This is a genomic window from Sphingomonas caeni, assembly GCF_026013415.1.
GTDB lineage: Bacteria > Pseudomonadota > Alphaproteobacteria > Sphingomonadales > Sphingomonadaceae > Sphingomonas > Sphingomonas caeni.
In genome coordinates, this window is the sequence record NZ_JAPDOK010000001.1 from 189,342 (window position 1) to 244,819 (window position 55,478).

The 55,478-nt window shown below is 67.7% G+C and carries 56 protein-coding genes, 1 tRNA gene, 1 pseudogene and 1 riboswitch (1 of these 59 only partly in view); of the genes and pseudogenes, 15 read left to right on the forward strand and 43 right to left on the reverse strand.

Annotation, left to right across the window (positions count from 1 at the left end; genetic code table 11):
• Positions 1-87, reverse strand: a pseudogene (gene rpsL / locus OF829_RS01080) (30S ribosomal protein S12); the annotation flags it as partial.
• 438 nt (positions 88-525) lie between these two features.
• Here rpsL and OF829_RS01085 point away from each other — a divergent pair.
• Complete coding sequence (locus tag OF829_RS01085) at positions 526-1,143, forward strand: hypothetical protein (RefSeq protein ID WP_264938099.1); 618 nt, start codon at positions 526-528, stop codon at positions 1,141-1,143.
• A 3-nt stretch (positions 1,144-1,146) separates the two neighbouring features.
• A complete protein-coding gene (locus OF829_RS01090) occupies positions 1,147-1,632 on the forward strand; it encodes a bactofilin family protein (protein WP_264938100.1) in 486 nt (161 codons plus the stop codon).
• A gap of 62 nt (positions 1,633-1,694) precedes the next feature.
• Here the strand turns inward: OF829_RS01090 and OF829_RS01095 are convergent, their stop codons facing one another.
• From OF829_RS01095 to OF829_RS01135, 9 genes are all read right to left on the reverse strand, one after another.
• The gene (locus tag OF829_RS01095) at positions 1,695-2,333 is read right to left on the reverse strand and encodes a hypothetical protein (RefSeq protein ID WP_264938101.1); all 639 of its coding nucleotides are present in this window, start codon (positions 2,331-2,333) and stop codon (positions 1,695-1,697) included.
• A 57-nt stretch (positions 2,334-2,390) separates the two neighbouring features.
• Positions 2,391-2,735 carry a DUF3140 domain-containing protein gene (locus OF829_RS01100; protein ID WP_264938102.1) on the reverse strand — a complete coding sequence of 115 codons (345 nt, stop codon included), beginning with the start codon at positions 2,733-2,735 and terminating at the stop codon, positions 2,391-2,393.
• Positions 2,736-2,767: 32 nt separating this feature from the next.
• Complete coding sequence (locus tag OF829_RS01105) at positions 2,768-3,595, reverse strand: hypothetical protein (RefSeq protein WP_264938103.1); 828 nt, start codon at positions 3,593-3,595, stop codon at positions 2,768-2,770.
• 209 nt (positions 3,596-3,804) lie between these two features.
• Positions 3,805-4,227: a hypothetical protein gene (locus tag OF829_RS01110; protein ID WP_264938104.1), complete on the reverse strand. Its 423-nt coding sequence runs from the start codon at positions 4,225-4,227 to the stop codon at positions 3,805-3,807.
• A gap of 638 nt (positions 4,228-4,865) precedes the next feature.
• Positions 4,866-6,263 carry a dihydrolipoyl dehydrogenase gene (lpdA, locus tag OF829_RS01115; RefSeq protein ID WP_264938105.1) on the reverse strand — a complete coding sequence of 466 codons (1,398 nt, stop codon included), beginning with the start codon at positions 6,261-6,263 and terminating at the stop codon, positions 4,866-4,868.
• Complete coding sequence (locus OF829_RS01120; RefSeq protein WP_264938106.1) at positions 6,256-6,678, reverse strand: hypothetical protein; 423 nt, start codon at positions 6,676-6,678, stop codon at positions 6,256-6,258. The genes lpdA and OF829_RS01120 overlap by 8 nt, the downstream gene beginning before the upstream one ends.
• On the reverse strand, positions 6,678-7,088 hold the full coding sequence (locus tag OF829_RS01125) for an acyl-CoA thioesterase (RefSeq protein WP_264938107.1): 411 nt from the start codon (positions 7,086-7,088) through the stop codon (positions 6,678-6,680). The genes OF829_RS01120 and OF829_RS01125 overlap by 1 nt, the downstream gene beginning before the upstream one ends.
• Positions 7,081-7,323, reverse strand: a complete 243-nt coding sequence (locus tag OF829_RS01130) for a hypothetical protein (RefSeq protein WP_264938108.1) — start codon at positions 7,321-7,323, stop codon at positions 7,081-7,083. Before OF829_RS01130 ends, OF829_RS01125 begins: the two co-directional genes overlap by 8 nt.
• A 10-nt stretch (positions 7,324-7,333) precedes the next feature.
• Positions 7,334-8,599, reverse strand: a complete 1,266-nt coding sequence (locus OF829_RS01135) for a pyruvate dehydrogenase complex dihydrolipoamide acetyltransferase (RefSeq protein WP_264938109.1) — start codon at positions 8,597-8,599, stop codon at positions 7,334-7,336.
• A gap of 128 nt (positions 8,600-8,727) precedes the next feature.
• Here OF829_RS01135 and OF829_RS01140 point away from each other — a divergent pair, with 128 nt between their 5' ends.
• Together OF829_RS01140 and OF829_RS01145 are read left to right on the forward strand one after the other, a co-directional pair.
• A complete protein-coding gene (locus OF829_RS01140; RefSeq protein ID WP_264938110.1) occupies positions 8,728-9,180 on the forward strand; it encodes a universal stress protein in 453 nt (150 codons plus the stop codon).
• A gap of 19 nt (positions 9,181-9,199) precedes the next feature.
• Positions 9,200-10,483 (forward strand): M20/M25/M40 family metallo-hydrolase, encoded by a 1,284-nt coding sequence (locus OF829_RS01145; RefSeq protein WP_264938111.1) that lies wholly within the window; start codon positions 9,200-9,202, stop codon positions 10,481-10,483.
• A 336-nt stretch (positions 10,484-10,819) separates the two neighbouring features.
• Here the strand turns inward: OF829_RS01145 and OF829_RS01150 are convergent, their stop codons facing one another.
• The 7 genes from OF829_RS01150 to OF829_RS01180 form a co-directional block, all read right to left on the reverse strand.
• Positions 10,820-11,899, reverse strand: a complete 1,080-nt coding sequence (locus tag OF829_RS01150) for an RcnB family protein (RefSeq protein WP_264938112.1) — start codon at positions 11,897-11,899, stop codon at positions 10,820-10,822.
• A gap of 137 nt (positions 11,900-12,036) precedes the next feature.
• Positions 12,037-12,519 carry a GAF domain-containing protein gene (locus OF829_RS01155; RefSeq protein ID WP_264938113.1) on the reverse strand — a complete coding sequence of 161 codons (483 nt, stop codon included), beginning with the start codon at positions 12,517-12,519 and terminating at the stop codon, positions 12,037-12,039.
• 8 nt (positions 12,520-12,527) lie between these two features.
• Positions 12,528-12,938: an alternative ribosome rescue aminoacyl-tRNA hydrolase ArfB gene (gene arfB / locus OF829_RS01160; protein WP_264938114.1), complete on the reverse strand. Its 411-nt coding sequence runs from the start codon at positions 12,936-12,938 to the stop codon at positions 12,528-12,530.
• Positions 12,931-13,581 carry an RluA family pseudouridine synthase gene (locus OF829_RS01165; protein ID WP_264938784.1) on the reverse strand — a complete coding sequence of 217 codons (651 nt, stop codon included), beginning with the start codon at positions 13,579-13,581 and terminating at the stop codon, positions 12,931-12,933. Before OF829_RS01165 ends, arfB begins: the two co-directional genes overlap by 8 nt.
• A 153-nt stretch (positions 13,582-13,734) precedes the next feature.
• Positions 13,735-14,760 carry a mannan-binding lectin gene (locus OF829_RS01170; protein ID WP_264938115.1) on the reverse strand — a complete coding sequence of 342 codons (1,026 nt, stop codon included), beginning with the start codon at positions 14,758-14,760 and terminating at the stop codon, positions 13,735-13,737.
• 130 nt (positions 14,761-14,890) lie between these two features.
• Positions 14,891-15,520 (reverse strand): NAD(P)H:quinone oxidoreductase, encoded by a 630-nt coding sequence (gene wrbA, locus OF829_RS01175; protein WP_264938116.1) that lies wholly within the window; start codon positions 15,518-15,520, stop codon positions 14,891-14,893.
• Positions 15,521-15,623: 103 nt separating this feature from the next.
• A complete protein-coding gene (locus tag OF829_RS01180) occupies positions 15,624-16,343 on the reverse strand; it encodes a pirin family protein (RefSeq protein WP_264938117.1) in 720 nt (239 codons plus the stop codon).
• A gap of 260 nt (positions 16,344-16,603) precedes the next feature.
• Here OF829_RS01180 and OF829_RS01185 point away from each other — a divergent pair, with 260 nt between their 5' ends.
• Together OF829_RS01185 and ctrA are read left to right on the forward strand one after the other, a co-directional pair.
• Positions 16,604-17,515: a LysR family transcriptional regulator gene (locus tag OF829_RS01185; protein WP_264938118.1), complete on the forward strand. Its 912-nt coding sequence runs from the start codon at positions 16,604-16,606 to the stop codon at positions 17,513-17,515.
• A 202-nt stretch (positions 17,516-17,717) separates the two neighbouring features.
• Positions 17,718-18,425, forward strand: coding sequence for a response regulator transcription factor CtrA (gene ctrA, locus OF829_RS01190; RefSeq protein ID WP_264938119.1), 708 nt, complete (start codon positions 17,718-17,720; stop codon positions 18,423-18,425).
• A gap of 64 nt (positions 18,426-18,489) precedes the next feature.
• Here ctrA and OF829_RS01195 read toward each other — a convergent pair whose 3' ends face one another.
• The 7 genes from OF829_RS01195 to OF829_RS01225 form a co-directional block, all read right to left on the reverse strand.
• The gene (locus OF829_RS01195) at positions 18,490-18,963 is read right to left on the reverse strand and encodes a hypothetical protein (RefSeq protein WP_264938120.1); all 474 of its coding nucleotides are present in this window, start codon (positions 18,961-18,963) and stop codon (positions 18,490-18,492) included.
• Complete coding sequence (locus tag OF829_RS01200) at positions 18,956-19,249, reverse strand: hypothetical protein (protein ID WP_264938121.1); 294 nt, start codon at positions 19,247-19,249, stop codon at positions 18,956-18,958. Before OF829_RS01200 ends, OF829_RS01195 begins: the two co-directional genes overlap by 8 nt.
• A gap of 84 nt (positions 19,250-19,333) precedes the next feature.
• A complete protein-coding gene (locus OF829_RS01205; protein WP_264938122.1) occupies positions 19,334-20,176 on the reverse strand; it encodes a hypothetical protein in 843 nt (280 codons plus the stop codon).
• Positions 20,173-20,733, reverse strand: a complete 561-nt coding sequence (locus OF829_RS01210; protein WP_264938123.1) for an HPP family protein — start codon at positions 20,731-20,733, stop codon at positions 20,173-20,175. Before OF829_RS01210 ends, OF829_RS01205 begins: the two co-directional genes overlap by 4 nt.
• Positions 20,709-22,367, reverse strand: coding sequence for an amidohydrolase (locus OF829_RS01215; RefSeq protein WP_264938124.1), 1,659 nt, complete (start codon positions 22,365-22,367; stop codon positions 20,709-20,711). Before OF829_RS01215 ends, OF829_RS01210 begins: the two co-directional genes overlap by 25 nt.
• Positions 22,364-23,230 (reverse strand): NAD(P)-dependent oxidoreductase, encoded by an 867-nt coding sequence (locus OF829_RS01220; protein ID WP_264938125.1) that lies wholly within the window; start codon positions 23,228-23,230, stop codon positions 22,364-22,366. Before OF829_RS01220 ends, OF829_RS01215 begins: the two co-directional genes overlap by 4 nt.
• A gap of 45 nt (positions 23,231-23,275) precedes the next feature.
• Positions 23,276-23,575, reverse strand: a complete 300-nt coding sequence (locus OF829_RS01225; RefSeq protein WP_264938126.1) for a hypothetical protein — start codon at positions 23,573-23,575, stop codon at positions 23,276-23,278.
• Positions 23,576-23,650: 75 nt separating this feature from the next.
• Here OF829_RS01225 and OF829_RS01230 point away from each other — a divergent pair, with 75 nt between their 5' ends.
• Together OF829_RS01230 and OF829_RS01235 are read left to right on the forward strand one after the other, a co-directional pair.
• On the forward strand, positions 23,651-24,886 hold the full coding sequence (locus tag OF829_RS01230) for a threonine ammonia-lyase (protein ID WP_264938127.1): 1,236 nt from the start codon (positions 23,651-23,653) through the stop codon (positions 24,884-24,886).
• 294 nt (positions 24,887-25,180) lie between these two features.
• Positions 25,181-25,966, forward strand: a complete 786-nt coding sequence (locus tag OF829_RS01235; protein ID WP_264938128.1) for an arginyltransferase — start codon at positions 25,181-25,183, stop codon at positions 25,964-25,966.
• Between the two features lie 3 nt (positions 25,967-25,969).
• Here the strand turns inward: OF829_RS01235 and OF829_RS01240 are convergent, their stop codons facing one another.
• From OF829_RS01240 to OF829_RS01255, 4 genes are all read right to left on the reverse strand, one after another.
• A complete protein-coding gene (locus tag OF829_RS01240) occupies positions 25,970-26,773 on the reverse strand; it encodes a transglutaminase family protein (protein WP_264938129.1) in 804 nt (267 codons plus the stop codon).
• The gene (locus OF829_RS01245) at positions 26,773-27,708 is read right to left on the reverse strand and encodes an alpha-E domain-containing protein (RefSeq protein ID WP_264938785.1); all 936 of its coding nucleotides are present in this window, start codon (positions 27,706-27,708) and stop codon (positions 26,773-26,775) included. The genes OF829_RS01240 and OF829_RS01245 overlap by 1 nt, the downstream gene beginning before the upstream one ends.
• A 163-nt stretch (positions 27,709-27,871) precedes the next feature.
• Positions 27,872-29,314, reverse strand: coding sequence for a circularly permuted type 2 ATP-grasp protein (locus OF829_RS01250; protein ID WP_264938130.1), 1,443 nt, complete (start codon positions 29,312-29,314; stop codon positions 27,872-27,874).
• A 68-nt stretch (positions 29,315-29,382) separates the two neighbouring features.
• Positions 29,383-31,446: a protein-disulfide reductase DsbD family protein gene (locus tag OF829_RS01255; protein ID WP_406701383.1), complete on the reverse strand. Its 2,064-nt coding sequence runs from the start codon at positions 31,444-31,446 to the stop codon at positions 29,383-29,385.
• A 73-nt stretch (positions 31,447-31,519) separates the two neighbouring features.
• On the opposite strand from OF829_RS01255, the gene OF829_RS01260 reads away from it, so the two are divergent.
• Positions 31,520-33,181: an alkaline phosphatase family protein gene (locus OF829_RS01260; RefSeq protein WP_264938132.1), complete on the forward strand. Its 1,662-nt coding sequence runs from the start codon at positions 31,520-31,522 to the stop codon at positions 33,179-33,181.
• A gap of 135 nt (positions 33,182-33,316) precedes the next feature.
• Here OF829_RS01260 and OF829_RS01265 read toward each other — a convergent pair whose 3' ends face one another.
• The 8 genes from OF829_RS01265 to OF829_RS01300 form a co-directional block, all read right to left on the reverse strand.
• Positions 33,317-34,255, reverse strand: coding sequence for a polysaccharide lyase domain-containing protein (locus tag OF829_RS01265; RefSeq protein ID WP_264938133.1), 939 nt, complete (start codon positions 34,253-34,255; stop codon positions 33,317-33,319).
• Positions 34,256-34,304: 49 nt separating this feature from the next.
• Positions 34,305-35,195 carry a 3-hydroxyisobutyrate dehydrogenase gene (gene mmsB, locus OF829_RS01270; RefSeq protein WP_264938134.1) on the reverse strand — a complete coding sequence of 297 codons (891 nt, stop codon included), beginning with the start codon at positions 35,193-35,195 and terminating at the stop codon, positions 34,305-34,307.
• Positions 35,196-35,420: a hypothetical protein gene (locus OF829_RS01275; RefSeq protein ID WP_264938135.1), complete on the reverse strand. Its 225-nt coding sequence runs from the start codon at positions 35,418-35,420 to the stop codon at positions 35,196-35,198.
• Entirely contained in the window at positions 35,417-36,190 is a 774-nt protein-coding gene (locus OF829_RS01280; RefSeq protein WP_264938136.1) for an enoyl-CoA hydratase, read from the reverse strand. The genes OF829_RS01275 and OF829_RS01280 overlap by 4 nt, the downstream gene beginning before the upstream one ends.
• Entirely contained in the window at positions 36,190-37,212 is a 1,023-nt protein-coding gene (locus OF829_RS01285) for an enoyl-CoA hydratase/isomerase family protein (protein ID WP_264938137.1), read from the reverse strand. The genes OF829_RS01280 and OF829_RS01285 overlap by 1 nt, the downstream gene beginning before the upstream one ends.
• On the reverse strand, positions 37,212-38,861 hold the full coding sequence (locus OF829_RS01290; RefSeq protein WP_264938138.1) for a PHA/PHB synthase family protein: 1,650 nt from the start codon (positions 38,859-38,861) through the stop codon (positions 37,212-37,214). The genes OF829_RS01285 and OF829_RS01290 overlap by 1 nt, the downstream gene beginning before the upstream one ends.
• An 8-nt stretch (positions 38,862-38,869) precedes the next feature.
• Positions 38,870-40,015 (reverse strand): acyl-CoA dehydrogenase family protein, encoded by a 1,146-nt coding sequence (locus OF829_RS01295; protein WP_264938139.1) that lies wholly within the window; start codon positions 40,013-40,015, stop codon positions 38,870-38,872.
• Between the two features lie 76 nt (positions 40,016-40,091).
• On the reverse strand, positions 40,092-41,036 hold the full coding sequence (locus OF829_RS01300; RefSeq protein WP_264938140.1) for a polysaccharide deacetylase family protein: 945 nt from the start codon (positions 41,034-41,036) through the stop codon (positions 40,092-40,094).
• A 70-nt stretch (positions 41,037-41,106) separates the two neighbouring features.
• On the opposite strand from OF829_RS01300, the gene OF829_RS01305 reads away from it, so the two are divergent.
• Together OF829_RS01305 and OF829_RS01310 are read left to right on the forward strand one after the other, a co-directional pair.
• Complete coding sequence (locus tag OF829_RS01305; protein ID WP_264938141.1) at positions 41,107-42,159, forward strand: AraC family transcriptional regulator; 1,053 nt, start codon at positions 41,107-41,109, stop codon at positions 42,157-42,159.
• Positions 42,160-42,253: 94 nt separating this feature from the next.
• Positions 42,254-43,081 (forward strand): sterol desaturase family protein, encoded by an 828-nt coding sequence (locus tag OF829_RS01310; RefSeq protein WP_264938142.1) that lies wholly within the window; start codon positions 42,254-42,256, stop codon positions 43,079-43,081.
• 43 nt (positions 43,082-43,124) lie between these two features.
• Here the strand turns inward: OF829_RS01310 and OF829_RS01315 are convergent, their stop codons facing one another.
• The 5 genes from OF829_RS01315 to OF829_RS01335 form a co-directional block, all read right to left on the reverse strand.
• Positions 43,125-44,621: a CoA-acylating methylmalonate-semialdehyde dehydrogenase gene (locus OF829_RS01315; protein ID WP_264938143.1), complete on the reverse strand. Its 1,497-nt coding sequence runs from the start codon at positions 44,619-44,621 to the stop codon at positions 43,125-43,127.
• A gap of 73 nt (positions 44,622-44,694) precedes the next feature.
• Positions 44,695-45,474, reverse strand: a complete 780-nt coding sequence (locus OF829_RS01320) for an ABC transporter ATP-binding protein (RefSeq protein WP_264938144.1) — start codon at positions 45,472-45,474, stop codon at positions 44,695-44,697.
• Entirely contained in the window at positions 45,465-46,436 is a 972-nt protein-coding gene (locus OF829_RS01325) for a FecCD family ABC transporter permease (RefSeq protein WP_264938145.1), read from the reverse strand. Before OF829_RS01325 ends, OF829_RS01320 begins: the two co-directional genes overlap by 10 nt.
• Complete coding sequence (locus OF829_RS01330; RefSeq protein ID WP_264938146.1) at positions 46,433-47,257, reverse strand: ABC transporter substrate-binding protein; 825 nt, start codon at positions 47,255-47,257, stop codon at positions 46,433-46,435. The genes OF829_RS01325 and OF829_RS01330 overlap by 4 nt, the downstream gene beginning before the upstream one ends.
• Positions 47,257-49,119, reverse strand: a complete 1,863-nt coding sequence (locus tag OF829_RS01335) for a TonB-dependent receptor plug domain-containing protein (protein ID WP_264938147.1) — start codon at positions 49,117-49,119, stop codon at positions 47,257-47,259. The genes OF829_RS01330 and OF829_RS01335 overlap by 1 nt, the downstream gene beginning before the upstream one ends.
• 111 nt (positions 49,120-49,230) lie before the next feature.
• Positions 49,231-49,419, reverse strand: a riboswitch (cobalamin riboswitch).
• Positions 49,420-49,576: 157 nt separating this feature from the next.
• Here OF829_RS01335 and OF829_RS01340 point away from each other — a divergent pair.
• Genes OF829_RS01340 through OF829_RS01350 form a run of 3 tightly spaced genes read left to right on the forward strand, consistent with a single transcriptional unit; the run spans position 49,577 to position 53,759 of the window.
• Positions 49,577-51,466, forward strand: coding sequence for a TonB-dependent receptor plug domain-containing protein (locus tag OF829_RS01340; RefSeq protein WP_264938148.1), 1,890 nt, complete (start codon positions 49,577-49,579; stop codon positions 51,464-51,466).
• Positions 51,466-52,014: a YfiR family protein gene (locus OF829_RS01345; RefSeq protein WP_264938149.1), complete on the forward strand. Its 549-nt coding sequence runs from the start codon at positions 51,466-51,468 to the stop codon at positions 52,012-52,014. The genes OF829_RS01340 and OF829_RS01345 overlap by 1 nt, the downstream gene beginning before the upstream one ends.
• Entirely contained in the window at positions 52,011-53,759 is a 1,749-nt protein-coding gene (locus OF829_RS01350) for an ATP-binding protein (RefSeq protein ID WP_264938150.1), read from the forward strand. Before OF829_RS01345 ends, OF829_RS01350 begins: the two co-directional genes overlap by 4 nt.
• Before the next feature lie 247 nt (positions 53,760-54,006).
• Here OF829_RS01350 and OF829_RS01355 read toward each other — a convergent pair.
• Positions 54,007-54,081, reverse strand: a tRNA-Val gene (locus OF829_RS01355).
• An 89-nt stretch (positions 54,082-54,170) separates the two neighbouring features.
• A complete protein-coding gene (gene cpdR, locus OF829_RS01360) occupies positions 54,171-54,548 on the reverse strand; it encodes a cell cycle two-component system response regulator CpdR (RefSeq protein WP_264938151.1) in 378 nt (125 codons plus the stop codon).
• Between the two features lie 116 nt (positions 54,549-54,664).
• Here cpdR and OF829_RS01365 point away from each other — a divergent pair, with 116 nt between their 5' ends.
• On the forward strand, positions 54,665-55,478 hold the 5' portion of the coding sequence (locus OF829_RS01365; protein ID WP_406701397.1) for an N-formylglutamate amidohydrolase. The gene runs 35 nt beyond the window's last position; the window shows 814 of its 849 coding nt (coding positions 1-814); its start codon is at positions 54,665-54,667; its stop codon lies off the right edge, out of view.

A 55,478-nucleotide genomic window follows, 5' to 3' on the forward strand; every position in this document is an offset into this window, starting at 1 on the left:
TTGCGGGTTCTGCTCCATCGCAGGGACCTTCGACTTGGCCTTCTGCGGTTCGCGGCCCTTGCGGACCAGCTGGTTAATCGTCGGCATGAAGCCCTTCACCTTTGTGTTACCGGGAAGCCCGGCGGGTTACTTTGCTGGAGCCCTTCACGAAGAATACGAAAAGGCCCCGGGTGTCTTTTGACCCCCCGGGCCATTGCGTCTCCAGCAACGTTCAGCGCTTGTCCCGTGAGAATCGATGCCGGAAAACCGGCCTCTCGCGGGACGCGGGGCCTATAACGAGGGCATGGCAGGCGGTCAATGGCCTGAGACGGCCGGGGAGCAGGCGCGCGCATCGACACCCGGGCGGGCCTCAGTCGGCATCGCGCTGATAGCGGATTTGGGGGCGGAATCCATAGGTTTTCAATCGTCTGCTCGGCATGCTGGCCGGAATGCCGGTGCCGGTGCTGACGGGCCTGGTCCCGCCGCCCGCCGACGCCGCACCCGCTTCCTAAGGGGATCGCAACCTCTGTTCGCTAGGCCGGGCGAATGGCCGCCTGGCGTCTCTCGATCATCAGCCCCACTCTGAAGGTGGAGGTCAGGCGCCGTCTTGTCGCGCGGCAAGGGCCATTGCTCGCCGCCGCGGGCGCGCTGGGATCGGCGCTGCTGCTCGGCTGGAGTTCGCCCGCGCCGTTGCTCGCGATCAACCTCACCCTGATCGGCATGGCCGGAGTCGCGGGGCTCGGGCTGCTCGCCTATCTGTTCGCGCGGCTGACCGTGGCGCCGCTGGCCGACCCGCGCGTCGCCGCGCTCGCCGCCGCGCTGATCCCGCCCGCGCTCTTCCCCGGAGTCGGGGTCCAGGCGCTGATTATCCCCGTATTTCTCTCGCTTTGGCTCGCCTGGCGGCGCAGCGATCAACGTGTCGTCGCGCTAATGGTGCAATGCGGCGCGCTGGTTGGGCTGGTCAGTGCCGCAGGCGGCGACCCCGTTAACCATTTTATCTTCGCAACAATGCACGGTATAGCACTGTTTTTCATCCTCAATTGCCTCGATGGAAGCGCCAATGACAATCCCTCAATGGAACGAATGGGGGGTGAAACATGGCTGCCGCAAAATCCGCGTTATGCTAGAGCAGTCCGGTTTTCGGAGTCGGGGAGTGGGGAGTAACTAATGGCTATGTTTAACAACAATAATCGGGGTCGCGACGAACGCCCGGCAATGCCGCCGGCACCGCCGCAGCAAAGCAGCTCGAGCAAGCGCGGCATGTTCTCGGTGATCGGGCCCGACATGATCATCACCGGCAACGTCACCGCCACCGCCGATCTGCACATCGACGGCCGCGTCGAAGGCGATGTCAGCTGCGGCAGCCTCGCCCAGGGCGCGGAAAGCCAGGTTTTCGGCAGCGTCACCGCCGAGACCGCGCGCATTGCCGGCGCGATCGAGGGCACCGTCCGCGTCAAGCAGCTCACGGTCGAGCGCTCGGCCAAGATCACCGGCGATGTCGAATATGAGAACATCACCATCGAGAATGGCGGCAATATCGACGGGCGCCTGAAGCATATGAGCACGGTCAATACGAGCGCAGCCGCAGGCCCGCGCCCGGTCGAGACCGCCGTCAGCTCGCCCTTCGGCGTGGCGAACGAGGAAGCCGCCTGATCCTCTGATCGGGGCGTTTTGAAAAGCGGCGCGATTCCCCCGGGAGCCGCGCCGCTTTCGATTCAGACGACCTTGCGTCCGAACACCGGGCGCGCAGGCGCGGGATCGGGCGCCTCGATCAGTCCGGCAGCCTTTTTCGACATATAGCGGGCGAGCGCGGCATCGGCGTCGAAGCTGGCCGGTGCGGCCTGGCCGGAGGCGGACACGCGCCCTCCCCCGCCCCGCGCCTTCATCGCCAGCAGCGAATCGACGAACTCCTGATAGCGCGCCTGGTGCAGCTCGGTGGTGGCGAGCGGGAGCTTGAACTCGGTGCTGCCATTGCCGTCGCGGTGAAGGACGACGAGCTGCCATGCCTGCGACTTGCCGGTACCGGTCAGCACAATCGAGGCGTCGCCGACATCGGCCCAGGCGATCCGCCGCGTCCGCCACCAGGTCTTGAGCACGAGCGCATCGGATCCGGCCTCAACCGCGACCCGGTCGCCCACCAGGATCATCATCGCCCGCGTCGCGCCCACGGTGAAGGCGATCCAGATCAGCGGAATGAGCACGCCGTGCCCGATCCCGGTCGCGAAGATACGCCCCTTGCGTGACTGCGCGGCCCAGTCGGGATGGAGATAGAGCATGAGGAGGAAGGCAGCGCCCAGGCCGCAGAGCAAAGCCACGCCGACCAGCTTGCCCTTGCCGTACCGAAGCGTTTCCATGGACCGAGCCCCCAGGATTGCGGGCGCAACTCTGCCTTTGGGGGACCTAAGGCCGGGTTAATCCCTCAGCGGATCGTGGCCCCAGTTCATCAGCGACCAGCGCCAGCGCGATCCGGGCACGCGCCATTCGTCGTGCGGCCCCTGCCCGCGATGCCGCGCGACGAAGCCCGCGACCTTGCGCATATGGGCATAGTCGCCGCCGTCCAGTGCCGCGCGCGGCATGCGCAGGATCGCCGCGATCCGCCGGCCCGAGATGCGGCCGACCGTGTCGGTTTCGCCCGGGCGCGTATAGCCGACCTTTCGGCTCTCCTCGGTCGCGAGCCATGCCTCGATCTCGTCCGCACTCATGTTCACCGCGGCGTGGAAGCGCGCCCAGACCTGGTCGTGATCGTCCTTGCCCATGCCCGCCCACATGACCCGAGGCGGCACATTTCTCAACCGCGTTCGCGCACCCAGCCCGGCGGGATCATCCGGCCGGTCGCCTCGTCGCGCGTCCAGCCCTCTGCCAATTGTTTGCGCTCGTCATGCGCCGCGATCGCATTCAGCTTGGTCATGATGCTTTCGGTCACCTCCTCGGGACTTCGCACCCTGCGCCACGCATTGCCGCGCGCCGGCTTGCCGCGCCGTTTTTCCTCGCGCCATTTAAGGAAGCGCAGCGCCAGATCGGGATCGAAGCGCGATTGACCCGCCTCCGCCACGGCGGGCCCCGACGCGGAAGGCGATTCCGCCACCGGCTCACCATCGGCGCCGCATCGATCGATTCCCAGCGTCGCCAGCCGGAATTCGAGCACCACTTCCGCTTCTTCCAGCGCCGCCTCCATCTGGCGCTCGAAGGCGGGCCACTTCCGCCGCCGCTGCCACACGAGGCTTTCCGAAAAGCCGATCGCGCGCGCTGCAGCCGCCACATTGCCGCAGCCGCGCAACGTGTCCAGGAACAGATCCTCGGCCCGCTTCGACCATTTGCCGGTCCGTGTCGCGACGATCTGAACCCGCCCGCTCCGTCCTCCGCGGATCGTCTCGAATTCGGCATCGCCGTCATGCGCGAACGGATCGGTCGCCCCCGCCAGCCGCCGGTGTGCCTCCTCCAGCGCCGCGCGGCACTCCAGCTCGAACGCGGCATCGCGCCTGCGCCTTTGCTCGGGCACGGTCCGGTCAAACCCCAAAGACCGCGCCGCCGCCGCCTGATTCCCCGATCGCCGCAAATGATCGAGAAACGCCACCCGCCGCTCCACCGTAAACCGCCGCACCTTCCGCTTGGCCATGAGTTCGCCTCGAAAATGGGAACGAAAGCGGAACATTTCCCACATTGCAAGAAGGCAATGGGGTGCGTGCGCACGTTATCACTCCGTCCGCTATGCGCCCCAATGTCGGCCGTTCAGCTCGGCGACCGACGAACCTGGAAGCGGACGCTCGCTCAGATTGCTGAGTGACGGCAGCTAACGACCCAATTGCTGACGTTCGATTGGCTTAGCTATCTAAAGACGTCGTCCAGTTCCTTGTCACCGACAATTCGAAGGGCCAGCGTACCGCGCACGCCGTTGACGATCAGGGCGAGCAGTACGGCTCTGATCAAGAATGCGGTGACAGACTGAATCGACGTTGGCGAAGCGCCGAGCAGTGCAGAGTCAAGAATCAAGGCAAGTCCTGCCAAGCCCCCTCCGATCCACCCTTTCGCCTGCCAAAGGCGTATGCCCCCAACCAGAAAAAGTAGGGGAATGAGGCTGGCTCCGATGAACCACGCGACAGCGTTGCCGAGGGGCTTATCGGCGACGCTCAGAAAAGCGAAATTGCCTATCGTCAAACGAGCAGCCTGGAAAAAGCAGGCGCCGCCGCCCCACCTTGATGCGCGCTTGGCACTTTCCCGCGTCGCCAAGCCTGCCAACCAAGTTGCCACGATAGAAGCCTCCCGCGAACGTCACGCAAACTGGCGAAGAAGGGATCGGCGAGCAAGCTGTGTCGCTACAGATGTCCGGTTTCCACCCAATTTCGGACATCCACCGTGACCAGGCGCATTCGCCGACACGAACGGCCGAGATTGGGTGGGAAGCTGCCGCTAGAATGCACTTCGCTCAACCGGGACCCCGACGGTAGTCAATGCTCGGACAAGGTCCGACGACAGCTTTGGGTTGAATTCGAAACCCACGTGCCACGCCGCTCCATCTCGTTCACACTCGATAGACAGCGAGCCGTCAGAGTGATGGAGGACCTCTGTAACATCAGAGGGCGCAATCTCGTGAAGGGCCAGCAGCGCGCGTGCCTGATCGACTGACATTTCCGCTTCAAATCGCGGCTTATTTGGCGTGGGCATAAGACCTCCTGCCTTGAGAATAGGCGAAAGGCCGGGGTGAGCAACTTCCGTTAGCAGAACGTCCGCACCTGGGTCGTTAGCTGCCGCTCGAGCAGCGGAAATGGGGACGGCAGCTTCGCGGGTTCGCCTCCCGAGAGTGGACAGGCCGCTAACGGCCCACAAGGCGACATTCGCCGGTCGCGTCTGCAACCCAGACAATCCCAAAGCGAAGGCACACTCACCCCCTAAATATGAATCACCCGCCCATAGGCCGCCAGCACGCTCTCATGCATCATCTCGCTCAGCGTCGGATGCGGGAACACCGTCTCCATCAGCTCGGCCTCGGTGGTCTCGAGCGTCTTGCCGATCGTATAGCCCTGGATCAGCTCGGTCACCTCGGCGCCGATCATGTGCGCGCCGAGCAGCTCGCCCGTCCTGGCGTCGAACACCGTCTTGATGAAGCCCTCCGCCTCGCCCAGCGCGATCGCCTTGCCGTTGCCGATGAAGGGGAAGTTGCCGACCTTGACCTCGTAGCCGGCCTCCTTCGCCTTGGCCTCGGTCAACCCCACCGACGCGATCTGCGGGTGGCAATAGGTGCAGCCCGGGATATTGCGCGGGTCCATCGCATGCGGATGGCCGCCCGCGATCGCCTCGGCCGCGATCACGCCCTCATGGCTCGCCTTGTGCGCGAGCCATGGCGGCGCGGTGACGTCGCCGATGGCGTAGAGCCCGTCGATGTTGGTCTTGCACGCGCCGTCGGTGACGATGTGCCCGCGGTCGGTCTTCACGCCGAGCGCTTCGAGCCCGATGTTCTCGGTGTTGGGGACGATGCCGATCGCGACGATGACATGGCTGAACTCGCTCGTCGCGACCTTGCCGTCCTTGTCCTTGATCGAGGCCTTCACGCCCGAGGCGCCCACTTCGAGCTTCTCGACCCCGGCCTTGGTCATGATCGTCATGCCCTGCTTCTTGAGCGACTTTTCGAGGAAGGCCGACACATCGGCATCCTCGACGGGCACGACGCGGTCGAGCATCTCGACCACCGTCACTTCCGAACCCATGTCGTTATAGAAGCTGGCGAACTCGATCCCGATCGCACCCGATCCGATCACCAGAAGCTTGGTGGGCATCTCGCCCGGCGTCATCGCGTGGCGATAGGTCCAGACGCGCTTGCCGTCGGCGGGCGCGAAGGGCAGGTCGCGGGCCCGGGCGCCGGTGGCGACAATGATGTTCTTGGCGGTCAGTTCGGTCTTGCCGCCGTCCTTGTCGGTGACGGTCAGCTTGCCCTTCGCGGTCAAGACCCCGGTGCCCATATGCACCGCGATCTTGTTCTTCTTCATGAGGCCGGTGACGCCCTTGTTGAGCTGCGACGCGACGCCGCGCGAGCGCTTCACCACCGCGTCGAGGTCCGCGCTGATCTTCTCGGCGGCCAGCCCGTAATCCTTGGCGTGCTGCATGTAGTGGAAGATCTCGGCCGAGCGGAGCAGCGCCTTGGTGGGGATGCAGCCCCAGTTGAGGCAGATGCCACCCAGCAGCTCGCGCTCGACGATCGCGGTCTTGAGGCCCAGCTGGCTCGCCCGGATCGCGGCGACATAGCCGCCCGGGCCCGAACCGAGGACCAGACAATCGTAAGTTTCAGCCATTGCTCATCATTCCCATGCAAGTCAGCAGCCACCCCGAAAGGCTCCACACCACGCCCCACACCGCGCCGATCACGAATACCGAACTCAGCCGGTGCACGATCCCGTTTGCGTCGAGCTTCGGCAGCTGGTGGCGCTGGGTGACGAGGGTGCCCAGCACCAGAAACAGGCCGCCGACGATCAGCGCGCGCAGCGCGCCCAGCGGGCCGAACGCCACGTCCGCCCAATTGCCTTCGAACGGCAGGAACACCAGCACGCTGAGTAGCGCCAGCGCCGGATAGATCGGGATCAGCAGCAGCAGGTCGCCGCCGCTCATCTTGAGCCGTCCGCAAAACGCCATCACCATCGGCACCGACAGCATCAGCACCGCGACGAGCAGCCCCTGGAGCAGCGCGAACGGGATCGTGGGAAAGCCCATCAGCTGGCGGCCTTCACGAACGGCGGAACGTCGCGCGGACGCCGCGCCTCGTCGATGGCGACGAAGGTGAAACTGGCTTCGGTCACTTTGTGCATTTCTTCCTCATGGCGGTGGCGGCGCCACGCCTCGACCGCGACGGTCATCGATGTACGGCCGGTGCGGACCAGTTCGGCGAAGACCGACAGCTCGTCGCCGACCGACACGGGCAAATGAAACTGCATCCCCTCCACCGCGATCGTCACCGCGCGGCCATGGGCGTGGCGCGACGCCACCGAACCTGCGGCGCTGTCCATCCAGCTCATCAGCCAGCCGCCGAAAATGTCGCCATAGGGGTTGGCATCGGCGGGCATGGCGATGACGCGAATCGTGGGCGCGCGCTGCGGCGGCGAACCTTCGGGCATGTCAGGCATCGCCCTCGCCCCCGGAGCCGGCCTTGCCCGCGGCATTGGCGATGATGGCCTTGTCCTCCTCATAGGCGCGGCGGATCGGGCCGACGCCCATCAGGATCACCGCCCCCATTGCGATATAGGCGACCAGCCAGATGTCCTTTTCCGCCAATGGGTACGACCAGGTGGCGAGCGCGGCGATCAGCATCGCGGCGAAGATGCCGATCACGATATGGAGGACCTCAAGCAGGACACGCATCGCCCGGGCCTCAGGCGATCATGCCCATGGGCGATTCGACGAGTTCCTTGAACAGCTTCATCAGCTCGGCGCCGTCGGCGCCGTCGATCGCGCGGTGATCGAAGCTGCCGGTGGCCGACATGATTGTCGCGACGCCCAGCGCGTCGTCGATCACATAGGGCCGCTTCTCGCCCGCGCCGATCGCCATGATCATGCCCTGGGGCGGATTGATCACCGCCTCGAACTGCTTGATGCCGTACATGCCCATGTTGCTGAGGCTGGCGGTACCGCCCTGATATTCGTGCGGCTGGAGCTTGCCCTCGCGCGCGCGGCCCGCCAGGTCCTTCATCTCGGTCGAGATGGCCGAGGGGCTCTTGCCCGCAGCGTCGCGGACGATCGGGGTGATCAGGCCGGTGGGGGTCGAGACCGCGACCGAGACGTCGGCACGCTGGTACTTGATCAGCTTGTCGCCGGTATAGGTGACATTGCACTTGGGGCTCTGGATGAGGGCGACGCCGAGCGCCTTGATCAGCAGATCGTTGACCGAGAGCTTGACGTTCCGCGCGGCCAGCGCCGCATTGAGCTCGGTACGCAGCTTGAGCAAGGCGTCGAGGCGGATATCGACGGTCAGATAGATGTGCGGGACGGTCTGCTTCGATTCGGTGAGGCGGCGCGCGATCGTCTTGCGGATGTTGGAGAGCTTCTCCTCCTCGTGCGGGATCGTGTCGTCGTACCAGACCGGCTTGTGCCCGGCAGGCGCGGCCGCCGGGGCCGCCGAGGGAGCCTGAGCCGCGGGGGAAGCGGAGGCAGGTGCGGCGCCGGGCTTGGCGCCCTCGATATCGGCCTTGACGATGCGGCCATTGGGCCCCGAGCCCGATACGCCCGCGAGATCGACGCCCTTCTCGGCGGCGATGCGCTTGGCGAGCGGGCTGGCCTTGACGCGGTCGCCGGTGGCCGCGCCGTTCGCCTTGGCGGGTGCAGCCGCTGGGGCCGGAGCAGGCGCAGCTTCGGCCTTGGGAGCGGGCGCGGGCGCCGGAGCGGCGGAGACATCCTCGCCCTCGCCGGCGAGCACCATGATCACCGTGCCGACCTTCACATTGTCGGTCCCCTCGGGAACCAGGATCTTGCCGACCACGCCCTCGTCGACCGCCTCGAACTCCATCGTCGCCTTGTCGGTCTCGATCTCGGCCATCAGGTCGCCGGACTTGACGCTGTCGCCCTCCTTCACCAGCCATTTGGCGAGCGTACCCTCCTCCATGGTGGGCGAGAGGGCGGGCATCTTGATTTCGATCGACATGGGAAGGTCCCGTCTGAGTCACTGGAAAGGGCTCGTGCCTCCCTTTGCCGCCGCCGGGGGCGCGGTCAAGACGACTTGCACGAAAGGCAATCGCACGGCACCTAATGCCGAGGAGAGGACTCAGGCCCATGCGCACCTATCTGGTGGTGATCGACGAGAGTCCCGAGGCCGAGATCGCGCTGCGTTTCGCGGCGCGGCGCGCGGTGAAAACCGGCGGCAATGTCGAAATCCTCGCGCTGATTCCGCAGCCCGAATTCGTCCAGTGGGGCGGCGTGATGGCCGCGATCGAGGAGGAGGCGCGCGAACGCGCCGACGGCCTCGTCATGCGCGCGGCGGGCACGCTCTTCTCCGAATCGGGCCTCAAGCCCTCGATCACCGTGCGGCAGGGCGACGGCCCCAAGGTCGTGCGCGAGATGATCGCTGCCAATCCGGACATCGCCGCGCTCGTCCTCGGCGCGGCGGCGGGCGGCACGCCCGGCCCGCTGGTCAGCCATTTCGGCGCCGACCCGGGATCGCTCAGCATCCCGCTGATGATCGTGCCGGGCTCGCTCGACAAGGACGCGATTGACCGGTTGAGCTGATCGCCGCACCTTGCGGCCCATGCGCATCCTCATGACCCTCGCCGCCCTTGTCCTCGCCCTCCCCGCTTCGGCGCAGGTGGCGCCCGATCCGGCGCGGCTGAAATCCAGCGTCGAGACACTGGTCGGCTTCGGCACCCGCCACACGCTGTCCGACACCGAATCGCCCACCCGCGGCATCGGCGCGGCGCGGCGCTGGGCGATGGGACAGCTCGCCAGGATCGGCGACCAATGCGGCTGCATCGAGGTCGCCAATATCGGCCGGACCTTCACCGGCCCGCGCGCGCCCAATGGGGTCGAGGTGGTCGATGTGCTCGGCTTCCAGCAGGGCGCCGATCCCAAGCGCGTCGTCATCGTCATGGCGCATATCGACAGCCGCGTGACCGACGCGCTCAACGCCACCTCGGACGCGCCGGGCGCCAACGACAATGCGTCGGGCGTCGCTTTGGTGCTCGAGGCCGCGCGGATCCTGTCGAAGGAAAAGTTCCAGGCGACCATCGTCTACGCAATCGTCTCGGGCGAGGAGCAGGGGCTATGGGGCGGGCAGCTGCTCGCCGAGACCGCCAGGGAAAAGGGCTGGAACGTCACCGCGGTGCTCAACAACGATATCGTCGGCAATACGATTGGGCAGGACGGCAAGCGCTATGCGCGCCAGGTCCGCGTCTTCTCCGAGGGCATCCGCGCGGTCGAGACGCTGCCCGAGCAGCAGGCGCGCCGCGCCGATGGCGGCGAGGATGACGGCCCCAGCCGCGCGCTCGCCAAGGCGATCGACGGGATCGCGGGCACGATCCCCGGCGGGCTCGACGTGTTCGTCGACCGGCGGCCCGACCGGTTCGGGCGCGGCGGCGATCATACCCCCTTCCTCACCCTCGGCTATCCGGCGGTGCGCTTCTCGGTCCAGGCCGAGAATTGGGACGCGCAGCATCAGGATCTGCGGACCCAGAATGGCCGCGTCTATGGCGACACGCCCGACCGGATGGACTTCCCTTATCTGGCCAAGGTGACCGCGATCAACGTCGCGACGATCCGCCGCCTCGCCAACGCGCCCTCCGCACCGGGCAAGGTGACGCTCAAGGGCGATTTGTCGTTCGACACCAATGTGAGCTGGGATGCGGTGCCGGGGGCGGTCAAGTACCGCATCTATTGGCGGCGCAACGACACGCAGAACTGGGCGGGCCACAAGGATGTGACGGGAACCAGCGCGGTGCTGGCGAACGTGCCGGTCGACGATCACTTCATCGGCGTGTCGGCGATCGCCGCCGATGGGTCGGAGAGTTTGGTGACGTTCGGGGGACGCGCCAGATAAGGTCCCGCAAAACGCGTTCATTGGTGACCTTTTCCCGAGGGGAAAAGCGCAGATTGTTGGATTGATGGGGCGCCAGGGTTGCGCGGCTGATGAGGCGGGCTCGACGATGGCAAAGAGCGGCCCCGAGGTCCGGGACCCGCCGAGTTGAGCAAGCGAAATCCTACATTGCAAGCCGGTGCGAGGGTGACACCAATTCCCTCTCCCATCGGGAGAGGGAGGGAGCGACCGCAGGTCGCGGAAGGGTGAGGGTGAACGGCGTAGATGGCTCGTCACCCTCACCCTTCCCACGCCTTCGGCGCGGGCCCCTTCCCTCTCCCGACGGGAGAGGGAGTTAGCTTATCGGCACGCGCACGAGCAGCTGCATGGGCGCGGCCTGGGGCGGTGGCGGACCGGGGCGCGATAGACGCGGCGCGGGGCGCTGCGCACATAGCGGGTCGTCACCACTTCCTCCTCGACCACCTCTTCGACGATCGTGGTGGTCACCACCGGGGGCGACTGGATCACCACCGTGGTGGTGGTCGAACCCCCGCCATAATAGCCGCCGCCGGAGTAATAACCGCCATTATAGCCATAGCCCCCGCCCTGCTGGGTATAGACTTGCGGGCAGACCTGCGGGCAGCCGCCCGAGACTTGCACCGCCGGCGGCCCATAGGCCCCCGGCGGCGCATACCCCCCCTGGGGTCCCGCATAATAAGGCGGGTTCGGATCGACATAGCCGATCGGGCCGCCCTGCTGGCCGCCATAGCCCCCCGCCGACGCGCTGGCGCTCGCCGAGCTCGAGGCGTAGCCGGCGCCCGCCGAGGCGCTCGCGCTCGACCAGGCGATGCCGCTCACCGAAGCCTGCACCCCGCCCTGCGCATCGACGAGCACGGCGTCGTCATAATAACGCACCCAGTAGAAGCCATAGGGCGGCGCGCTGAGGCCGAAACTCAGATAGTCGGGAATCTGGAAGTTGGGCGACAGCCAGTAGGGGGGCAGCTGCCCGCCACGGCGCGGACGGTGATAGCCGCCCCAGCCGCCGGGCGCCTGGCTTCCGCCCCACCAGCGCCCGCCGACATTGCCGCCCCAGCGGTTGCCGCCGGGCCCATAGGCCTGGTTGGGCGCACCGGCATAGAGCGGTCCGCCCGTATTCGCCGGCATCGCGCGCATCGGCGCGCCCGGGATCGGGGCGCCCGACTGATTGTAATAAGCGGGGCCGGCAGGATCATAGGGCTGCTGATTGGCATAGACCGGCCCGCCCGTGGTCATCACCGGCGGATTGTAGCTCGGGGGATTGGGCGAGGCGTAGGGTGCGCCCGGGATCGGCGCGCCCGACTGGTTGTAATAGACGGGTCCGGGCGAAGTCACCTGCGCGGCTGCAGGCACAGCGGCGGTACACGCTGCGGCAAAAAGGGCCATTTTCAACAGACTACGCATCGTAAACTCCTCCGCCATGCCCGGCCCCCGCCCGTCATGGTTGATGAAAAGTTTACGCTTTAGCGGACCGCCCCGCCACAACGGGTCATGCTTAACAGAATCCCAATGCGGGTCAGCACCTGCCCCGCATTAAGCTTTCAGACGAGGCGGGGTCCCAGCAGCGCCATCAGCGCCTCGCACCCCGCCGCGTCGCCTGCGTCGAAGCGGGCATGGCTGGGGCTGTCCAGATCGAGCACCCCGATCAGCTCGCCCTGATGGACGATCGGCACCACCAGCTCCGAATTGCTCGCCGAGTCGCAGGCGATATGCCCGGGAAAGGCGTGGACGTCCGCGACGAGCCGGGTCTCGCGCGCCGCCGCCGCCGCGCCGCACACGCCCTTGCCGAACGGGATGCGGATGCACGCCACCTTGCCCTGGAACGGCCCCAGCACCAGTTCGCCGCCGACATTGCGGTAGAAACCCGCCCAATTGAGATCGGGCAGATATTCCCACAGCAAAGCGGCGGCATTGGCCATGTTGGCGATCGAATCGGGCTCGCCGGCGGTCAGCGAATCGAGCGCGGCGGAAAGCTCGCGATAGAGGTCGGCCTTGCTGCCGGCGGTGATGGTGAAGTCGTACATGCTGTTTCCTAGTCGAGCGAAACCCTGCCGCGTCCTGCCTTGATCTGGGCACGCCCCTTCTTTTCGTCCACCCGCTTCGCCTTGGCCGCCTTGCTCGGCTTGGTCGGGCGGCGCTTGGCCTGCCGCTCATGTGCCTTGACGAGCAGTTCGGCCACCCGCTCGCGCGCGTCGGCGCGGTTGGCCTCCTGCGTGCGGAACTTGCGCGCGGTGATCACCAGCTCGCCGCCCGAGGTCATCCTGGTCCCCGCGAGGGTCTTCAGCCGCTGATAGGCATAGGGCTCGAGCCCCAGCCGGAACACATCGACGCGCAGCTGCACCGCGGTCGCGACCTTGTTGACATTCTGCCCCCCGGGTCCGGACGCCGCGAGGAACTTCTCCTCGACGATGGCATCTTCCCAGGAACGATCGGCTTCAGCCACGCCCGAACCCGACATTGTGGAAGCGCACCGGCAGCGGCGCTTCGGCGGTGACATCGGGCTTGCCCTCGCGCGGCAGGATCAGCCCCGCGGCGTGGAGCATCACCGCCGGCCCGCCCTTGCCGTAGACCGGATCGCCGACGATCGGCAGCCCCAGCCCCTCGGCGGCATGGACGCGCAGCTGATGGGTGCGGCCCGTCTCGGGATAGAAAGCGAGCATCGCCCGGCCCTTGACCCGCTCGATCACCTTCCAGCGGGTCCGCGCGGGCTTGCCCCCGGGGTCCCCGGTCATGCGCCAGCCTTCCTCCGCGGACGAGACCTTGATCAGCGGCAGGTCGATCTCGCCGGTATCCGCCTCGGGCTCGCCCTCGAGGATCGCGACATAGCGCTTGGTTACAGCCCCCGCCTCGAACGCCTGGCCGAAGCGCTTGTGCGCCTTGGGATTGCGCGCGAGAAGCAGGCAGCCGCTGGTATCGCGGTCGAGCCGGTGAACCGGCAGCGGCAGCCGCTTGAAGCCGAAGGTCAGCTCGCCGAGCAGATCCTCGAGGCTGGTCGCGCGGTCGCGCGGGCGATCGACCGGCAAGCCCGCGGGCTTGTCGATGACGATCGCCTCACCGTCGATGAAGAGCACGCGGTCCTTGAACATGGGGGCGCCCATGCCAGCATCCTTGGTTTCAGCAAAGCCGAAACACTGCGGCATCAGCCCGCTCCCCCACCCGGCCTCCCTTACTTCAGTAGCCCTATGGGAGGCCGGGTGGGGGAGCGGGCTGGTACCGCTTCAACGCAAGCTAATAGAGTCTCAGCGGAAGCGGATCTCGCATACCGACATGCGGCCCTGGACCGTGGTGCGCCACTGGCCGGTCCAGTCGCCGCGTATCTCGACGGCCTTGGCGCGGCATTTGGTCTCGGCATCGCGCTGGTTCCAGATCGGTCCGACCTCGATCTCGCGGACCACGGCGTTGCCGCCATAGCCGCCGTTATTGTTGCCATACCCGCCATTATTGCCATAGCCGCCGCCGCGCCGCATCTGGCAGACCGACATCCGGCCCGCCTGGGTTGTGTACCATTGGCCGGTCCATTCGAGGCGGAGTTCGGCGGCCTTGGCGCGGCATTTCTGCTCGGCATCGCGCTGGTTCCAGATCGGCCCGACCTCGACATCGCGGGTGCCGTCGCGGCCCCAATCGTCGTTGTTGCCATAGCCCCCGCCGCCGCGCCGCATCTCGCACACCGACATGCGGCCCTGCACGGTCGTGTGCCACTGCCCGGTCCAATCGAGCCGCAGCTCGGCGGCCTTGGCGCGGCATTTCTGCTCGGCGTCGCGCTGGTTCCAGATCGGCCCGACCTCGACATCGCGGGTGCCGTCGCGGCCCCAATTGTCGTTACGCCCGCCCCAGTCATTGTCGCGGCGGCCCGGCCCCTGCCCGTCGCCGCGGCGTCCGCGCCAGCCGCGGGTGCGGTTGCCGGCATCGACATCGGTGATGCGGTAGAGCAGCCGCGTCGGCGCGAACACCGGCGTGCCGTAAATCTCGCCGCGGTTGAGGTCGATCTGCACGCGGACGCCGCCGCGCGCGCGGTCGATCAGCCACACGCCGCCATAGTCACGCCGCTCCTGTTCGAATTCGTGGATCACCGTTCCCTGGTCGCCATATTCGATCCAGCGCCCGCTCTCGAGCTGCTCGAACGAGCCGCCGCCGCTGTGGAAGACGCGGGTGACGGTGTTGCCGTTCACCCCGCCCCAACGGTCCTGCAACGGGGCGACGGGGCTGGCGGGGGCGGTGAAGGCGGGCGCGGCGGCAAGCGCGGCGGCGAGAAGCAGGGCAGGCATGACATCGTCTCCCTTGGATGATCGCATGGTTGTGCAGCGTTCAACTCGCAAGCGCAACGATAGTGCCGCCGCGCGCCAAATCGCGGCCGTCCCGAAGGGGACGGCCGCGACCGGGGGAAGACCGGGGATGTCAGAGGGCGGGTTCGAGGGTCCTTTCCGCAGCGGCGACCTTGCCCGCCAGCGCGGCGATCTTGCGGCCCTGATAGCGCGCGCCGTCCAGCTCGCTCGCGCTCGGGCGGCGGCTGCCATTGCCGTCGGCGATGGTGGTCGCGCCATAGGGCGATCCGCCCTTGACCTCGTCCACGCCGCCCTGGCCCTGAAAGCCATAGTCGAGCCCAACCACCGTCAGCCCGAAATGCATCAGGTTGGTGATGATCGAGAAGAGCGTGGTCTCCTGCCCGCCATGCTGGGTCGCGGTCGAGGTGAAGGCGCCGCCGATCTTGCCGTTGAGCTTGCCGCTCATCCACAGGCCGCCGGCCTTGTCCCAAAAGGCCGCCATCTGGCTGGGCATCCGCCCGAAGCGGGTCGGCGCGCCGACGATGATGCCGTCATAGTCGCCGAGCGCGTTGACGTCGTCGAGCTGGGGATGGGTCTGGTCGACCACGAAGCCCGCGGCTTCGGCGACCTCGAACGGCGCGGTTTCGGGCACGCGGCGGACATCGACCTCGGCCCCGGCGCTGCGCGCGCCATCGGCGACCGCGTCGGCCATGGTCGCGAGGTGGCCATAGGAGGAATAATAAAGGACGAGGATCTTGGGCATGAGAGTCTCCTTCCCCTCCCGCGGGTGCGGAAGGGCGTGATTGGAAATCGGAAAGGGTGGGGAGAGGCGTGTTTAGGGGGCTGGCCTCTCCCCGGGGATCGATTCAGTCGGCGTCGACCAGGACGATCTCGGCGTCTTCGAGCGCGGTGATCGTGACGGTCTTGCCGCCGGTCAGCGCGGCGCCGTCGCGGGCGTTGATCCGCTCGCCATCGATCTCGAGCGCGCCGGTGGCGGGGACGAGATAGGCGTGGCGGCCCTCGCCAACGCTGTGGGTCAGGCTCTCGCCGGCCTTGAGTGTCGCGCCCAGCACGCGGGCATCGGCGCGGATCGGCAGCGCGTCGCCATCCTCGGCGAACCCGCTCGCCAGCGTCACGAAACGGCCGCTGCGGTCGCCCTTGGGAAACGGCTTGGCGCCCCAGCTCGGCTGGCCGCCGCCTTCGCGCGGCAGGATCCAGATCTGGAAGAGCGTCGTCGTCTCGGGCTCGAGATTATATTCGGCGTGGCGGATGCCACTGCCCGCGCTCATCACCTGGACGTCGCCGGCCTCGGTTCGGCCCTTGTTGCCCATCGAGTCCTGGTGCGTGATCGCGCCTTTGCGGACATAGGTGATGATTTCCATATTCTGGTGCGGATGCGCCGGAAAGCCCGAATTCGGGCCGATCTCGTCGTCGTTCCACACGCGCAGCGCGCCCCAGCCCATCCGGGCCGGGTCGTGATAGTCCGCGAAACTGAAATGGTGCCGCGCGTTGAGCCAGCCATGGTCCGCATGGCCGAGGGTTTCGAAGGGGCGGCGGTCGATGGTGGTAGTGGTGGTGTCGATCATGTCGATGATCCTTGTTAGCTTGGCCCCTAGATAAGCCATCGGATCACCGCGTAAATGGAAACGTTGGAAACAGATGGTTTCTGGTTTACACATTCCTCCCCCGCTGCGCAGGCAGCGGGGGAGGTGGCAGGCGAAGCCTGACGGAGGGGGCTTCACCACTAACCGCAGGCTAGCGGCTAATGGTGAAACCCCCTCCACCACCGCTTCGCGGCGGTCCCCCTCCCCCGCAGGTGCCCTGCGAGGGAGGAAAAGGAAAACGAATGAAACTCCCCGATTTCGAAGCCTGGGCGATCTTCGCCTCCGTGGTCGAGCATCGCAGCTTCAGCGGCGCCGCGACCGCGCTCGGCGTCTCCAAGGCGACCGTCTCCAAGGCGATCAGCCGGCTCGAGACCCGCCTCGGCACCACCCTGTTCCACCGCACCTCGCGCCGCCTGACGCTCACCGACAGCGGCCAAGCGCTCGCCGAGCGCGCCCAGCGCATCCTCACCGAGGGCCAATGCGCCGAGGAGCATGCGCTCGACGCCGCCAGCGCGCCCGCGGGCCTGGTCCGCATCGCCGCGCCGCTCACCTTCGGAATCAAGGCGCTCGGCCCCGTCCTCGCCGATTTCCTTGGCGCACACCCCGCCATCCGCATCGACCTGCGACTCTCCGATGCGTTCGTCGATATCGTGGGCGAGGGGATCGACATCGCCGTCCGCATCGCCGAACTGCCCGACAGCTCGCTTCGCGCGCGCCGCCTCGGCCCGGTCACCGGCCATATCGTCGGCTCCCCCGCCTATTTCGAACGGCATGGCCGCCCGCGCCACCCCGCCGATCTCGCGACCCATGCCTGCTTCACCTATGCCAATATCGCCAATCCCGATGTCTGGCGCTTTCGCAAGGCGGGCGGCGAGGAGGCGTCGGTGCGCGTCGAGGGCCCGATCCGCACCGACAATGGCGAGGCGATCCTCCCCGCGCTGCGCGCCGGGCTCGGCATCGCGGTCCTGCCCGGCTTCATCGTCGACGAGGACCTCGCGGCGGGCCGCCTCGAAAGCGTGCTCCCCGAATGGTCGGCGGGCGCTTCGGGCCTGCACCTCATCACGCCCCCCGGAACGCTCCGCCCCGCGCGCGTCGAGGTGCTGCTCGACTATCTGACCGAACGCCTGCGCAAGGCCTGCGCCGAACCGCGCTGACCCTTTACGAGTCATTACGGAAGTTTCGCCGGCCCCGCCCCCCTCTAGAGCGATTCGCATAGCGCTTGACTCGCCGCGACTCGCGGAGTCAGGCCGGTTAGGACGAAATTAACCTTTTGCCTTCAGACACGCTTAGGTTAATGAATCGCTCAGGGTGAGGGTGCCAGGTGGGCAACGACATCCGGGGGCAAGGGGACTGCTGATGCGCGTGTTGCTGATCGAGGACGAGCCTAGCACGGCCAAGGCGATCGAGCTTATGCTCACGACCGAAGGCTTCAATGTCTATACCACGGACCTGGGCGAAGAAGGCTTGGACCTCGCCAAGCTCTATGATTACGACATCATCCTGCTCGACCTGAACCTGCCCGATATGCACGGGTATGATGTTCTGAAGAAAGTCCGCGTGGCGCGGGTGCAAACGCCCGTGCTGATCCTGTCGGGCATCAACGAGATGGATTCGAAGGTGCGCAGCTTCGGCTTCGGCGCCGACGATTACGTCACCAAGCCGTTCCACCGCGAAGAGCTGGTCGCGCGCATCCACGCCGTGGTCCGCCGCTCGAAGGGGCATAGCCAGTCGGTCATCCGCACCGGCAAGCTCGCCGTCAATCTCGACGCCAAGACCGTCGAAGTCGATGGCGCCCGCGTGCACCTGACCGGCAAGGAATATGCGATGCTGGAGCTGCTTTCGCTCCGCAAGGGCACCACGCTCACCAAGGAAATGTTCCTCAACCACCTTTATGGCGGGATGGACGAGCCCGAGCTCAAGATCATCGACGTCTTCATCTGCAAGCTGCGCAAGAAGCTGAGCATGGCGACCGAGGGCGAGAATTATATCGAGACCGTCTGGGGCCGCGGCTATGTGCTGCGCGAGCCCGAGGGCGGCGAAGTGGCGATCTCCGAAGTCGCCTGACGCACCAGTTTTACGGGGGACAAGGGCCGCGGTTCGAAAGGACCGCGGCCCTTTTCGTTGGCGGTTAGCGGGCCGATCCGCCGCACGGCGCTGCGGCGTTCGCCGCGAACTTCCGGGCGACGATCCGGATGGTCTTGCCGCCCACCGAGACCGGGCCGGACAGCACGACGTCCCTCGCGCTGCCATAGCGGAGCGCAAGCGTGTTGGCGTCCAGCCAGTGAAGTTCCACGCCGCGGGCGCAGCGGCTGGATGCTGCCACCAGACGGGCCACGCCAATCGGCGTCTCGCCCCGATGATCCGCCGGATGCAGTTCGACCAGATAGCCGTATGGCGTCGTCGCCCCGCCATTTGTCTCGATCAGGATCGCGTGCGTGAGCCCATCCGGCGATTTGGCCCAGGCGACCTGATCGCGCGAGGGCTCCCCGAACAGATCGAGGCATCCTGAAAGCAGCAACGGAAGGATCAGGGCCGCGGCTGCACCAAGCCGCGGCCCCTTCGCCAGGTGGACAAGGGGCTGCCCGCCCGCGAACTCAGTCAAGGATGCCGACCGCCAGTTCGGCCCAGACCGTCAGGAACACGGCGAGGATCGCGACCCCGGCGAGCGTGCGCGCGGTGCTATTCCGTGTCAGCCGCACCGCGACCTCGAACGCACTGCACGCGGCCGCGAGCATCGCGCCCATGGTGATGAAATCCTCCGGACCCCAGTCCACTTCGCGGGTGAACTGCATCGCGACCGCGGGGACCGCCAGCAGCGCGGCAGCCCCGCCCCACATCGCGATCCGCCAGCTACCGCCTGCCCCGCGCATTTCCATGCTATCCGCCATTGCCCTGCCCTCCGTTGCGAGGGGCTTTTCCCAGAAACGCTTGCAGCGCTGATCCCGCCGCCGAGGAGATTTGGTGCAGAGGCGTCAGAGCCCCTCGCAAATCTCCGGATGCTCGCGCACCAGCGCCTGGATCCCCATCAGCATCGCGTTGCAATCGCTGCTCACCTCGGGAGTCTTGCGGCGCATCGGCCCGAACTCGCCGCGCGCGCCGCCGCCGTGGCGGAGCACCACAACGGCATATTCGGTCGAGAAGGCCGGGCAGCGCTTGGTGAGCGCCTGCCAATTGACCCCCTCGCCCTCGCCCCAATTCTTCGCATCCTCCTCGGGGCAGCTGATTCCGGGACTGAAGGTGGCGAGCATGCACCCGCTCTCATCGGCCTTGTAGCGTTGGTAGAGCGGCTCGAGCGAGGGGTGATAGCGCCGCGCGCCGTACGAGGTCTGGAACAGCCCGGCCTCGGCCGAATCATGCGCCGAATAGGGGTCCTGCATCCAGCGGCCGAGGCAGTGCCGCCCCGAACTCTCCTCCATGCCGAGCCCGAGCAGCAGCGTGTAGGAGAAGCGCAGCATGTCCGCCGGCCCCTCGCGCCCGGTCATGCCGAGCGCCTTGAACGCCTCGGGATATTGATCGAGCCCGTCATTCGCCCCCGGCCGCGCCGCGGGCGCGGAGGCCGCGGCGACCTCGGCGCGCTCAGGGTGGCAGAGCGCGCGGGCGAAGACGAGCGCCACGCCCTCGGTATAGGCGCCGGGCGCGCGGCCCTGGCCGTTCGCCCAATGATGCGAGGCACAGGCCGAGGCGCGGGCATAGTCCGCGACCGCGCCGGGCCCCAGTCTGGCGACAAGCGCCGGCGCGGGAGGGATGATGGTGTAGCCGGTCGCGCATCCCGCCACCGCGCCTGCGATCAGCACCGCCGCCAGCCTCGCCATCATTGCCCTCTCCCTCGGGGATGGGGATAGGCGCGGCCCGAGAAGCGATGGAAGAGGATTGCGACCAGCACCAGCACCACCGCGTTGAACCCCACCGGGAACAGCGCGAAGCCGAAAGTCGCCGCCGCGCTGCCATGCGTATCGAGCACCGGCAACAGCGAGGCGCCGCCGCCCGGCGGGTGCATGCACCGGAGCACCGCCATACCGAACACGCCCAGCGACACCGCCGTCGCCGCGGCGAGCGGTCCGTGGCCGAACAGCTGCACCGCCGCAGCGCCCGACAATGCCGAGACGATATTGCCGCCGATCACCTGCCAGGGCTGGCCGAACGGGCTTTCCGGCACCGCGAACAGCAGCACCGACGAGGAGCCCATCGACGCGACCAGCACCATCGCGCCCTCGCGCCCGGGCATCAGCCAGGTGCAGATCAGCGCGGTCAGCAATATGCCGGCGAACGCGCCGAGCGTCGCCACGAAGCGGTCGCGCCACGCGACCGCCACCGGCGTCGGCGTGAAGAGCCGGTCGAGCCGCTCGCTCACCCCGGCTTCTTCAACTGCCACACCCGCTCGCCGCCCACCCAGGTTTCGAGCACCTGGGTGCCGCGCAGCTCGGTCGGGCTGGCGAGCAGCGGATCGCGGTCGAGGATCAGGAAGTCCGCGCGCATGCCGGCCGCGAGCCGCCCGAACCTGGTCTCGGCGAACCCGGCATAGGCCGCGCCGATCGTGAAGGCCGCCCAGGCCTCCTCGCGGGTGATCACCTCCTGGGGGCGCCAGCCGCCATAGGGCTGGAGGTCGCCATCCTGCCGGGTGAAGCCCACCGCCCAGCCGACGAACGGATTGGGGCTCTCGACCGGAAAGTCCGATCCGAACGCCAAATGGCTCCCGTTGCGCAGCATCGAGCGCCAGGCATAGGCGCCCGCGAGCCGATCGGGGCCCAGCCGCGCCTCGGCCATGTGCATGTCGCTGGTCTGGTGGACCGGCTGCATCGAGGCGATGATGCCGAACTTGCCGAAGCGCGGCAGGTCCGCGGGATCGACGATCTGGGCGTGCTCGATCCGCCAGCGCCGGTCGCCCTTGAAATTGTCGGAAAGCACCTCGATCGCATCGAGCACCTGCTTGTTCGCGCGGTCGCCGATCGCGTGGACCGCGATCTGGAAACCGTCCATCGCGCCGCGGCTCATCAGGTTGAGCAACTGGTCGTCCGACAGGAAGCCGAGCCCGCGCTGCCCCGGCGCATCTGCATAATCGGCCTTGAGCCACGCGCCGCGGCTGCCCAGCGCGCCATCGGCGTAGAGCTTGATCCCGCCCATGCGCAGCCGGTCGCCATAGAGCCACGGCGTCGGCTCGTGTCCCGCCACCGCCAGCACCGTATCGACCCCATGGCCATAGCTCATGATGCGCAGCTTCAGGTAACCGAGATCGCCCATCCGGCGATAGGTCAGCCAGTCCTCGACGGTGGTGCCCATGTCGGTGGTGGCGGTGATGCCGAGCTTGAAGAGGATGTCCTGCGCCGCGAGGAAGGCGGCGTTGCGGTCGCGCGGGGTGGGTTGGGGCACGACCTTGTCAACCAGCGCGGTGGCCGCATCGACGAACACGCCCGCGGGCTCGCCCTTGGCGCCGCGCTCGATCCGCCCGCCCGCCGGGTCCTTGGTCGCGGCGGTGATCCCGGCGAGCTGGATCGCGCGGCTGTTCGCCCAGCCGGCATGGCCGTCGACTCGCTCGAGCCACACCGGCCGGTCGGCAACCACGGAATCCAGATCGGCTGCCGTCGGGAAACGGCCCAGCCCCCAGCGCTCCTGGTTCCAGCCGAAGCCGATGATCCATTTGGCCGGATTGGCGGCGGAATAGGCCGCGATCTTGTCCTGCGCTTCCTTGAGGCTGCGTGTCTGCGACAGATCGAGCCGCAGCGACTGGAAGCCGAGCGCCATCACATGCCCGTGCGCGTCGATCATGCCGGGGATCATGGTCTTGCCGCCCATGTCCATCCGCCATTCGAGCTGCTTGGGCCGCTTCTCGTTGCCCGCGAGCAGCCGCGTGACCACGCCGTCGCGGTTGAACATCAGCCCCGAGAAGCGGACGACCTCGCCCTTCTCGCCCAGCGTCATCCCGTTTACGTTGTCGACCAGCCCGTCGGCGTGCGCGGCGGGGGCGAGCAGGATCGAAAGGAGCGCGAGCGCCCGAACCAGGAACTTCACTTGGGCAATCTCCTCACGAGCGCGCTGGTATCCTGACGGCCGCCGCCCATGCCGACAACCTCGGCATAGAATTGATCGACCAACGCCGTCATCGGCAGCAGCGCGCCGCTGCGGTGCGCCTCGGCGAGCGCGAGGCCCAGATCCTTGCGCATCCAGTCGATCGCGAAGCCGAAGTCGAACCTGTCCTCGGCCATGGTCCGCCAGCGATTCTCCATCTGCCAGCTCTGCGCCGCCCCGCCCGAGATCGCCTCGAACACCTTGTCGAGATCGAGATCGGCCGCCTGGGCGAAGCGCAGCCCCTCGGACACGCCCTGCAGCACCCCGGCGATGCAGATCTGGTTGACCATCTTGGTCACCTGCCCCGCGCCGGGCCCGCCGACATGGACGATCCGCTTGGCATAGGGCTGCATCACCGGCGTGGCGGCCGCCATCGCCTCGGCGGAACCGCCGCACATGATCGAGAGCTGGCCATTCTCGGCCCCCGCCTGCCCGCCCGAGACCGGCGCGTCGACCGAGAGGAAGCCCCGCGCACCCGCCTCGGCATCGAGCCGCCGCGCGATCTCGGCCGAGACGGTCGTGTGATCGACGAACAGCGCGCCCGCCCGCATCGCCTGGAAGGCACCGTACGGCCCGAGCGTCACCTGCTCGAGATCGGCGTCGCGCCCGACGCAGCTCATCACCACGTCCTGCCCCTCGGCGGCTTCGACCGGGGTCGCCGCCGCGCGCCCGCCATGCGCCGCAGCCCACGTAGCGGCCTTTTCGACGCTGCGATTATAGACCGTCAGTTCATGCCCCGCCCCGGCCAGATGCCGCGCGATGGGGCCGCCCATCACGCCGAGCCCTAGAAATGCGATTTTCGCCATAGGCGACGGGGCATAGGGAAGACTGGCCGCGTGCGCCAGACCGGTTCAGCAGCCCAGGTCGCCGCCCAGCCGCCAGACCGAGAGATGCGAGGTGACATAGCCGAATTCGACGGTGCGACCGCTGGCACAGGTGACGCGGAGCGACGCATCGGCGCTCGGCACGCCGAAGAAGATGCCGCCCGGATAGCGTTGAAGCTCGATCGACCCGCTCGCGGTCACGAACTCGGCGCGTACCGCCCGGTCGCTCGCGTCGCGAAGCACCACACTTCCGCGGAAATAGAGCCAGCATGCCGCAGTCAGCAGCACGGCAAGGATCGCGAACAGGAACAGCAGCAGGCCGCGCATTCGCTTCTCTCCCTCGACATACCGGCCATACGGGCAGTTTCCCCCACGCGCCAGATGGTCTAGGGCCCCGACACTATGGCTACCAAAACCGCACCCGCCGAAACCCTTCCCGTCACGCTCGAAGACGTGCTGGCGGCGCGGATGCGCATTGGCGATGCGGTGGTGCGCACCCCGACCCTGATCAGCCGGACGCTTTCGGAGCTCACTGGCGCGACCGTCTATCTCAAGTTCGAGAATCTCCAGTTCACCGCGGCCTATAAGGAGCGCGGCGCGCTCAACACCCTGCTCCAGCTCAACCCGCAGACCAGCGGCGTGATCGCGGCGTCGGCGGGCAATCATGCGCAGGGCCTCGCCTATCACGCCAACCGGCTCGGCATCCCGAGCACGATCGTGATGCCCAAGAATACCCCGATCGTGAAGGTCACCCAGACCGAGGGCCATGGCGCGACGGTGATCCTCGAGGGCGAGACTTTCGACGCGGCTTACGCGCACGCCCGCAAGCTCGAGGCGGAGCAGGACCTGACCTTCGTCCATCCGTTCGACGATACGCGGATCATCGCGGGCCAGGGCACCGTCGCGCTCGAAATGCTCGAGGACGTGCCCGATCTCGACACGCTGGTGGTGCCGCTCGGCGGCGGCGGGCTGATCTCGGGCATCGCCACCGTCGCCAAGGCGCAGGGCCGTCCGATCGAGGTGATCGGCGTCGAGGCCGAGCTCTACCCCTCGATGTACAACCGCATCAACCACACCGACATGCCGTGCGCGGGCGACACGCTTGCCGAAGGCATCGCGGTCAAGGAGCCCGGCGCGATCACCGAACGGATCGTCCGTGCGCTGGTCGACGACATCGTCCTGGTCGGCGAGCGGCGCCTGGAAGAAGCGGTCAGCCTGCTCCTCCAGATCGAGAAGACCGTGGTCGAGGGCGCGGGCGCCGCGGGCCTCGCCGCTCTGCTCTCCGAGCCCGAGCGGTTCAAGGGCAAGAAAGTCGGCACCGTGCTGTGCGGCGGCAATATCGACACGCGGCTGCTCGCGAACGTGCTGCTGCGCGATCTCGCCCGTTCGGGCCGCCTCGCGCGGCTGCGCATCCAGCTCCAGGACCGCCCCGGCGCGCTCTACAATGTCGCGCGCATCTTCCACGAACAGGGCGTCAACATCATCGAGGTCTATCACCAGCGCGTCTTCACCACGCTGCCGGCCAAGGGCCTGATCACCGAGATCGAATGCGAGACGCGCGACCGCAACCATCTCGACCGGCTGATCACGGCGCTGCGCCGCGCGCAGTATGAGGTGAGCCAGGCGGAACTGGCGTAAATTCCTCCCCGGGACGGGGAGGAATTTATCCACCACAATCTGACGAAGCGAATCACACGCGCGACCAACCGAGTCGCCGCGCGATTCACACGATTCGTCTACGCAGTTATACTGAGCCCGAAACGCTCCCCCTGCGCGCCTGCGCGGGATTCCCGGCCTTGTCCGCGGCTCGTTTCGCAATCGTAAAGCGTTAACTCTCTTTCATGGTAAAGCGCCTTTTCATCGTCTTTTTCCCGGGTAATAGTTGCTTGCGAGGCCGCGTTCCGACGGCCGCGAGCAAGGGGCGAAAAGGGCGTGACTGCACTCTCACGTTTTCCGCGGTTCTTCGTGACGAGCCCTTCGCCGTGCCCGTATTTGCCCGGCAAGCAGGAACGTAAGATCTTCACCGAGCTGAGCGGTCCGCATGCGGGCGAGCTCAACGACGCGCTCGGCCGGATCGGTTTCCGCCGCAGCCAGTCGGTCGCCTACCGCCCCAGCTGCGCGGGCTGCACCGCCTGCGTCTCGGTCCGCGTCGTCGCGGGCGAGTTCAAGCCCAACGCCAGCCAGCGCAAGCTCCTGAAGCGCCACTCGGACCTCGAAGTCACTGCGTGCAAGCCCTGGGCGACCGAGGAACAGTTCGAGCTGCTCCACCGCTATCTCGGCGCGCGCCACCCCGGCGGCGGCATGGCCGCGATGGACGAGGGCGATTATGCCGACATGGTCGAGCAGTCGCCGGTCACCTCGTTCGTGGTCGAATATCGCGAGCCCATGACCGCCAGCGGCCATCGCGGCCGGCTGGTCGGCGCGTGCATCACCGATCAGCAGGCCGACGGCCTCTCGATGATCTACAGTTTCTTCCTCGCCGACGAGGAGAGCCGCCCGGGCCTGGGCAACTACATCATCATGGACCATATCCTGCGCGCCCGCGCCGCCGGCCTGCCCTATGTCTATCTCGGCTATTGGGTGAAGGGCAGCGAGCGGATGGCGTACAAGACCCGCTATCGCCCGATCGAAGTGCTGGGCCCCAATGGCTGGTCGCTGATGGAAGACGAGGAGGCGCTGGCGATGCCGGTGCCGGTGCGGATCGCCGAACTGGCCTGAGGCCTATTCCTCGCCGCCCAGCCGGTCGACGTGCAGGTCCACATCGAGCTGCTCGCGCCCATGTCCCACCCGCGTGCCCGCGATCGGCGCCGCGCCGGTGGCGTCCAGCCCCACCGCGACGCGGACATAGCTTTCGTCCGGGCTGAGCCCCGTCGCCGGATCGAAGCCGATCCAGCCCAGCGCTTCGACATAAGCCTCCGCCCAGGCATGCGGCGCCGAATGCGCCTCGCCATCGGTGCGATAGCCCGAGACGTAGCGCGCGGGCGCGCCCAGATGCCGCGCGCCGGCGATGAAGATCTGCGCCACGTCGCGCGAGGTCACCGTCTTCGCCGCAAAGGCCTGCGCGGCGGCACAGCCCCGGTCGGGCAAATCCGGCGCGTCGGGGAAACGGCCATGGAGCGCCGCGTTGAGCCGGTGCAGCCCGTCGAGCGCCTCCCCCGCCGCCACATCCGCCGCGAACTCGGCCAGCGTCACGCTCGCCTGCGTCCGCGGGGTCGAGCGCAGATAGAAGAGCGGCGGCAGCGGCTCGGCCGCGCCGCAGATCACCCCGGCATTCTCGCTGGTCAGCACCTCGCCGATCACGCTCAGCTCGAGTGCGGCGATCGGCCCCTCGGCGTACAGCATCGTCACGGCATTGCCGAACCCGTCGATCGCCTCGCGTAGCCGCGCGTCGCAATCGACCCCGATCCGCCAGCTCACCACCGTTTGGTCCTGGGTGTCGGTTGGGGTCAGCCGCAGCATCTGGACGATCCGGTCCTGCGCCTGGCTGAAGCGATACTGCGTCCTATGCTCGATCGCGATGCGCATCAGATGAACCTGAACTGCCGCGCCACGGCGGCGTCGAGCATCGCATTCTCGGCGATGAAGGCTTCGAGATATTGATGCAGCCCGGAGACGATCACGTCGGTTGTCTTGGTCTTCTGCATCCGTGCCATCCGCGCGCGCGCCATCCGGTCGGCCTCGCCCTGCAGGCCGGTCCGCTTGGCGAGCGCGCTGAGCAGCGTCACCACCTCCTCGACGCACGCGGCCAGGCTGCGCGGCAGCTCGAAGCGGCTGATCAGCAGGTCGATCACGTTGCGGGGCTTCAATCCGTCGCTGTACAGCCAGCGATAGGCGGTCACCGCCGAGACGGTCTGGAGGATCGTCGTCCACTGGTCGCGATCGACCGCCCCGCCCACGCGCTCGCCCTCGGGCAGCAGGATGTGATATTTAACGTCGAGCAGCCGCGCGGTATTGTCCGCGCGCTCGACCGCGGCGCCGAGCTGGATCAGCAGCGTCGCCTCGTTGCGCATCATCCGGTGGATCGCGCCCTCGAACCCGCGCGTCTCGCCCTTCACCGCCTCGAGCAGGTTCAGCGTCTCGGTCGGCCCGCCGGTGCTGCTGCGGTTGTGGAACATCAGCCAGGCGCGGTTGATCGCGGTCCAGGCCTCACGGGTCAGCGCGGTGCGGACGGCGCGGGCATTGTTGCGCGCGCGATCGAGGCACGAGACGATCGAGCCGGGGTGGCTCGCATCGAGCGCGAGGAAGCGCGCGACATGCGCGAGCGTCACCGGATGCCCGGTCGCGGCGAACGCCTTGTCGGTGTAGCTCACCGCCAGCGCCGACTGCCACGCCGCCTCCCCCGCGGGCCGCGCCGAGAGCGCGTCGAGCCGCACGGTCGCCTCGACGAGGCGCGCGATGAAATCCGCCCGCTCGAGGTAACGGCCGAGCCAGTAGAGCGCGGCGGCGGTGCGCGAGAGCATCAGCATGGCGGCACTCCCCATCCTCCCCCGCCAGGGGGAGGTGGCAGCCGCAGGCTGACGGAGGGGGCGGATTCCAGAACGCTGACGGCGGGAGTCCTCCCCCTCCGTCGCGCTGCGCGCGCCACCTCCCCCTGGCGGGGGAGGATTTGAGTGTGAAGCCCCCTCACGCCCCCGCCTCCGGCGACAACACGAAGCTGTCCTTCGTCCCCCCGCCCTGGCTCGAATTCACCACCAGCGAGCCTTCGCGCAGCGCCACCCGGGTCAGCCCGCCCGGCACCACCCGCACCCCGTCGCTCCCCGTCAGCACGAACGGCCGGAAATCGACATGGCGCGGCGCCAGCCCCTTCTCGGTCATCGTCGGCACGGTCGAGAGCGCGAGCGTCGGCTGGGCGATATAGCGGTGCGGCTCGGCGATCAGCGCGGCGCGGAATTCCTCGATCTGGGCGCTTGTGGCGGTCGGGCCCACCAGCATGCCGTACCCGCCCGATCCGTCGACCAGCTTCACCACCAGATCGGCAAGGTTGTCGAGCACATATTTCAGCGCCTGGGGCTCGCGACAGCGCCAGGTCTCGACATTGGGCAGCTTGGCCTCGCCGCCCGAATAGAAGCGCACGATCTCGGGCATGTAGCTATAGATCGCCTTGTCGTCGGCGATGCCGTTCCCGGGCGCGTTGAGGATCGCGACATTGCCCGCGCGGTACGCCGCGATCAGCCCCGGCACGCCCAGCATCGAATCGGGGCGGAAGGCGAGCGGATCGAGATAGTCGTCGTCGATCCGGCGATAGATCACATCGACGCGCACCCGGCCCGCGATGGTCTGCATGAACACGACATCGTCATCGACCACTAGATCGGCCGGCTCGACCAGTTCGACCCCCATCGAGTCCGCGAGGAAGCTGTGCTCGTAATAGGCCGAGTTGAAATGTCCCGGCGTCAGCACGACGCACACCGGGGTCGATTTGCCCATATGCGGCGCGACCGAGCGCATCGTCTGGAGGAGCATGTCCGGATAGGAGTCGACCGGCTCGACGCGGAAATCGCGGAACAGCTCGGGGCACAGCCGGATCATCGCCTCGCGATTCTCGAGCATGTACGAGACGCCCGAGGGGGTTCGCGCATTGTCCTCGAGCACATAGAATTCGTCGGGGCCGGTGCGCACCAGATCGATCCCGCAGATATGCGCCCACACGCCGTGCGGCGGCCGCACCCGGTTCACCTCGGGGCGGAACTGCTCGTTGAGCAGCACCAGCTCGTTGGGGATCACCCCCTCCTTCAGGATGCGGGCGTCGCCATAGATGTCCTCGAGAAAGGCGTTGATCGCCTGGACGCGCTGGACCAGCCCTTCGCTCAGCCGCGCCCATTCGTCGTGAAGGAAGACGCGCGGGACGATGTCGAACGGGATGATCCGCTCGGCGGCGTCGCTGTCCCCATAGACCGCGAAGGTGATCCCCAGCTGGCGGAAGGTCACCTCGGCCGATTGCTGGCGGCGCTGGAGTTCGTCGGCGGGGGTCTCGGCGATCCACCGCGCAAGCGACGCGAATTCCGCGCGCGGAGACGCAGGCCCGCCATGCCCCCAGATTTCGTCAAACGCCCCGCGTGCCGCCATTCGCTCCCCAAGTGCCGGAACCTGCTATGGTTCCATGCTGCAACGCTTTGCTGCGGCGCACAAGGGGGTCACTTCCCCGCGGCAAGATCCGTCAGCATCCCCTGCGTCAGGATCTGCGGCAGCACCTGCGGCTCGGCCGCGCCCGGCTTGTACCAGAGATAGAGCGGCACGCCCGCACGGTTGTGCTTCTCGATGAAGCGGCCGAGCGCCGGGTCGCCATCGGTCCAGTCGCCCACCAGCACCGCGACCTTGCCGTCCGCCAGCGCCTTCGCCACCGCTTCGGTCTCGATCACGCCCTTCTCGTTGACCTTGCAGGTGAGGCACCAATCGGCGGTGAAATAGGCGAAGACCGGGCGGCCCTCGGCCTGCAGTTCGGCGAGGCGCTTCTCGCTGAAGGGTTCGGCGCCCGCGAGCGCCTGTTGCACCCCGCCGGCGGCGGGGGCGGGCTTGATCAGCGCCACCGCGGCGACCGAGAGCAGGATCAGCGGCAGCGGGAGCAGCCACGCCGCCTTGCCCTTCATCTGCCGGATGCCCGCCCACCACAGGCCGAGCGCCAGCAGCAGCGCCGCGCCGAGCCCGACCGTCATCCCGTTGACGCCTGCTTCCTGCCCGAGCACCCAGGCGAGCGCGATCGCGGTCAGGAACATCGGCACCGAGAGGATGCGGCGGAAGGTCTCCATCCATGCGCCGGGCCTGGGCAGCCGCCGGCGTAGCGCGGGGACGAAGCCGAGCAGCAGGAAGGGCAAGGCGATCCCGAGCCCCAAGCCGCCGAACACCGCCATCGCCGCAGGCGTCGGCAGGACGAGCGCCGCCCCGAGCGCGGTCGCCATGAAGGGCCCGGTGCACGGCGTCGCGATGAACGCCGCGAGCGCGCCGGTCATGAAGGCGCCGCCGGTCCCCTGCCCCGCCATCCGGTTGATGAAGCCGGGGGTCATTACCTCGAACAGCCCCGCGAGGTTGAGCGCGATCCCCGTCACCACGAGCAGCAGCAGCAGGATCACCTTGGGGTCCTGCAGCTGGAAGGCCCAGCCGAGGCTCGCCCCGCCCGCGCGCAGCGCCAGCAAGGTCCCGCCCAGCGCGAGGCACACCAGCACCACGCCAGCCGCGTACGCCAAAGCCTCTGCGCGCGGATGGCCCTCGCCATCATTGGCCTTGGCGAGGCTCAGCGCCTTGAGGCTCAGGATCGGAAATACGCACGGCATGATGTTGAGCAGCACGCCCCCCAGCACCGCCCCGCCGAACGCGAGCAACGCGGTCCACCACACGCCCTGCGTCTGCGCCAGCACGGGGGCGGTCACCGCGGCCGCCACCGTGCCTGGCACCGCCCGGATCGCGAAGCCGCGCCCCATGCCCACCCCGAGCACGCCCTCGATCGGCCCGCCCGGGAATTCCGGCGCAGTTCCGTCCTTGGCCTTGGTCGCGATCACCAGCCGGTCGCCGTCCCGCACCGTGGATTGCGGCGCGCTGTAATCGACCACCTTGTCGGTGATCGGATAGAAATAGACATCGTCTGCCGCCGCGCTTTCGGGGAACGGAACCGAAAGCCGGAAGCCCCCGCCCGACACCTGATAGGTCGCGTCGCTTCCCAGCGGCTTGGGGATCGCCGCGCGCCATCCATCGAACTGCGCGCGCCGCTCGGGCGCCACCGCGCCGTCGCCTACCGTCATCGATGCCGTCAGTGTCGCGTTTTCGGGCACGCACATCTCGTTGGTGCAAACCAGATAGTCGAGCTTGACGCTGATCGGCAGCACGGTCCCCGGCGCGATCCCGGCCGGAATCTTGAGCGTCACGAAGCGCGTATAGGGCTTCTCATAGACATAGTTCATCAGCCCGCCGATCAGCAGCCGCTGGGGCACCGGATAGCTGAATTCGCCCGCAGTCACTCCCTTGGGCAAGGTCCATTCGGCCTTGGTCGAAAGCCCCGCGTCACCGGGGTTGAGCCAATAGGCATGCCAGCGCGGCTTGGGCGCGCCGGCCAGCGCCACCGTCACCTCGCTGTCGGGGGCAGGGGTGTCGCTCTCGGGCACCAGCTGGAGCAGCACATGCGGCCCCGGCTCGATCTCTTGCGCCGTCGCCGGAGCGCCCATCAGCGCGAGCAAAAGCGCCATCAACCCGAAACAAAAAGCTCGCATGGCCCGTCCTTGCCCTCGCCCGATCGATCCCCGATAGCAGCAGGGCACAGGGTTTGACCACGCCGGAGGTGGCATGAAAATCATACGCACGTTCGCCGCATTGTTCGCGCTTGCCGCCGCCACCCCGGCCCTGGCCCAGCAGACCCCGCCCAAGCTGGTCGTCGTCGTCTCGGTCGATCAATTCTCGGCCGATCTCTTCGCCGAATACCGCACCGTCTTCACCGGCGGCTTCGCGCGGCTGCTGACCGGCGCGGTCTTCCCCTCGGGCTATCAGAGCCACGCCGCGACCGAGACCTGCCCCGGCCATTCGACCATCCTCACCGGGGCCCGTCCCGCGCGCACCGGCATCGTCGCCAATGACTGGATCGATTTCGCCGCGGCGCGCGGCGACAAGCCCAACTTCATGGTCTATTGCGCCGAGGACGAAAGCCTGCCCGGCACAAGCTCGTCCAACTATGTCGTCTCCGACAAGCATCTGAAGGTGCCCACGCTCGGCGAATGGATGAAGCTCGCCGATCCCGCCAGCCGCGTCGTCTCGGTCGCGGGCAAGGACCGCGCCGCGGTGATGATGGGCGGGCACAAGGTCGACGAGCTCTGGTGGTTCTGGGACAAGAGCCGCAGCTTCCAAAGCTATGCCGGCCGCGCGATGCCGGCCGCGGTGACCAACGCCAACACCGCACTCACCACGCGCCTCGCCCAGCCGCAGAAACCCATGCCGCTCCCCGCCTTCTGCATCCCGCGCAACCGCGCGTTCGAGGCGGGCAGTCAAACCGTCGGCGCTGGCCGCTTCGCGCGCAAGGCGGTGGGCGAGAAGGACAGCCTCCAGCCCTTCAAGGCCTCGCCCGAGTTCGACGATACGGTCTTCTCGCTCGCCACCCAGCTCGCCGGCGACATGAAGCTCGGTCAGGGCAAGTCCACCGACCTGCTGATCATCGGCGCCTCGGCCACCGACTATGTCGGCCATAGCTACGGCACCGAGGGCAGCGAGATGTGCATCCAGATGCTCGCGCTCGACCAGCGGCTCGGCCGCCTGTTCGCCGCGCTCGACAAGACCGGGGTCGATTACGAGGTCGTCCTGACCGCCGATCATGGCGGGCTCGACATCCCCGAGCGCAACCGCGAGCATGGCGCGACCATGGCAGCGCGCACAAGCCTGACCGACGACGGCAAGGAGGCGTTGCTCGGCGTCTCGCGGATCGGCAAGCAGATCGGCGACACGCTCGGCATCACCGGCCCGATCCTGTTCGGCGGCATCCCGGGCGACGTCTATATCAATCCAGCCCTGACCCGCACCCAGCGCGAGGCGGTCCAGCAGGAGGCAATCCGCATCCTGCGCCAGAACCCGCAAGTCTATGACGTCTACACGCGGGAGCAGATCGCCGCGACGCCCAGCCCCAAGGGTCCGCCCGAGACCTGGACGATGCTCGAACGCGCCCGCGCCGCGCTCGACCCGGGCCGCACCGGCGACCTCGTCGTGGCGCTGCGCCCGCGCATCACCCCGATCGCGGTCCCAATGCAGGGCTACACCGCCACCCATGGCAGCTTCTGGGACTATGACCGCCGCGTGCCGATCCTGTTCTGGCGGCGCGGGATGACGGGGTTCGAGCATCCGCTGTCGGTCGAGACGGTGGATATCGCGCCGACGCTGGCGGCGACGCTGGGCGTGCGGGTGCCGGTGGAGATCGACGGGCGCTGCCTGGACCTGGACGCGGGGCCGGGGACGACGTGTAAGTGAACTCCTTCTCCCTTTAGGGGAGAAGAAAGGGGCCCGCTCGCGAAGCGAGTGGGAAGGATGAGGGGGCGAGCCTAATGTCCTCACCCTTCCGCCGACTGCGTCGGCTCCCTCCCTCTCCCCTTCAGGGAGAGGGAATTACCGCCGCACCTCGAACGGCCGCATCCCCGTCAGCCGGTTGTTGGCGAGATCGATCCGCTGGTGGCTCAGATCCGCCACGAACGCCGGGTCGCCGCCCGCGCCCGGGGCCATGCTCGCCTCGTTATCCTCGATGCGCAGGCCGGCGGACGGATAGGTCTTCCCCTCCGCCGCGATGACGATCAGGCCCGATCCATTCTCCTTGTTCGGCCCCTGCACGAATATGTTGCGCGCGATCAGCCCGACGCCGCCTTCGGACAGATCGACCATGTAGTTGGTGTTGTGCCCCTGGCTGTCGTCGAAGCTCGAATCGAGAATCTGGACGTGCGGCACGCGCAATTTGACATAGTGGCCGCCGGTCCCGCGCTCGAAGCGGCTACGAGTGACGATCACCTCGCCCTGATTGGCGAGATAGATCGAATGGCTGCAATTGGGCGCCTGATCGCACTGGCCGAGGCCGGAGAAGGTCGAGCGGTCGATGGTGATCTTCTGCCCCGAAGGATTGCCGCCGAGAATGCCTTCCTGGCTGTCGAGGAACATCGAGTTGATGACGACCAGGTCGCCGGTCTCGATGCGGATGCCCGCGCCGTTGCCGTCATTGACGCTGTAGCCGCGGAACACGAGCCCATCGACCACCGACCCACGCCCGCGCAGCACCAGGGCCGCCTTGTCCTCGCACGTCTCCTTCTCGAAGATCGCCTGGCCCGGGACGGCAGCCTTGAAGGTAATGAACCCCGCTTCCTGCACCGCGCATTCGCGATAGGTGCCCGGCGCGATCACGATCGTCGCGCGGCGGTCGCCCACCGCGCGGACGGCAGCGTCGAGCGTGTCGAAGCCCTCGCCCGATTCAGCAATGGTGAAGCGCGCGGGAGCCTGTTGCTGCGCGGCGGCGGGCGCGGTCAGCGCAAGGGCGAGCAAAGGCAGGACAATGCGGCGCATGAGGGGCTCCTTCTCACGCGCAGGATGCCCCGTGAAGGCGAATAGAGGGTTAACCCACCTTCTGGTCGCGCAGCCTTTGGATGATCCCGGAAAAGTCCTTGGCCCCATGGCCCTGCGCGACGAACTCCTCGTAGAGTTCGGCCGCCCGCGCGCCCATCGGCGTATCGGCGCAGGCATTCGCCGCGGCCTCCATCGCCAGCCGCAGATCCTTGAGCATCAGCGCCGCGGCGAACCCGCCCTGATAGTCGCGGTCCGCGGGGCTTTCGGGCCCCACGCCGGGGACGGGGCAATAGCTCGTCATCGACCAGCTCTGTCCCGAGCTCACCGAGGCGATGTCGTAGAATTTCTGAAGGTCGAGCCCGAGCTTCTCCGCCAGCACGAACGCCTCGCACGTCGCGATCATCTCCGCGCCGAGCAGCATGTTGTTGCACACCTTCGCCGCCTGGCCCGATCCGCTCGCGCCCGCATGGATCACCGCCTTGCCCATGTCGGCGAGGAAGGGCTCTGCCCTGGCAAAGCCCTGCTCGGTCCCGCCGACCATGAAGGTGAGCGTCCCCGCATTCGCGGCGGCAATCCCGCCCGAGACCGGCGCATCGACCGCGAGCAGCCCGCGCGCCTGCGCAGCTTCGGCCACGCGCCGCGCGGTATCGACGTCGATCGTCGAGCAGTCGATCAGGATCGCCGCCGGATCGGCATGCTCGAACACGGTCTCGCTATAGACGCTGTCGACATGCTTGCCCGCGGGCAGCATCGTCACGATCGCCTCGGCGCCCTTGATCGCGCCCGCCGCATCCTCGGCGGGCAGGCACCCCGCGAGCCGCGCGCGCTCGAGCGCATCGGCCGACAGGTCGAAGGCGCGGACGTCATGCCCCGCCTTGGCAAGGTTCGCGGCCATCCCGCCGCCCATGTTTCCGAGCCCGATAAATGCGACGCGTGCCACCTATGCCTTCTCCGAAATCTTGAGAAAAACCCCGGCCACGATCCAAAGCATCGCCGTGACAACAATACTCAGAGTGTAGAATTGAGCCAAGAACGACAGCGACGGGCCATCGTCGCGTCCGATCCAGGTTAAAGGGATCAGCACCGCCACGATCCACCAGAACACGATGAAAGCGCGCATTCGTCGCCCCGTTCGGCGATAAAAGGCGCGCATCCAGTCGGTCATTTCCCCGTCCAGTTCCCCGGCCGTTTCTCGACGAACGCGCTCATGCCCTCGCTCTGATCCGCCGTCCCGAACAGCGCATGGAACAGCCGCCGCTCGAACGCGACGCCCTGCGCCAGCGTCGTCTCGAACGCCGCATTGACCATCTCCTTGTTGGCCTTGACCGCGAGCGGCGCCATCGACGCGATCAGCGCCGCGGTCTTGACCGCCTCCTCGACCAGCTCGGCGGCGGGCAGGATGCGGCTCACCAGCCCGGCGCGCTCGGCCTCGGCGGCGTCCATCATCCGGCCGGTCAGGCACATCTCCATCGCCTTGGCCTTGCCCACCGCGCGGGTCAGCCGCTGCGATCCGCCCATGCCCGGCGAGACGGCGAGCTTGATCTCGGGCTGGCCGAACTTGGCGGTGTCCGCCGCGAGGATGAAGTCGCACATCATCGCCACCTCGCACCCGCCACCCAGTGCATAGCCCGAAACCGCAGCGATGATCGGCTTGCGCGTGCGGCAGAATGCGTCCCAGCCCGAGAAGAAGTCGTGGCCGTACATGTCGGCAAAGCCCTGCGCCTGCATCTCCTTGATGTCGGCGCCCGCGGCAAAGGCCTTCTCGCTGCCGGTCAGCACCGCGCAACCCTGCGACGGATCGGCATCGAAGGCGCGCATTGCGTCGAGCAGCTCGCTCAGCACCTGACTGTTGAGCGCGTTGAGCGCCTGCGGCCGGTTGAGCGTCACCAGCGTCACGGCGCCGCGCTGTTCGACGAGGATGGTTTCGTAGGACATCAGATCGGGCTCCATGCTTCGTCATCGGGAAGCGGTTCGAAGAACGCATCGGTATCGGCTGCGGGTGCCCAATGCGGCGCGCCGTCCTTGTCGACCAGCAGCGCGCGGACGCCCTCGCGGAAATCGGGATGGCGGATCAGGCGGACCATCAGCCCATATTCCATCCGCATCTCGTCGACGAAATGCGGCTGTTTGGGGCTCTCGACCAGCATCCTGAGCGAGACCGCGCAGGCGGTGGGCGATTTCGAGCGGATCGTCGCGGCCTGGTCGCGCGCCCATTGATCCTTCTCGGCGTCGAGGCAGGCGAGGATCTCCTCGAGCGTATCGGGCGCGAAGCAGCGGTCGATCAGCTCGAGCCGCCACATGATCGGCGCCACCGGCAGCTCGATCGAGGCTTCGTCGAGGATCGCCTGGACGCGGAACGGGTCCTTGGCGATGCGCGCCTTGACCCCCTCCAGCCGGTCCGACGGGATATAGTGGGTCGCCAGCCGCAGCGCCTGGCACTCGGCCCCGTTGAGCCGCGCGCCGGTGAGCGCCAGATATTGCGCGAGCCGCCCGCGCAGCCGCGACAGATAGCGCCCGCCGCCGACATCGGGGAAGATTCCGATCGTCGTCTCGGGCATCGCGAACATCGTGTTCTCGGTCGCGACGCGATAGCGGCACGGGCACGCAATCCCCACGCCGCCGCCCATCGTCACCCCGTCCATGAAGGCCACGCCGGCCTTGGGATAGGTGTACATCAGATGGTTGAGCCGATACTCGTCGAAGAAGAAGCTGCGCGCCGCGGCGTCCTGTCCCTCCACGGTCTTCGCGATCCCCACGACATCGCCGCCCGCGCAGAAGCCCCTGCCCTCGGCATGGTCGATCAGCACGATCCGCATCTCGGGATCGTCGCGCCATTCCAGCAAAGCGGCGGTCATCGCCCGCACCATATCGGTATTCAGCGAATGCAGTGCCTTGGGCCGGTTGAGCCGCAGGCGCCCCGCCGCGCCTTCCTTGTAGGCCCGAATCTCGTCAGTCATCAGGGCGCCTTAGCGTAAGAACCGGGCGCGGGCTCGATTCCGTCCGCGATTTGGCGCGCCGGCAGCTTTTTCCCCGATCCGTGTTCGCCGAGCCACACGTCCCAGAGCGGCCACCACGAGCCCTCGTGCCGGGTCGCGGAGGCAAGCCATGCGTCGGCGCTGTCCGGCCGCGCATCGCTCGTCCAATAGCCATGCTTGTTGGCGGCAGGCGGATTGATGACGCCGGCATTGTGCCCCGATCCGCCGAGGATGAAGTCGGCCTCGAGCAGCTTCGCGCCGTCATAGACCGCACTCCACGCCGAGACATGATCCTCCTTGAGCGCGATCACCAGCATCGGCGTGGCGATCGCGGCGAGATCGATCGGCACGCCGTCCACCGCGAACCCCGAGCCGCGCAGCTTGTTCTCGAACAGCAGGTCGCGATTATACGATTTGAGGAAGCCCGCGGGAATCCGCGCGCCATCCTCGAACCAATAGAGCAGGTCGCTCGGCGGCGCGGGACGGTCGAGCAGATAATGGTTCACCACCGACGACCAGATCAGATCGTTCGCGCGCATTGCCGCAAACAGCCGCTGCAGCTCCACGCTGTCGATAAAGCCCTGCCGGTCGACATGCCCTTCGAGCGCGGCCAGATGCGCCTCGTGCACAAAGGCCGACCAGTCGCGCATATCGGCGAAATCGACCATCGATCCGATCAGCGTGGCCGAATTGACCTCGCCGCCACGCCCCGTCGCCGCAAGCCACGCCAGCGCGATCGCGACGAGCGTGCCGCCAAGGCAGAAGGCGAACAGATCGGGCTTCTCGCCCGTCCGCTCGCGCACCACCGCGATTGCCTCGACGATCCCTTCGAGGACGTACGACCCGACATCGGCGTCGCGATGCGCCTCGGTCGGGTTGACCCAGGAGATGACGAACACCGTCCGCCCCTGATCGACCAGCCACTTCACCAGGCTCTGCCGCGGCACCAGGTCGATCATGTAGAAGCGGTTCACCAGCGGGGGCACGTAGAGCAGCGGCTCGGCGGCGACGTCCGCGGTGGCGGGATCGTATTGGATCAGCTGGAACAGCCGGTTCTGGAACACGACCTTGCCCGGGGTCGCGGCGATGGTCTCGCCCTTCACGAAGGCGCCCGGATCGGACCGGCGCTGCACCAGCCCCTTGCCGCTCGCCAGATCCTCGACGAGGTTCTTGAAGCCCTGGGCGAGGTTCGCCCCCTTGGTCTCCAGCGTCCGCTGGACCACGTCCGGATTGGTCATCGCGAAATTGCTGGGGCTGACCGCGTTCAGATACTGGTCGAGCAGGAATCGCACCATCGCGCTTTCGTCGCCCTTGCCCACCAGCGAACGCAGTTGCTCCGACGCCAGCAGATAGGCGTCGCGGAGCGTCCGGTAATAGGGGTCCTCGGCCCATGCCGCCGCCGAAAAGCGCCGGTCGCGCACCTTCTCGCCCGGCTCGGGGGACCAGGCCTTCATCCAGAAATCGCCCCATTGCCGGGCGGCATCCATCTGCACCGCGAACAGATCCACGGGCTTCATTCCGCTGGCAAAGTCCGCCATCGCCCCCGCCACCGCGAACGGATCATAGGGCTGGGTCGCGGGCAGCTTCATCGCCTTGGTCATGGCCTCCGCGGCGTCATGCCAGGTTTTCACCGGATCGCTCATTGCCGCGTCAGCTCGCGCCCGACGATCATCCGCATCACCTGGTTCGTCCCCTCGAGGATCGAATTGACGCGCAGGTCGCGCCAGAAACGCTCGATCGGATAGTCCTTCAGATAGCCGTATCCGCCATACAGCTGGAGCGCCCGGTCGGTCACCGAGCTCGCCGTATCGGTGGCGAAGCGCTTGGCCATCGCCGCGAACTTGGTCTTGTCGGGCGCGCCCGCGGTCACCTTGGCCGCCGCGAGATAGAGCAGCGCCCGCGCCGCCTCGAGCTCGGTCGCCATGTCCGCGAGCACGAACTGGGTGTTCTGGAAATCGGCGATCGGCTTGCCGAACTGCTGGCGCTCCTTGGTGTACTTCACCGCCTCGTCGAGGCAACGCTGCGCCCCGCCCAACGAGGTCGCGCCGATATTGAGCCGCCCGCCGTCGAGCCCCATCATCGCAATGCGGAACCCCTCGCCCTCGCCGCCGACGATATTCTCGGCCGGCACGCGGACATTCTCGAAGGTCACCGCCGCGGTCGGGCTGGCATTCCAGCCGAGCTTGCGTTCCTTGGCACCGAAGCTGACCCCGGGCATGTCCTTCTCGATGACGAGGCAGGTGATGCCTTTTGGCCCCTCGACCCCGGTGCGTACCATGGTGACGTAGATGTCGTTGACGCCGGCGCCCGAGATGAACTGCTTCGAGCCATTGACCACCCAATGGTCGCCGTCGCGCAGCGCCTTGGTCTTGAGCGCGGCGGCGTCCGAGCCCGAGCTCGGTTCGGTCAGGCAATAGCTCGCCATCGTCTCCATGCTGATGAGGCCCGGCAGATACTTGTCCTTCACCGCCTGCCCGCCGAACCGGTCGATCATCCAGGTCGCCATGTTGTGGATCGAGATGAAGGCGCTGGTCGGCACGCAGCCATAGGCCATCGCCTCCATGATCAGCGCCGCCTCGAGCCGTCCCAGCCCGATCCCGCCACTCTCTTCGGAGACATAGATCGAGGCGAAGCCCAGCTCGGCTGCGGCCTTGATGGTATCGCGTGGGAAGATGTGGTTCTCGTCCCATTCGGCCGCGTGCGGCGCGATCGCGTCGGCGGTGAACTGGCGCGCCATCTCCTGGATCTGGAGCTGCTCGTCGGTGAGTTCGAACTGGGTGGTCATGCCCTGCTTTCCGGGGGTTCCTGTAAAGAGCTCCCCCTAGTCCCGCTGTTCCCCGAACGCAAAGTTGCAGCGGATACTATTCCGCCAGCACCGTCTCATGCAGCACCCGCTCGGCGAACAGCCGGTTGGCAAGCGGGATATCGTTGCGTTCGTACCAGCGCGGCAAGGGCAGCCCCTTCTCCCACGCCGCCGCCTCGGTGAGCGTGCCGCCCGAATGCGGCGTATCGGGAAAGAGCTTGCTGATCGGATCGGCAAAGGCCGCGTCGGCGCTGACGATCTCCCAGCCATCGGCCTTCAGCGCCGCGACCAGATCGGGGATGTACATCGCCGCAAGGTCGGTTTCGTGGAGCAGCATCACATGGATCGGCGAGCGCCCCCAGGTCCCAATCGCGAGATCGTCGTAGAAATCGGCGGCGAGCACGTGCGATTCGACATAGAGCGCCTTGAGCGCGTCCATATCGATCGTCTTGCCCGCGCGTTTCGCGGCGATGGTGAGCGATTCCATGTTCCAGTCCGAGGCCTCGGCGGTGACGTACCCGTTCCGATACCCCCGTGCCGCCAGCCCCGCGCGCACCGCGTCGCGCTTGGCCTTGTCCGCGCCGCCCTCGTCGAGGAACGGAAAGCGGAACCAGGGCCGAAAGCCGGGCTGTTGGCGCAGCCACGCATCGGCCTTGTCGATGTTGGCGAGATAGTCCTCGGCGCTCATCGCGTTCAGGTGCGGGTGGTTCCAGCTGTGATTGCCGATCACATGCCCCGCCGCGACATAGGCCGCGATCCGCCGCTCGCCGCCCTTGCCGTCCTCATTGAGCAGAAAGCCCGGATTGACGAAGAACGCGACCTGCGGAACGCCCGCCATGCGCAGCCCCGCGATCAGCCGATCGGTGCGCTGGTCGGGCGTCAGGAAGGCGCCGCGGTTGCGCGGCACATCGTCGAAGGTCAGCGCGATCCGCTTCGGCGCGGCGGCAGCGGGAAGCGCAACCAGCACCGCAAGCACCAGCATCAGCTTCGCCCAAATCCGCATGCGCAAACCCCTCTCCAATCTTGCTCGCCGGAATAGACGTTACGGCCCCGGAGCGCCATAAGCCGCGGCGATGACCCGGATGATCCTCATCGACACCTGCCTGCGCCTTCTTTCGGTAGGCCAGCTGTTGCTGATCGCGCTGGTGGTGGCGCGCAGCTCCGCGCCGTTGCGGATCCGCGCGACGACGGTGCTGCTGCTCGTCTGCATCGCCTCCTATCTCGCCAACGTCGCGCCGGTGCTCGACCTGTGGCAGTCGCCGGTCTGGGCGCCGGTCCAGCTCGCCTCGCAGGCGGCGCCACTGCTGCTGTGGATCTTCGCGCACCAGATCCTCGAACGCCCGGTCGACCGCCGCGTCGTGCTGATCTCGATCGCGATCATCCTCGGCTGCTGGGCGAACTTCCTCCTCGCGACCCATTGGACGCGCACCTATCCGATGGTCGCCGACATCTCCTATCACCTGCTGGCTGCGCTGCTGACGCTGCACGCGATCTGGATCGCCTGGCGCGAGCGCGGCGACGACCTGATCGAGAAGCGCCGCCTGTTCCGCGCGGGCTTCGTCATCCTGGTCGGCGTCCAGGCGCTGTGCGTGATCGGGGCCGAGAGCTGGTACGGCTTCGCCAATACCGAGCCGCGGCTGCTCGTCGTCCAGTCGGCGGGGACATTGCTCACCGTGATGCTGCTTGGCGCGGTGCTGCTGTCGAGCAATGGCGAGCTGCTGTTCGACGCCGACGCCGCGCCGCCGCCGCGCCCGGCCCTCTCCCCCGCCGAGCAGGTCCTCAACAACAAGCTCGACGCGGCGATGGCCGCCCATGTCTATCGCGAGCCCAACCTCAGCATCGGCGCGCTGGCCGACAGGCTCGACGTCCCCGAGCATCGCCTGCGCGCGCTGATCAACCAGCGGCTCGGCTATCGCAACTTCTCCGCCTTTCTCAACGCGCACCGCATCGCCGATGCCCGCGCCTGGCTGGGCGACCCGGCCAAGGTCGACCTGCCCGTCCTCACCCTGGCGATGGATCTCGGTTACGGCAGCCTTGCCCCGTTCAACCGCGCCTTCCGCGACGCGACCGGCCAGACCCCCACCGATTACCGCCGCGCCGCGTTCGCCATTCCTGAAAATCCCTGATCGATTTCGAAATCGGCGCTATTTTTCCAGCGCCGCAGCGACGGCGCGAGCGCCCGCCACTAGCCGGTCCCCACCGAACAACGGGAGACAGGCAATGCCCGAATGGATACCCAGTGGGATCAGGCGCTTCGCCGATCACGGCGTGGAAATGTTCGCGATCGAGATGATGCGCTATCTCGTCGCGGCCGGCAGCGTGACCTTGCTGCTATGGCTGGCCAGGGGCTGGACCCTGCCCCGCCGCATCCAGGCGCGCATGGCCGGCTGGAGCGATCGCCGCCGCGAATTCGTCAATTCGCTGATCTCGGTCGGCATCTTCGCGCTCACCAGCATCTACATCTTCGCCATGGTCGAGGCGGGCTATTACAGCATCCCCTTCGCCCCGCCCCCGCTCTGGCTCGGGCTGGCCGAGATCATCGGCCTCGTCCTCGCGCACGACGCCTATTTCTACTGGATGCACCGGGCCCTGCACAGCCGCCTCATGTTCCGCCGCGCGCATCTGGAGCATCATCTCTCGCGCACCCCGACGCCCTGGGCAGCCTATAGCTTCGCCCCGATCGAGGGGCTGTTCGAGGCCTCGTTCGTCCCGCTGATGCTCGTGCTGACGCCGATCCACGGCGTGGCGCTGCTCGCCTTCGTGCTCCACCAGATCATCCGGAACGTGATCGGCCATATGGGGCACGAGCTCGCCTGGCCCGGCTTCACCCGTTCGCGCTGGACCGGCTGGCTCACCACCACCACCCATCACGACCTCCACCACAGCCAGGGCAACCACAATTTCGGGCTCTACTTCACCTGGTGGGACCGCTGGATGGGCACCGAACACCCCCGCTACCACGAGGCCTTCGAGACTGCGGCGATCCCGTGGTTCGGCAGGAAGAATGTGGTCGCGACGGCCCCTGAACCGCTACCGTTCGAATTTTGAAGAGGCACCCCTCCTCCCCCGGGCGACCGGGGGAGGCTTTTTCTCACCCCATCGTCGGAATCACGAACGCGTTGCCGCCATCAGGCGAGCCATCCGGCCAGCGCTGGGTGATCGTCTTGGTCTTGGTCCAGAAGCGGACCCCCTCCATGCCGTGCTGGTTGATGTCGCCGAACGCCGAGCGCTTCCAGCCGCCGAAGCTGTGATAGGCGACCGGCACCGGGATCGGCACGTTGATCCCCACCATCCCGACATTCACCCGCGCCGCGAATTCGCGCGCGGCATGGCCGTTGCGGGTGAAGATCGCGACGCCGTTGCCGTACTGATGCTCGCTCGGCAGCCGCAGCGCACTCTCGAAATCGGGCGCGCGGACGATCTGGAGGACGGGGCCGAAAATCTCTTCCTGATAGGATTTCATCTGCGGGGTGACGCGATCGAACAGCGACGGCCCGATGAAGAACCCTTCTTCATGCCCCTGCAGCGTGAAGCCGCGGCCATCGACCACCAGCTCGGCGCCCTCGTCCACGCCGGTCTGGATCCAGCCCTCGACGCGCGCCTTGTGCGCCGCGTTCACCACCGGCCCGTAATGCGCCTCGGCATCGGTGGAGACGCCCACCCGGAGCTTCTCGATCGCCGGGATCAGTTTCTCGCGCAGCGCATCGGCAGTCCTGTCGCCCACCGGCACCACCACCGGCAGCGCCATGCAGCGCTCGCCGGCAGAGCCGAACGCGGCGCCCGAAAGGTCGGCCACGACCTGATCGAGATCGGCGTCGGGCATCACGATGCCGTGGTTCTTGGCCCCGCCCATCGCCTGGACGCGCTTCCCGGCCTCGACCCCGCGGCGGTACACATAATGCGCGATGTCCGAGCTCCCCACGAAGCTCACCGCGGCAATCGCCGGATGATCGAGGATCGCGTCGACCATCTCCTTGTCGCCATGCACGACCTGCAGGATGCCCTCGGGCAGCCCCGCCTCGCGGAACAGCTCGGCGAGCCGCACCGGCACGCTGGGATCGCGCTCCGAGGGCTTGAGGATGAAGGCATTGCCCACCGCGATCGCGACGCCGCTCATCCACAGCGGGATCATCGCCGGGAAGTTGAACGGCGTGATCCCCGCGCCGATCCCCAGTGGCTGGCGCATCGAATAGACGTCGATCCCCGGCCCCGCGCCCTGGGTATACTCACCCTTCAGCGCATGCGGGATGCCGCACGCGAACTCGATCACCTCGAGCCCGCGCTGGATATCGCCCTTGGCGTCGGCGATCACCTTGCCATGCTCGGACGAGAGGAGGTGTGCCAGCTCGTCCATATTGGCCTCGACCAGCGCCTTGAAGTTGAACATCACCCGCGCGCGGCGCTGCGGATTGGTCGCGGCCCAGGCCGGCTGCGCGGCCTGCGCGGCGGCGACCGCCCTGTCGAGCTCCGCCTGGGTGCCGAACTGGACATGGGCCTGGACCTGGCCGGTATTGGGATCGAACACCTCTCCGGTGCGCGCGGCGCCACCGCCACTATGGCCGGCGATGACATGATCGATGATACGCATGGTCTCTCCTCGGGCGACAGGGCCCGACTCAATGTTTGTAATTTAATTGCTTTGGCACAGCGAAAGCTCGCTGTCAGCGGGGCGTGCGACCGGTCGGCACGGGAAGCAGATGGCCGTCCGCGTCGGCGACCATCATCACCTCGACCCCGAACGCCTCGCGCAGGGGTGCATGCGCCAGCGCCTCGCGCGCCGGGCCGAAGGCGACGACGCGGCCCTCGCTCATCAGCAGCACATCATCGGCCGCCCTTGCCGCCTGGACGAGGTCGTGGAGCACGATCACCACCCCCATGCCCGAGGCCGCCAGCCCCCTCAGCTGCGCGAGCATGTCGAGCTGATGCACCGGATCGAGGCTCGCGAGCGGCTCGTCCGCCAGCAGCCATTGGGGCCGGCCGGCCAGCACGCGCGCGAGCAGGACCCGCGCCCGCTCGCCGCCCGAAAGCTGATCGATGCGGCGCTCCGCCAGGCCGATCGTATCGGTCGCCGCGAGCGCCATCATGATCGCGGCCTGATCGTCATGGGAAAGCCCCGCAAAGGGCGAGCGGTGCGGCAGCCGCCCCAGCGCCACCAGCTCGCGCACCCCGACATTCCAATGCACGCTGCCGTCCTGCGGCAGATAGCCGATCGTCTTCGCGCGCTCGGCGAGATCGATCCGCGTCAGCAATTTCTCGCCATAGCGCACCGACCCGGCATCGGGCTCGATCAGCCCGGCAAGCGATTTGACGAGCGTGGTCTTGCCCGACCCATTGGGCCCGAGGATCGCGGTGATCCGCCCCGCCGTCAGGTTCGCGCTCACGCCGCGCAACACCTTGCGCGCACCCAGGCTCACCTCGAGATCGCGGACATTCAGGTCCATGCCGAGCTCCGCATCTTGAGCAGCAGTGCAAAGAAGAAGGGCGCACCGAGCAGCGCCATCGCCACGCCCAGCCTGATCTCCCCCGCCATCGGCGCGAGCCGGACGAGGCTGTCGGCGGCGAGCACCAGGGCCGCGCCGCCCAGCATGCTCGGCAACAGCAACGCGCCTGGCCGCGCCCCGGTCAGCGGACGCAGCAGATGCGGGACGATCAGCCCGACAAAGCCGATCACCCCGGTGACCGCCACGCTCGCGCCGACAACCAATCCCGATCCGGCGACGATCAGCAACTGGGTGCGATCGAGCCGCATCCCCATCGAGCGCGCCGCCGCCTCGCCCAGCGTCAGCGCGTCGAGCGCCCGCCCGGTCAGCAGCAACAGCGCGCACCCGCCCGCGATGAACGGTACCGCGAGCTGCGCCTCGGCAAAGCTCCGGTCGGTCAGCGATCCCATGATCCAGTCGATGATCTCGGCCACCGCATAGGGATTGGGCGCGACCGAGATCAGGAAGGCCGTGAGCGCGCCCGACAGGCTCGCCAGCACCGTCCCCGCGAGGATGAACGCCACCGCGCTCTCCGCCCGCCATGCCAGCCCCGCGAGCAGCAGCATCGACAGGCACGCCGCGCCCATCGCCCCGGCGAAGATCAGCAACGGCGTCGTCACCGAAAAGATCACGATCATCGCCACCGCGCCCAGCGCCGCGCTCGACGACACCCCGACCACCGCCGGGTCGGCAAGCGGGTTGCGCAGATAGCCCTGCAATACCGCGCCGGTGAGCCCCAGCCCCGCCCCGATCGCCAGCCCGAGAATCGCGCGCGGCAGGCGCAGCTCGGCGATGATCCACCAGCCGGGATCGTTCGTGAACCAGGCGCCGGGCGGCACCCAGGCCTTGCCCGCCATCAGCGAGCCGAGGAAGAGGAGCACCACCAGCGCCGCCAGCCCGCCCATCAGACCGAAGCGCTTCATCGCAGCCCCCGCCGCACTTCGGCCAGCCGCGCCATCGCACGCGGGATGGTCGGGCCGCCGCAATTGACGAGGCTGCGCTCGAACCGCACCTGCGTCACGCGCCCGCCCAGATGCGCCAGCGCGCGCCCGCGCACTTCCGCCGCCCGCGACGAGGCGAGGCGGCCGGGCTGGTCGGGCACGAGCATCACGCGCGGCGGATCGGTCACGATGCGCTCGATGGGCAGCGTGCCCGTAAACTGCAATCCATAATGCGCCGCCTGATTGCTGAACCCTGCCAGCGCCAGCATCTGATCGAGCAGATTGCCGCTGCCCGAGGCCAGATTCCCGGCGATCCACACCAGCGCCGGAGCCCGCGGCCCGGACCACGCCGCCGCCGCGACCGCCCCGTCGATCCGCGCATTCATCGCCTCGCCCGCCTTCTCGGCTCCGATCGCCGCCGCCAGCTCGGTCACCTGGCGCTTGCTCGCCTCGATCGTCACCGGCGAATCGAGATAGAGAGTCTTCAGCCCCGCCCGCCGGTACGCCTCGCGCGTCGCGGGCGCGGTGAAGCTGCTCGCCACCACCAGATCGGGCCGCATCGCGATCACCTCTTCCGCGCTCCCCGTCGTCGAGCGGAACCGCGCCGCCACCTCGAGCGGGATCGAGGTGGCGGTCGGGTCCTTCGAATAATGGCTGATCGCCGCGATCCGCCCGGGCGGGACCAGTTCGACCAGCATCGCATCGGCACAGGGGTTGGTCGAGACGATCCCGCCGCCCCATTTCGAAGGCGGCGCCGCGCAACTCGCTGCGAGCAGACAGAGCAGCGCGGCGCCGGTTCGCATCAGTCGAACTTCATCCGCACGCCCGCATAGGCCGCGCGGCCCATCGTGCCGTAGCCGGCGACGGTCTGATACTGTTCGTCGAACACATTATCGACGCGGCCATAGAGCGAGAATTGCCCGCTCACCGGAATCTCCGCGCGCAGATTGACCAGGGTGAAGCCCTTGAGCTTCACGCTGTTCGAGGCATTGTCGAAACTGTCCCCGCGCAGCTGCACCGAGGCGCCGACGCTCAGGTCGAACGGGAAGCGGTAATCGACCGCGAAATTCGCCACGTCGCGCGGCCGGCGGGCGAGATCCTTGTACAGGTTCGCCCCCGGCGAGCGGTTCTCGGCGCGCACATGCGTGAAATTGGCGCGGAGTGTCAGGCCCGCCACCGGCTGCGCCACGGCCTCGACCTCATAGCCTTCGGTCTTCGCCCGGGCGATATTGCCATAGCTGAAGGCGCCCAGATCGAAGTCGATCTGGTTGGTCGTGTCGCGGTGGAACCAGGTCCCGCTCAGCGTCAGCCAGCCGACATTCTGGTCGAAACCGGCCTCATAGCTCACCGCGGTTTCGGGCTTGAGCGTCGGCGTCCCGAAAAAGCTGTAGAGCTGGTAGAGCGTCGGCGCCTTGAACCCCTCGCCATAATTGGCGCGGAACACCGTGTTCGGCGAGGGGCGGAAGGAGCCGCTGAGCGCGAAGCTGGCATGGCTGCCGAAGCGGCGATGATCGTCCTGCCGCATGCCGAGATTGATCGTCAGCGCGTCCACCGGCTTGACGATCGCCTCGCCGAAAAAGCTGGTGATCCCGGTCGAGGCGGTGGTGCTCCCGTCGGTGAAGCGGCTGTCCTCATGCTCGGCGCCGACCACCAGCCGGAACTCCTCCGCCACGCGGAGATTGCCGCGATAGAGATAACGCTCGCTGCTCCCCCGCCCGAAAAAGACCGGCGTCGTGCCCACCGCGGGATCGAAATTGTCGCGGTCGATATCGGCGGCGGTGAAGCTCAGCTCATTCTCGAGCGCCCCGCCGAACAGAGCCGCATGCAGCCCGGCATAGCCGTACAGCTCTTTCGCGGTCGAATATTCGCCGGTATCGGCAAAGCTGTAGGTCGGCGGCGGGAAACCATCGAGATCGGCGCGGCTGTCGGCATAATAGCCGCGCAGGTCGACCGAGACGTCGGGAGTGATGAACGCCTCGACCCGGCCGGTGACGCCGTATTGGCGGTATCCGTCGGCCTCGGTCCCGTTCGCCGCGGCGGAGATGCCGTCGGTGGTGGTATAGCCCGCGGTCAGCGCGCCGCTGAGATGCTCGTTGCCGCCGCTGATCGCCGCATTGCCCGACCAGGTGCCGAAGCTGCCGCCCTCGGCCGAAGCGCGCGCGTGGAAGCCGTCGCGCCCGCTCATCGTCACCACATTGACGACGCCGCCGATCGCCTGGCTGCCCCACACGGTCGAGTTCGGCCCGCGCAGCACCTCGACGCTGTTGACCGCGCCCGCGAGCAGATTGCCGAAATCATAGCCGCCGCCGGGCGAGGAGGGATCGTTGACGCGGACGCCGTCGATCAGCACGAGCGTCTGCTCGCCCTCGGCCCCGCGCACGCGCACGCCGGTAAAGCCGCCCAGCCCGCCATTGCGGGTCACGCTGATCCCCGGAACCGTGGAGAGCGCGTCGGACAGGGTCACCGCCTGGGTCCGGTCGAGCTCGGCGCGGCCGATCACCGACACCGCCCGCCCGCTGTCGCGCGCGGGCTGGGCGATGCCGGCGGCAACGACGACGATCTCCTCATTGTCGCTTTGGCTCCCGGTATCGCCCGTCTGCGCGAGCGCAGGCACCGCAGGCAGCATCGCGGCGGATGCAAACAGCAAAAACTTGAAAGACTTCATCACAAGACACCTTCATCAAAGGCCGTCTCGTAGGTGCGAGACCGACCCATTTGGTGTCGCTCGCTCGGGGGGTTTCATCCCCCGTCCGCCCGGTGCACCCCGCCCGCGCGAAGGAATCGACTGTGACCGGCAGGTCTCCTGGCTTCCGGGTCGCCACCGGGCGCGTCGCCTTCCCGAAGCATGCGCTCCAGTGGCTTTCATGACGCGCCGGTTCACCGGTCACAGTTGCGGGGGCAGCATCGGTCTTGAACCGATTTCCCTTTTCATCCCTTGCGGGACACCGTTCACGGCTCGCCCTGTATCGGGCACGCCCCGCCGTTGCAACCGCCCGCGCGGCAGCCGGGAACCCGCACCGTCCGGAATCGTTACGCTCGCGTAGCGGGTGTAGGGCCCGCTAAGCGCTTGACCCACCGGCGCAAGTTTAGAACAAAGCGAACGCAGCCGGGGGGCGGCTACGATGAGTTTTTGGCCTATGCGCTACCGTTGGTGCGTGCCCTTGCTCCTTTCGCTCGCGGCAGTGCCCGCGGCAGCGAAGGACCAGGACGATCCGCAGGATCTGTCGAGTCTCTCGATCGAAGAACTGTCGCAACTCCCCGTCCGGTCGGCATCGAAGCGCGAGGAGCCGCTGAGCGAGGTCCCCACCGCGCTCTATGTCATCACCGAGGCCGATATCGCCCGCGCGAACGGTACCGCGCTGCCCGAAATCCTGCGCCAGGCGCCCAACCTCCATGTCGAGCGCGTCAATGGCAGCCAGTACGCCATCACCGCGCGCGGTTTCAACGGCGTCGAACCCTCGAACAAGATTCTCGCGCTGGTCGATGGGCGCAGCATCTATTCGACCCTCCATTCGGGCGTGTTCTGGGAACTCCATGCCCCGCTCGCCGAGGATCTCCAGCAGATCGAGGTGGTCAGCGGCCCAGGCGGCACGCTTTACGGCCCCAACGCGGTCAACGGCGTGATCAACGTGATCAGCAAGGAAGCGGGCGACACCCAGGGGCTGCTGGTGCGCGGCACCGGCGGGCGCGACGAGCGCACTGCTGCGGCACGCTTCGGCTTCACCCTCGGCGACAATGCGGCGATGCGGGTCTACGGCAATTATTTCGACCGCGAGAATCTGCCCACCGGCTTCGGCCCCAATCTGAGCGACGGCATCCGCGGCTTCCAGTTCGGCTTCCGCAGCGACAGCGATTTCGGCGCGAGCCACGTCACCGTCCAGGGCGACATGTTCAGGAACCGCACCTTCCAGGTCGCGGGCGACGGCAATCGCGGGCATGACGTGCTCGCGCGCTGGTCGACCGATCTGGGCGGCGGATCGTCGGTCCAGATCCAGGGCTATTACGACTATTTCGAGCGCCGTTCGATGCTGACGATCGACCGGCTCGAGACGATCGATGTCGAGGGCCAGTATAATCTCGAATCGGGGGGGCATCACCTCGTCGCGGGCCTCGGCGTCCGCACGACGCGCGACCAGTTCGTCAACAATCTCAACGCTTTCCAGCTCAATCCGCCGCGCGACCGGCTGTGGATCGGCAACGGCTTCGTCCAGGACAGGTTCGCGCTGACGCCCAGCCTCTCGCTGATCGCCGGCTTCAAGCTCGAAAGCTCGTCCTTCTCGGGGCTCCAGTTCCTGCCCAATCTCCGCCTCGCCTGGCGGCCGAGCGAGCATGCGACGCTCTGGGCCTCGGTCAGCCGTGCGGTGCGCACCCCGTCGCGGATCGACCGCGGGCTGGCGGCGGTGCCGATCCTGATCACCGCGCCCGATTTCGCCTCCGAAAAGCTGATCGCGTTCGAGGCCGGCTATCGCGGCCAGCCGACGCGTTCCACCTCGCTCTCGGTCTCGGTCTTCTACAATCGCTACACCGACCTGCGCAGCGTCCGCGCATTGGGCGGGGCCGCCTTCTTCCCGGTCCAGCTCGCCAACGATCTGCAGGGCAATGAATATGGCGTCGAGGCATGGGGGACACAGCAGCTCACCCCTTGGTGGCGGCTGAGCGCGGGCGGCTTCTGGCTCAAGCGCGATTTCGGCGTGGCGCCCGGCGGCATGGATATCGGCGCCGCTTCGATCGGGCGCGATCCCGGCTATCAGGTCCAGCTCCGCTCGCAGATCACCTTGCCTCGGGGCTTCACCATGGACGCCGGCCTGCGCGCGGTCGGCGCGCTCGAGAATCCGCATGTCGATGGCTATGCCGAGGCCGATGCGCGCCTCGGCTATCAGTTCCAAAACGGCGTCGAGATCTTCGCGGTCGGCGACAATCTGCTCCATGCCAGCCATCTCGAGAGCAACGACGTGCAGCGCACCCAGCGCATCGAGCGCAGTTTCAGCGTCGGGGCGCGGCTGCGCTTCTGATGGCGCCCCGCCGCCTCCTCCCTGCGCTTCTCGGCGCACTGGCAACCGCGACGATGGCCGCGGCGGCGCCGGCCTTCGCCCAGGCGAGCGAGCAGGCGGTCAAGGCGGCCTTCGTCCCCAAATTCGCGCGCTATGTCGGCTGGCCGCCCGCCGCCCAGCCCGGCGCCGGCCAGCCCTATTATCTGTGCGTCATCGGCCGCGACCCCTTCGGAGCGCTGATCGACCGCGCCGCGGCGAGCGAGGTGATCGACGGCCATCCGGTCGCGGTCCGCCGCTTCGCCAGCATCGATTTCGAAGCGGTCGCGGGCTGCCACCTTGCCTTCATCGCCGGCGCCAACGACGCCGCCACCGCGCAGATGGTCGAGGGGCTCAAGCGCCAGGCCGTGCTCACCATCACCGATGCGCGCAACGGCCATGCCCGCGGCATGATCCATTTCGCGGTGGTCGCGGGCCGCGTCCGCTTCTCGATCGATCAGGGCACCGCCGCCGGGCGCGGCATCACGATCAGCTCGCGGCTGCTTGCGCTCGCGGTCGAGGTGAAACCATGAGGGCGCTGCTCGCCCGCGCCGCGGCCTGGCTGCGCAACCTCCCCGCCGCCGCGGCCGCCGGGCTGGTCGCGCTGATCGTGGTGGCGGCCGGTACCGCAATCATCCTCCAGAGCGAAGCCAGCTATAGAGCGCAAAAATCCGAGGAAGCGCAGGTCCAGGCCGATATCCTCGCCTCCAGCATCGTCGCCGCGATCGATTTCGGCGATGCGGCCGCCGCCCAGGAGGCCGCCGACGCGATGCGCGTCAACCGCCAGCTCCGCGGCGTCGCCATCTACGATCGCTCAGGCACGCGCATCGCCGGCTATCGCCGCGACGGCCTCGGGCAAAGACCCACGCTCGCCGAAGCGCGCTCGGTCACCAGTCCCGGCATCGTCGCCGAGGCCCCGGTGATGAAGGACCGCAAGCGGATCGGCACCGTCCGGCTCGCGGTCGACCGCCAGCCGCTCGACACGCGCTTCGGCCGTTACGCCGTGATCGCCCTGCTCGTGCTGATGGCGGCGTTCGTCGTCGGCGTGCTCGGCGTCGCGCAGGCGATGCTCCGCCGCGCCAACCGCGAGTTGGAGCTTCGCGCGACCGCGCTCGGCGAAGCCAATAGCGAGCTCACCCACCAGATCGCCGAGCGCGCCAAGGCCGAGGACCAGCTCCGCCAGGCGCAAAAGATGCAGGCGCTCGGCCAGCTCACCGGCGGGATCGCGCACGACTTCAACAATCTGCTGACGGTGATCCAGGGTTCGGCCGACATGCTCACCCGTCCCGGGCTCAAGGCCGAGCGCCGCCAGCGCTTCGCCGAGGCGATCGTCCAGGCCGCCGCGCGCGCCGCCGCGCTCACCGGCCAGCTCCTCGCCTTCGCCCGCCGCCAGCCGCTCCAGCCCGAGGTGATCGACGTCAACGCGATGATCGCGGGGATGATCGACCTGCTCGACCGCACGCTCGGCGAGCGCTTCACGATCCGCACCGATCTGTCCCACGAGGCCTGCGCGGTCGAGGCCGATCGCGCCCAGCTCGCATCGGCCGTCCTGAATATTGCGGTCAATGCCCGCGACGCCATGCCCGACGGCGGCTCGCTCGCCATTGCCACCGAACGCGTCCATCACGAGGAGGGCGACCAGATCGCGATCTGCGTCACCGATACCGGCGCCGGCATGGACGAGGAGACCCAGACGCGCGCGCTCGAACCCTTCTTCACCACCAAGGGCGCGGGCAAGGGCACCGGGCTCGGCCTCAGCCAGGTCTATGGCTTCGCGACCCAATCGGGCGGCGATCTCAAGATCGTCAGTACGCCGGGCGAAGGCACCACAGTCACCATCCTCCTCCCCTGCAGCGATGCGCCGCTTCCCGCGCCCGAAACCGGCCCCGGCGAGGCGCGCGCGGCGCAAATCGGCGCGGTGCTGCTGGTCGAGGACAATGAGGAGGTCGGCGAATTCGCCGAGGCGATGCTGCGCGAGCTCGGCCATAGCGTCACCTGGGCCCGCTCGGCTGCCGAAGCGCTCCAGGCCGTCGCCGAACGTCCGTTCGACGTGGTGCTGAGCGACGTGGTGATGCCCATGATGAGCGGGATCGAGCTCGCCGACCAGCTCCGCCTGCTCCAGCCCGATCTGCCGCTCGTCCTCACCACCGGTTACAGCGACGAAATCGCCCGCTCGGGCACGGGCGGGCGCCCGGTGCTGCTCAAGCCCTACCGGATCGAAACGCTGGCGGCGGTGCTCGACGAGGCGTTGATGGGAGCGAAGGCGGAGGCGGAATAGCCCGCTTGCAATGTAGGATTTGGCCTGCTCAGCTAGGCGCGCTCCGTGGTCCAGGGCCGCTCTTTGACATGGCGAATCCGAACCCTGCGCAACCTGCGCGATGGTGTGACCTTCGTGTGACTTTCCGTTTCGCACGATCGGCGAACAAAGCGCGTTTTCGCCTAACCTTCGCCTAACCTTCCACATACCGGGACACGCGAGCCGGGCAGCAAAAAGCCCGCCAAGTCGCTGACCTGGCGGGCTTTAATGGTGGGCGTGGCAAGGATTGAACTTGCGACCCCTGCGATGTCAACACAGTGCTCTACCACTGAGCTACACGCCCAAGGCCCGTGCTTTTGAAGACGCGGGCCGAAACGGGAAGCGGGCCTTTAGCCGCACAAATCCCCCCGCGCAAGCGCCGCGGGAGCGAATTCAGATATTCGTCGAAAAGCTGTCGCGCTCGAACAGCCGGTCCACCTCGAGCACCAGGTCGCGCAAATGGAAGGGCTTGGAGAGCACCCGCGCCTGCGGCACCTGCTTGCCGGCCTTGAGCGTCACCGCCGCAAAGCCGGTGATGAACATCACCCGCATGTCGGGCGCGATGTCGCCCGCGCGCTGCGCCAGCTCGATCCCGTCCATCTCGGGCATGACGATGTCGGTCAGCAGCAGGTCGAACTGCTCATTCTCAAGCAGCGGCAGCGCCTCGGTGCCGCGGTCGACCGCGCTGACGGCATAGCCCGAACGCTCGAGCGCGCGCGTCAGATATTCGCGCATCACCTTGTCGTCCTCGGCCAGCAAAATACGATACATGCGGTCCCCACCCTGGTCTTGGTCGGCAGCGATACTATGCGCCAAGCCCTTAAGATTTTCCAGCGCGCCGCGCGACGTGCCGTTGCCGTCTTGGGACGGTATCCCTATTCGATGACATCGTGACGTCGGCCGCTTCCTTCCAGCTTCATGGTCCCGAGGACCCGGTCAGCCCGGTGATCCTGTCGGTGCCGCATGCCGGGCGCGACTATCCGCTGCCGCTCCGCGCGGCGCTGCGGGTGCCCCTCGCCGCGCTCCGCCCGCTCGAGGATCGCCACGCCGACGATCTCGCCATCGCGGCGCGCGGCGGCGAGACCCTGTTCGTCGCCCGCCGCGCCCGCGCCTGGATCGATCTCAACCGCGCCGAGCATGAGCGCGACCCCAAGCTCGACGACGGCGCCTCGCCCAAATCCCAGCCCTTGTCCGCCAAGCTTCGCAGCGGGCTCGGCCTCGTCCCCCGTCGCGTCGCCACGGCGGGCGACATCTGGCAGCGCCGCCTCACCGGCGAGGAAGTCGGCGCGCGCATCGCCGCCGATCACCGCCCCTATCACGCGGCGCTTGCCGGCGCCCTGAAGGCGGCGCGCGACCGCTTCGGGATCGCGGTCCTGCTCGACATCCACTCGATGCCCCCGCTCGGCGCTCCCGAGACCGCCCCGCGCATCGTCCTGGGCGACCGGTTCGGCCGCTCGGCCTCGTCGCGTTTCCTGGGCCGGCTCGAAGGCGTCGCCCGCGCCCATTGCATCGCCTCGGCGATCAACGCCCCCTATTCGGGCGGCCACATCCTCGACCGCCACGCCGATCCGCGAAAGCATATCCACGCGATCCAGATCGAGTTCGACCGCTCGCTCTATCTGGACGAGCGCCTCGACCTGCCCGGCCCCGGCTTCGCCGCCGCCGTCCGCGCGCTCAAGGCGATGATCGAGGCCGTCGCCG

Excerpts from the sequence above, each read along its gene's own strand:
- OF829_RS01085 (WP_264938099.1), top strand. The coding sequence starts at position 526 with ATGGCCGCCTGGCGTCTCTCGATCATCAGCCCCACTCTGAAGGTGGAG.
- OF829_RS01090 (WP_264938100.1), top strand. The coding sequence starts at position 1,147 with ATGGCTATGTTTAACAACAATAATCGGGGTCGCGACGAACGCCCGGCA.
- OF829_RS01095 (WP_264938101.1), bottom strand. The coding sequence starts at position 2,333 with ATGGAAACGCTTCGGTACGGCAAGGGCAAGCTGGTCGGCGTGGCTTTG.
- OF829_RS01100 (WP_264938102.1), bottom strand. The coding sequence starts at position 2,735 with ATGGGCAAGGACGATCACGACCAGGTCTGGGCGCGCTTCCACGCCGCG.
- OF829_RS01105 (WP_264938103.1), bottom strand. The coding sequence starts at position 3,595 with ATGGCCAAGCGGAAGGTGCGGCGGTTTACGGTGGAGCGGCGGGTGGCG.
- lpdA (WP_264938105.1), bottom strand. The coding sequence starts at position 6,263 with ATGGCTGAAACTTACGATTGTCTGGTCCTCGGTTCGGGCCCGGGCGGC.
- OF829_RS01120 (WP_264938106.1), bottom strand. The coding sequence starts at position 6,678 with ATGGGCTTTCCCACGATCCCGTTCGCGCTGCTCCAGGGGCTGCTCGTC.
- OF829_RS01125 (WP_264938107.1), bottom strand. The coding sequence starts at position 7,088 with ATGCCTGACATGCCCGAAGGTTCGCCGCCGCAGCGCGCGCCCACGATT.
- OF829_RS01130 (WP_264938108.1), bottom strand. The coding sequence starts at position 7,323 with ATGCGTGTCCTGCTTGAGGTCCTCCATATCGTGATCGGCATCTTCGCC.
- OF829_RS01135 (WP_264938109.1), bottom strand. The coding sequence starts at position 8,599 with ATGTCGATCGAAATCAAGATGCCCGCCCTCTCGCCCACCATGGAGGAG.
- OF829_RS01140 (WP_264938110.1), top strand. The coding sequence starts at position 8,728 with ATGCGCACCTATCTGGTGGTGATCGACGAGAGTCCCGAGGCCGAGATC.
- OF829_RS01145 (WP_264938111.1), top strand. The coding sequence starts at position 9,200 with ATGCGCATCCTCATGACCCTCGCCGCCCTTGTCCTCGCCCTCCCCGCT.
- OF829_RS01150 (WP_264938112.1), bottom strand. The coding sequence starts at position 11,899 with ATGCGTAGTCTGTTGAAAATGGCCCTTTTTGCCGCAGCGTGTACCGCC.
- OF829_RS01155 (WP_264938113.1), bottom strand. The coding sequence starts at position 12,519 with ATGTACGACTTCACCATCACCGCCGGCAGCAAGGCCGACCTCTATCGC.
- OF829_RS01165 (WP_264938784.1), bottom strand. The coding sequence starts at position 13,581 with ATGTTCAAGGACCGCGTGCTCTTCATCGACGGTGAGGCGATCGTCATC.
- OF829_RS01170 (WP_264938115.1), bottom strand. The coding sequence starts at position 14,760 with ATGCCTGCCCTGCTTCTCGCCGCCGCGCTTGCCGCCGCGCCCGCCTTC.
- wrbA (WP_264938116.1), bottom strand. The coding sequence starts at position 15,520 with ATGCCCAAGATCCTCGTCCTTTATTATTCCTCCTATGGCCACCTCGCG.
- OF829_RS01180 (WP_264938117.1), bottom strand. The coding sequence starts at position 16,343 with ATGATCGACACCACCACTACCACCATCGACCGCCGCCCCTTCGAAACC.
- OF829_RS01185 (WP_264938118.1), top strand. The coding sequence starts at position 16,604 with ATGAAACTCCCCGATTTCGAAGCCTGGGCGATCTTCGCCTCCGTGGTC.
- ctrA (WP_264938119.1), top strand. The coding sequence starts at position 17,718 with ATGCGCGTGTTGCTGATCGAGGACGAGCCTAGCACGGCCAAGGCGATC.
- OF829_RS01200 (WP_264938121.1), bottom strand. The coding sequence starts at position 19,249 with ATGGCGGATAGCATGGAAATGCGCGGGGCAGGCGGTAGCTGGCGGATC.
- OF829_RS01205 (WP_264938122.1), bottom strand. The coding sequence starts at position 20,176 with ATGATGGCGAGGCTGGCGGCGGTGCTGATCGCAGGCGCGGTGGCGGGA.
- OF829_RS01220 (WP_264938125.1), bottom strand. The coding sequence starts at position 23,230 with ATGGCGAAAATCGCATTTCTAGGGCTCGGCGTGATGGGCGGCCCCATC.
- OF829_RS01225 (WP_264938126.1), bottom strand. The coding sequence starts at position 23,575 with ATGCGCGGCCTGCTGCTGTTCCTGTTCGCGATCCTTGCCGTGCTGCTG.
- OF829_RS01230 (WP_264938127.1), top strand. The coding sequence starts at position 23,651 with ATGGCTACCAAAACCGCACCCGCCGAAACCCTTCCCGTCACGCTCGAA.
- OF829_RS01240 (WP_264938129.1), bottom strand. The coding sequence starts at position 26,773 with ATGCGCATCGCGATCGAGCATAGGACGCAGTATCGCTTCAGCCAGGCG.
- OF829_RS01245 (WP_264938785.1), bottom strand. The coding sequence starts at position 27,708 with ATGCTCTCGCGCACCGCCGCCGCGCTCTACTGGCTCGGCCGTTACCTC.
- OF829_RS01250 (WP_264938130.1), bottom strand. The coding sequence starts at position 29,314 with ATGGCGGCACGCGGGGCGTTTGACGAAATCTGGGGGCATGGCGGGCCT.
- OF829_RS01255 (WP_406701383.1), bottom strand. The coding sequence starts at position 31,446 with ATGCGAGCTTTTTGTTTCGGGTTGATGGCGCTTTTGCTCGCGCTGATG.
- OF829_RS01260 (WP_264938132.1), top strand. The coding sequence starts at position 31,520 with ATGAAAATCATACGCACGTTCGCCGCATTGTTCGCGCTTGCCGCCGCC.
- OF829_RS01265 (WP_264938133.1), bottom strand. The coding sequence starts at position 34,255 with ATGCGCCGCATTGTCCTGCCTTTGCTCGCCCTTGCGCTGACCGCGCCC.
- OF829_RS01275 (WP_264938135.1), bottom strand. The coding sequence starts at position 35,420 with ATGACCGACTGGATGCGCGCCTTTTATCGCCGAACGGGGCGACGAATG.
- OF829_RS01280 (WP_264938136.1), bottom strand. The coding sequence starts at position 36,190 with ATGTCCTACGAAACCATCCTCGTCGAACAGCGCGGCGCCGTGACGCTG.
- OF829_RS01285 (WP_264938137.1), bottom strand. The coding sequence starts at position 37,212 with ATGACTGACGAGATTCGGGCCTACAAGGAAGGCGCGGCGGGGCGCCTG.
- OF829_RS01295 (WP_264938139.1), bottom strand. The coding sequence starts at position 40,015 with ATGACCACCCAGTTCGAACTCACCGACGAGCAGCTCCAGATCCAGGAG.
- OF829_RS01300 (WP_264938140.1), bottom strand. The coding sequence starts at position 41,036 with ATGCGGATTTGGGCGAAGCTGATGCTGGTGCTTGCGGTGCTGGTTGCG.
- OF829_RS01305 (WP_264938141.1), top strand. The coding sequence starts at position 41,107 with ATGACCCGGATGATCCTCATCGACACCTGCCTGCGCCTTCTTTCGGTA.
- OF829_RS01310 (WP_264938142.1), top strand. The coding sequence starts at position 42,254 with ATGCCCGAATGGATACCCAGTGGGATCAGGCGCTTCGCCGATCACGGC.
- OF829_RS01315 (WP_264938143.1), bottom strand. The coding sequence starts at position 44,621 with ATGCGTATCATCGATCATGTCATCGCCGGCCATAGTGGCGGTGGCGCC.
- OF829_RS01320 (WP_264938144.1), bottom strand. The coding sequence starts at position 45,474 with ATGGACCTGAATGTCCGCGATCTCGAGGTGAGCCTGGGTGCGCGCAAG.
- OF829_RS01325 (WP_264938145.1), bottom strand. The coding sequence starts at position 46,436 with ATGAAGCGCTTCGGTCTGATGGGCGGGCTGGCGGCGCTGGTGGTGCTC.
- OF829_RS01330 (WP_264938146.1), bottom strand. The coding sequence starts at position 47,257 with ATGCGAACCGGCGCCGCGCTGCTCTGTCTGCTCGCAGCGAGTTGCGCG.
- OF829_RS01335 (WP_264938147.1), bottom strand. The coding sequence starts at position 49,119 with ATGAAGTCTTTCAAGTTTTTGCTGTTTGCATCCGCCGCGATGCTGCCT.
- OF829_RS01340 (WP_264938148.1), top strand. The coding sequence starts at position 49,577 with ATGAGTTTTTGGCCTATGCGCTACCGTTGGTGCGTGCCCTTGCTCCTT.
- OF829_RS01345 (WP_264938149.1), top strand. The coding sequence starts at position 51,466 with ATGGCGCCCCGCCGCCTCCTCCCTGCGCTTCTCGGCGCACTGGCAACC.
- OF829_RS01350 (WP_264938150.1), top strand. The coding sequence starts at position 52,011 with ATGAGGGCGCTGCTCGCCCGCGCCGCGGCCTGGCTGCGCAACCTCCCC.
- cpdR (WP_264938151.1), bottom strand. The coding sequence starts at position 54,548 with ATGTATCGTATTTTGCTGGCCGAGGACGACAAGGTGATGCGCGAATAT.